Origin of the sequence: Vreelandella lionensis (genome assembly GCF_044543515.1) — a bacterium.
Lineage (GTDB): Bacteria > Pseudomonadota > Gammaproteobacteria > Pseudomonadales > Halomonadaceae > Vreelandella > Vreelandella lionensis.
In genome coordinates this window covers 115,344-159,594 of sequence record NZ_JBITWC010000007.1, presented here as the reverse complement: position 1 = coordinate 159,594, position 44,251 = coordinate 115,344, and the positions used below count along the sequence as shown (strand labels likewise).

Annotated in this window: 41 protein-coding genes and 1 riboswitch (1 of these 42 running past the window's edge); of the genes, 17 read left to right on the top strand and 24 right to left on the bottom strand. The window is 56.5% G+C overall.

Annotated features, from left to right (window positions below; translation table 11 throughout):
- Nucleotides 1-48: 48 nt before the first annotated feature.
- From ACIGG6_RS06305 to ACIGG6_RS06290, 4 genes are all read right to left on the bottom strand, one after another.
- Entirely contained in the window at nucleotides 49-291 is a 243-nt protein-coding gene (locus ACIGG6_RS06305; protein WP_399843263.1) for a putative phage abortive infection protein, read from the bottom strand.
- 119 nt (nucleotides 292-410) lie between these two features.
- On the bottom strand, nucleotides 411-857 hold the full coding sequence (locus ACIGG6_RS06300) for a hypothetical protein (protein WP_399843258.1): 447 nt from the start codon (nucleotides 855-857) through the stop codon (nucleotides 411-413).
- Nucleotides 858-967: 110 nt separating this feature from the next.
- The gene (locus ACIGG6_RS06295; RefSeq protein ID WP_399843255.1) at nucleotides 968-1,792 is read right to left on the bottom strand and encodes a hypothetical protein; all 825 of its coding nucleotides are present in this window, start codon (nucleotides 1,790-1,792) and stop codon (nucleotides 968-970) included.
- A gap of 142 nt (nucleotides 1,793-1,934) precedes the next feature.
- On the bottom strand, nucleotides 1,935-2,891 hold the full coding sequence (locus tag ACIGG6_RS06290; RefSeq protein ID WP_399843253.1) for a hypothetical protein: 957 nt from the start codon (nucleotides 2,889-2,891) through the stop codon (nucleotides 1,935-1,937).
- A gap of 346 nt (nucleotides 2,892-3,237) precedes the next feature.
- Nucleotides 3,238-3,392: riboswitch (TPP riboswitch) on the top strand.
- Between the two features lie 81 nt (nucleotides 3,393-3,473).
- On the opposite strand from ACIGG6_RS06290, the gene tenA reads away from it, so the two are divergent.
- Nucleotides 3,474-4,142 carry a thiaminase II gene (gene tenA, locus ACIGG6_RS06285; protein ID WP_399843250.1) on the top strand — a complete coding sequence of 223 codons (669 nt, stop codon included), beginning with the start codon at nucleotides 3,474-3,476 and terminating at the stop codon, nucleotides 4,140-4,142.
- A gap of 23 nt (nucleotides 4,143-4,165) precedes the next feature.
- Nucleotides 4,166-6,082, top strand: a complete 1,917-nt coding sequence (thiC, locus tag ACIGG6_RS06280; RefSeq protein ID WP_399843249.1) for a phosphomethylpyrimidine synthase ThiC — start codon at nucleotides 4,166-4,168, stop codon at nucleotides 6,080-6,082.
- A 31-nt stretch (nucleotides 6,083-6,113) separates the two neighbouring features.
- Here the strand turns inward: thiC and ACIGG6_RS06275 are convergent, their stop codons facing one another.
- Entirely contained in the window at nucleotides 6,114-7,193 is a 1,080-nt protein-coding gene (locus ACIGG6_RS06275; protein ID WP_399843246.1) for an NAD(P)-dependent alcohol dehydrogenase, read from the bottom strand.
- Nucleotides 7,194-7,413: 220 nt separating this feature from the next.
- Here ACIGG6_RS06275 and ACIGG6_RS06270 point away from each other — a divergent pair, with 220 nt between their 5' ends.
- Genes ACIGG6_RS06270 through ACIGG6_RS06250 form a run of 5 tightly spaced genes read left to right on the top strand, consistent with a single transcriptional unit; the run spans nucleotide 7,414 to nucleotide 13,868 of the window.
- Nucleotides 7,414-8,892, top strand: a complete 1,479-nt coding sequence (locus tag ACIGG6_RS06270) for an efflux transporter outer membrane subunit (RefSeq protein WP_399843243.1) — start codon at nucleotides 7,414-7,416, stop codon at nucleotides 8,890-8,892.
- Between the two features lie 14 nt (nucleotides 8,893-8,906).
- A complete protein-coding gene (locus ACIGG6_RS06265) occupies nucleotides 8,907-9,452 on the top strand; it encodes an HlyD family secretion protein (RefSeq protein WP_399843240.1) in 546 nt (181 codons plus the stop codon).
- A gap of 36 nt (nucleotides 9,453-9,488) precedes the next feature.
- Complete coding sequence (locus ACIGG6_RS06260; RefSeq protein ID WP_399843239.1) at nucleotides 9,489-9,974, top strand: HlyD family secretion protein; 486 nt, start codon at nucleotides 9,489-9,491, stop codon at nucleotides 9,972-9,974.
- Nucleotides 9,971-12,742, top strand: a complete 2,772-nt coding sequence (gene rbbA, locus ACIGG6_RS06255) for a ribosome-associated ATPase/putative transporter RbbA (RefSeq protein WP_399843238.1) — start codon at nucleotides 9,971-9,973, stop codon at nucleotides 12,740-12,742. The genes ACIGG6_RS06260 and rbbA overlap by 4 nt, the downstream gene beginning before the upstream one ends.
- Nucleotide 12,743: 1 nt before the next feature.
- The gene (locus ACIGG6_RS06250; RefSeq protein WP_399843236.1) at nucleotides 12,744-13,868 is read left to right on the top strand and encodes an ABC transporter permease; all 1,125 of its coding nucleotides are present in this window, start codon (nucleotides 12,744-12,746) and stop codon (nucleotides 13,866-13,868) included.
- Nucleotides 13,869-13,964: 96 nt separating this feature from the next.
- Here ACIGG6_RS06250 and ACIGG6_RS06245 read toward each other — a convergent pair whose 3' ends face one another.
- The 9 genes from ACIGG6_RS06245 to ACIGG6_RS06205 form a co-directional block, all read right to left on the bottom strand.
- On the bottom strand, nucleotides 13,965-14,150 hold the full coding sequence (locus ACIGG6_RS06245) for a CsbD family protein (RefSeq protein ID WP_399843235.1): 186 nt from the start codon (nucleotides 14,148-14,150) through the stop codon (nucleotides 13,965-13,967).
- Nucleotides 14,151-14,254: 104 nt separating this feature from the next.
- Entirely contained in the window at nucleotides 14,255-15,316 is a 1,062-nt protein-coding gene (locus ACIGG6_RS06240; protein WP_253504042.1) for a DUF2955 domain-containing protein, read from the bottom strand.
- Nucleotides 15,306-16,367, bottom strand: a complete 1,062-nt coding sequence (locus ACIGG6_RS06235) for an HlyD family secretion protein (RefSeq protein ID WP_399843232.1) — start codon at nucleotides 16,365-16,367, stop codon at nucleotides 15,306-15,308. Before ACIGG6_RS06235 ends, ACIGG6_RS06240 begins: the two co-directional genes overlap by 11 nt.
- Nucleotides 16,368-16,539: 172 nt before the next feature.
- Nucleotides 16,540-17,868 (bottom strand): TRAP transporter large permease, encoded by a 1,329-nt coding sequence (locus ACIGG6_RS06230; RefSeq protein ID WP_253504045.1) that lies wholly within the window; start codon nucleotides 17,866-17,868, stop codon nucleotides 16,540-16,542.
- On the bottom strand, nucleotides 17,865-18,380 hold the full coding sequence (locus ACIGG6_RS06225) for a TRAP transporter small permease subunit (RefSeq protein ID WP_083025175.1): 516 nt from the start codon (nucleotides 18,378-18,380) through the stop codon (nucleotides 17,865-17,867). The genes ACIGG6_RS06230 and ACIGG6_RS06225 overlap by 4 nt, the downstream gene beginning before the upstream one ends.
- Nucleotides 18,381-18,467: 87 nt before the next feature.
- A complete protein-coding gene (locus ACIGG6_RS06220; RefSeq protein WP_083025173.1) occupies nucleotides 18,468-19,520 on the bottom strand; it encodes a type 2 periplasmic-binding domain-containing protein in 1,053 nt (350 codons plus the stop codon).
- A 225-nt stretch (nucleotides 19,521-19,745) separates the two neighbouring features.
- Entirely contained in the window at nucleotides 19,746-20,297 is a 552-nt protein-coding gene (locus ACIGG6_RS06215) for an outer membrane beta-barrel protein (RefSeq protein WP_399843229.1), read from the bottom strand.
- Nucleotides 20,298-20,463: 166 nt separating this feature from the next.
- Nucleotides 20,464-20,973, bottom strand: coding sequence for a porin family protein (locus ACIGG6_RS06210; protein WP_399843226.1), 510 nt, complete (start codon nucleotides 20,971-20,973; stop codon nucleotides 20,464-20,466).
- Between the two features lie 75 nt (nucleotides 20,974-21,048).
- Nucleotides 21,049-21,969: an EamA family transporter gene (locus ACIGG6_RS06205; RefSeq protein WP_399843224.1), complete on the bottom strand. Its 921-nt coding sequence runs from the start codon at nucleotides 21,967-21,969 to the stop codon at nucleotides 21,049-21,051.
- Nucleotides 21,970-22,122: 153 nt separating this feature from the next.
- Here ACIGG6_RS06205 and ACIGG6_RS06200 point away from each other — a divergent pair, with 153 nt between their 5' ends.
- Together ACIGG6_RS06200 and pta are read left to right on the top strand one after the other, a co-directional pair.
- Nucleotides 22,123-23,307 carry an acetate/propionate family kinase gene (locus ACIGG6_RS06200; RefSeq protein ID WP_399843222.1) on the top strand — a complete coding sequence of 395 codons (1,185 nt, stop codon included), beginning with the start codon at nucleotides 22,123-22,125 and terminating at the stop codon, nucleotides 23,305-23,307.
- Nucleotides 23,304-25,487 carry a phosphate acetyltransferase gene (pta, locus tag ACIGG6_RS06195; RefSeq protein ID WP_399843219.1) on the top strand — a complete coding sequence of 728 codons (2,184 nt, stop codon included), beginning with the start codon at nucleotides 23,304-23,306 and terminating at the stop codon, nucleotides 25,485-25,487. Before ACIGG6_RS06200 ends, pta begins: the two co-directional genes overlap by 4 nt.
- A 97-nt stretch (nucleotides 25,488-25,584) precedes the next feature.
- On the opposite strand, the gene cyoE is transcribed toward pta, so the two are convergent.
- The 6 genes from cyoE to ACIGG6_RS06165 form a co-directional block, all read right to left on the bottom strand.
- On the bottom strand, nucleotides 25,585-26,508 hold the full coding sequence (cyoE, locus tag ACIGG6_RS06190; protein ID WP_253016901.1) for a heme o synthase: 924 nt from the start codon (nucleotides 26,506-26,508) through the stop codon (nucleotides 25,585-25,587).
- Entirely contained in the window at nucleotides 26,466-26,792 is a 327-nt protein-coding gene (gene cyoD / locus ACIGG6_RS06185; protein ID WP_044629017.1) for a cytochrome o ubiquinol oxidase subunit IV, read from the bottom strand. The genes cyoE and cyoD overlap by 43 nt, the downstream gene beginning before the upstream one ends.
- A 1-nt stretch (nucleotide 26,793) precedes the next feature.
- Nucleotides 26,794-27,405: a cytochrome o ubiquinol oxidase subunit III gene (gene cyoC, locus ACIGG6_RS06180; protein WP_159341399.1), complete on the bottom strand. Its 612-nt coding sequence runs from the start codon at nucleotides 27,403-27,405 to the stop codon at nucleotides 26,794-26,796.
- Nucleotides 27,405-29,432 (bottom strand): cytochrome o ubiquinol oxidase subunit I, encoded by a 2,028-nt coding sequence (gene cyoB, locus ACIGG6_RS06175; RefSeq protein WP_305948102.1) that lies wholly within the window; start codon nucleotides 29,430-29,432, stop codon nucleotides 27,405-27,407. Before cyoB ends, cyoC begins: the two co-directional genes overlap by 1 nt.
- 2 nt (nucleotides 29,433-29,434) lie before the next feature.
- Nucleotides 29,435-30,481, bottom strand: a complete 1,047-nt coding sequence (gene cyoA, locus ACIGG6_RS06170) for a ubiquinol oxidase subunit II (RefSeq protein ID WP_399843215.1) — start codon at nucleotides 30,479-30,481, stop codon at nucleotides 29,435-29,437.
- 327 nt (nucleotides 30,482-30,808) lie between these two features.
- Nucleotides 30,809-31,576, bottom strand: a complete 768-nt coding sequence (locus ACIGG6_RS06165) for a DeoR family transcriptional regulator (RefSeq protein ID WP_399843213.1) — start codon at nucleotides 31,574-31,576, stop codon at nucleotides 30,809-30,811.
- 280 nt (nucleotides 31,577-31,856) lie between these two features.
- Between ACIGG6_RS06165 and ACIGG6_RS06160 the strand changes: the two genes are divergently transcribed.
- The 7 genes from ACIGG6_RS06160 to cdd all read left to right on the top strand — a co-directional run bounded on the left by ACIGG6_RS06160 (nucleotide 31,857) and on the right by cdd (nucleotide 38,771).
- A complete protein-coding gene (locus ACIGG6_RS06160; RefSeq protein ID WP_399843212.1) occupies nucleotides 31,857-32,702 on the top strand; it encodes an outer membrane protein OmpK in 846 nt (281 codons plus the stop codon).
- Between the two features lie 34 nt (nucleotides 32,703-32,736).
- Nucleotides 32,737-34,020, top strand: a complete 1,284-nt coding sequence (locus ACIGG6_RS06155; protein WP_399843210.1) for a NupC/NupG family nucleoside CNT transporter — start codon at nucleotides 32,737-32,739, stop codon at nucleotides 34,018-34,020.
- Between the two features lie 83 nt (nucleotides 34,021-34,103).
- Complete coding sequence (deoC, locus tag ACIGG6_RS06150; RefSeq protein ID WP_399843208.1) at nucleotides 34,104-34,910, top strand: deoxyribose-phosphate aldolase; 807 nt, start codon at nucleotides 34,104-34,106, stop codon at nucleotides 34,908-34,910.
- Nucleotides 34,911-36,263: a thymidine phosphorylase gene (gene deoA, locus ACIGG6_RS06145; protein WP_399843207.1), complete on the top strand. Its 1,353-nt coding sequence runs from the start codon at nucleotides 34,911-34,913 to the stop codon at nucleotides 36,261-36,263.
- Nucleotides 36,263-37,507 carry a phosphopentomutase gene (locus ACIGG6_RS06140; RefSeq protein WP_399843205.1) on the top strand — a complete coding sequence of 415 codons (1,245 nt, stop codon included), beginning with the start codon at nucleotides 36,263-36,265 and terminating at the stop codon, nucleotides 37,505-37,507. The genes deoA and ACIGG6_RS06140 overlap by 1 nt, the downstream gene beginning before the upstream one ends.
- Nucleotides 37,508-37,600: 93 nt before the next feature.
- Complete coding sequence (deoD, locus tag ACIGG6_RS06135; RefSeq protein WP_159341390.1) at nucleotides 37,601-38,326, top strand: purine-nucleoside phosphorylase; 726 nt, start codon at nucleotides 37,601-37,603, stop codon at nucleotides 38,324-38,326.
- A gap of 37 nt (nucleotides 38,327-38,363) precedes the next feature.
- The gene (cdd, locus tag ACIGG6_RS06130) at nucleotides 38,364-38,771 is read left to right on the top strand and encodes a cytidine deaminase (protein ID WP_399843202.1); all 408 of its coding nucleotides are present in this window, start codon (nucleotides 38,364-38,366) and stop codon (nucleotides 38,769-38,771) included.
- Here cdd and ACIGG6_RS06125 read toward each other — a convergent pair.
- The 4 genes from ACIGG6_RS06125 to ACIGG6_RS06110 all read right to left on the bottom strand — a co-directional run bounded on the left by ACIGG6_RS06125 (nucleotide 38,768) and on the right by ACIGG6_RS06110 (nucleotide 42,993).
- Entirely contained in the window at nucleotides 38,768-39,757 is a 990-nt protein-coding gene (locus tag ACIGG6_RS06125) for a LacI family DNA-binding transcriptional regulator (RefSeq protein ID WP_399843200.1), read from the bottom strand. The genes cdd and ACIGG6_RS06125 overlap by 4 nt on opposite strands.
- A gap of 84 nt (nucleotides 39,758-39,841) precedes the next feature.
- Nucleotides 39,842-41,104, bottom strand: a complete 1,263-nt coding sequence (locus ACIGG6_RS06120; RefSeq protein ID WP_399843198.1) for an ABC transporter substrate-binding protein — start codon at nucleotides 41,102-41,104, stop codon at nucleotides 39,842-39,844.
- A gap of 63 nt (nucleotides 41,105-41,167) precedes the next feature.
- Nucleotides 41,168-42,217 carry a Gfo/Idh/MocA family protein gene (locus ACIGG6_RS06115; protein WP_399843195.1) on the bottom strand — a complete coding sequence of 350 codons (1,050 nt, stop codon included), beginning with the start codon at nucleotides 42,215-42,217 and terminating at the stop codon, nucleotides 41,168-41,170.
- Entirely contained in the window at nucleotides 42,214-42,993 is a 780-nt protein-coding gene (locus ACIGG6_RS06110; RefSeq protein WP_399843193.1) for a ThuA domain-containing protein, read from the bottom strand. The genes ACIGG6_RS06115 and ACIGG6_RS06110 overlap by 4 nt, the downstream gene beginning before the upstream one ends.
- 239 nt (nucleotides 42,994-43,232) lie before the next feature.
- Between ACIGG6_RS06110 and ACIGG6_RS06105 the strand changes: the two genes are divergently transcribed.
- Nucleotides 43,233-44,251, top strand: partial view of an aminotransferase class V-fold PLP-dependent enzyme gene (locus tag ACIGG6_RS06105; RefSeq protein ID WP_399843190.1) — the 5' portion only. The gene runs 106 nt beyond the window's last position; the window shows 1,019 of its 1,125 coding nt (coding positions 1-1,019); it begins with the start codon at nucleotides 43,233-43,235; its stop codon lies off the right edge, out of view.

The following is a 44,251-nucleotide window of genomic DNA, read 5'->3' as shown; positions in this document are numbered from 1 at the left end:
CCGATAGAAGTGATGAGCGAGCTGATGGCCAAGTACCATGAAAGCCCATCAACCATCCAATGAGTGTGTTGCACTCAGAGTCTGCATCCGCCTACAATTAAAGTACAACAATGCCAACTCATCTGTCGATAGTTGGGCTCTCAATATCCTTGAGTAGCTTTCCTTTTCTTCTTTTGTCAAGTCCGAATAATCTATGAATTTTAAAATTTGATAAAGACCACGAAAGTAGTGACCTACAATATGGTTTTCAGAATCTTGAAAGAACTTATAATTTTCGCGAATTTTTTGCATATCATCTTTATCTGTACTCATCCAAGAGAGAATCGATGAAAACACTGCTCTACCAACCGATTCTTCTGCATTTAAATTTAATGCACAACACAATAATTTATCGTTAAACTTTAATGATTCTAAAGTGTCAGCATGTATTTTAAGAAGACTAAAGAATGTATTTTCAAACACTTGTTTTTTGAAAACCTACTTTGTTCATGAAGCGAGTTTGCAGTTCGGCTAAATTCCTCTCTGGCTAATGCAAGCTCTGTTTTTTGAACAACTATGGTGATAATCAGACCAATAAACATTAAAAAGGTAAGGATTGGATTTAAAATTCCACCAAAAAAATCCGCAAACTCACCTAACTTCCAATTACTTGAAGGAAGAAAATCAGCTCTTAGCAGCAAATTCACTAAGAACACTATTAGCGTAGCAATCAGTGCAAATCTGAAAATCTTATATAGGTTCTTTGTTGTATCGTCATTCGACTTTCCAACCACAGATTCAAACTGTTCACAAACAGTATCATCTAAACTGCGAATAGACTTTATTATCCACAAGTAAACTTTCTTAATATTATCCATCAACTTTTACCCTATATGCATAACGCCGGTGGTAATGGGTAGCTACGGAGCGGAGCGAAGTAGGCGTCCCGTTGACCACTTTGTTAGCTTGTGGACGGCACCCGCAGTGTTTAATCATCGGTGCTCTCAAAACGGCGTCTCATAGCCTCTCGTTCGGCATCTCTATCCTCCGAAGAATAGGTGTTAATGTTCATTCTTTTTGAGGTCATTGTTGTTTGAGCACCTTCGAGAACTTTCCTGATTTTCTCGATCTCTTTGTATATATTATGATTTGGGTCACCTCCGCCAATTTCTGAAATCCCTTTAAACTCCGAGAAATCAATTAAAGATTCAGACTTATATTCTCGGCCTTCTACATCCTCATAACTTATTGAAACTGAAACCTTTATATTAAATACCGCATCTCCCATTTTTTCAGCATACTCTATGAAGCTGAAAACAAAGCTTCGCCTTTCTTTCCCAGACCCCAAGGAAGCAATGCCATTGTGAAGCATATTTAGACTAAGGAGTTGGGCTATGAGTTGGCGCTCATTTTTTTCGTTTTCTCCAATAGCATCTGGCTTAATATCAAATTTGATATTTTTAGCGGAACCTTTACCGTTATTTTCGATGTGTACGTTAATAAACTGGAATGATGCTGGAGCCGGATGAAGATAGAATTCAACATTTGGGCGCAGAGCCTCACGCCTCAACTCTTCAATCTGCTCTATCTGGGCTGCTCTCAAACGCCACGTTTCCATCGCAAGAATGAACGTAAGGACAGCAATGGCCACCGTTGCAAGCGCAGCGACCCAGGATGATATCGAGTCAGCGGTCAATTCAAGCTTAGTTTGGAAGCTCAGCCCTAGAACAACTCCACCAATGAAGATCAAAGGTAAAAGCAGGACTCCAAGAAGCCCGATGGGGAGCCAAAAACCATTTTCCTTTTTCTTCATAGTGATACCTAAATCGCCGGCAATGTGATCAAGCTAACGCCTTTCTTCAGCGGCCAAAGCGTGCTGGCGTGGCTTTTGCGTTTTTTGCAAAAGGCATGACAGTATGATTTGGTCCGGCTGCAAGAATTTGTTAGGCATGTGGCTACGCAACGTGGTAGCGCTCCAGTTCTTTAACTCCGGCGATGCTTCGATTGTGGTACTCCTTTAGCCAAATAAATTTACTCAGAACCCTTAAAAGCTTTTCATGCTCCTCGCCGCCTGCGCCAAGTTTCTCCAGCGCACTATTCAATTCTTGTAGTTTACTTCTAAGAGCTTCGCAATGACGCCGAACATAATTGTCCGTAACTACTCTTTGCGCCGCAAATCTGAGAGGGTCCAAAGCTGCGGCACGGGCCACAGACTGGCTTTTCAGGTCTGATGAAGACAATGCAAAACCTATGTAGTCCAAAAATAGAATGCCATCTTGGGAATCCCTTTGAATCAACGATCTCCCCCCGTACATTGCATCTGACAAAAAATTAATTTTCTCGATTAGTTTTTTGTTCTCTTCAATATTCGGATGCAACACAATTCTCGGACTCTTCGCAATGGAGCTTTCTGCCAAGTATGCCTCAATTACACCTTCGCCTACAGCAAAGCTATCTTTGATGTAAGAGTACTTTGAAGAAATTCCACCTCTCAGAAAGATGCCTTTCTCAGTAAAGCAATTGAAGATTATCGTCTTAAGTCTCATGCAGATAATGAACAATGCATTTGCCGAATGCATAAACTTCAACTCTTCGTTCGTAAGTTTCTCTACTTCCTTAGGCTTGTACGTAATTATGATCGAATCGGAAACGAAACAACTGTCTACGTCATAGTATTCGTAAAAATTGAAATTATCTTTCTCATATCGTTCTTTAACTTCGTCACGATTCGAAAAACCCAGAATATGCTTGTTCGTTTCCATAAACTCTATGAAGGCCTCAGCATCCCTGTCAGTGCTTATGGAGCCGTTGACCTCCCTGTAACCAAGCATGTCTATGAACAAAGTCCATTGTAATAACTTCAAGTTGACCTCGACGACTGAATGCCTAACAGTGATTATACGCCCTGCCATGAAACCTCAATGAACGCGACATCACAATGACTGAGGTTTCATAGCCATCAAATTGAATCTACCTCATTGATTCTACAGCGTGCAAAGAGAATTTTGGCGATGTAGCCAAAATCCGCAGGCTTGGGCGCTTTGCTCGCCCCAACAAACTGTATTTATAAACAAAGTTATTGAGGCATCCTCCCATGAAACTGATGGAACGCGTCAAGGCAACCATGGGGGTAAGCACTCAACTACATCGTCTTTTCTTGTCATTTATTGATTGGTTGCACGGCAGGCTATCCCTTTACGCCCAATTAAATAACCTACTCTTGCATCTCCCCCACCCGCCTCCTACACTCCACCCACGAACAGCTTGACGGGGTGCCGGTGATATCCGGCTGAGATGGCGCAGGGTAGACTTTTGGCTACCGAGCGCTGGTCCCGCTGAACCTGATCCGGCTAATGCGCTGCTTTATGAATGGCGGCGCGGGTACCGGCGTAGGGATCAAGCGATGGCCGCGGCGCACCTTTACGCCACCCTTCCGTGCCATTCCCTCGATCTTTTTCGCCTGCCCTCCGGATCATTACCACCGGAGGCACACAATGGGCTACCGCTTTACCGATCTCACCACCGCTTGCCAGAACGATTGGCGCGCGTATATCGAGCACGATTTCGTGCGCCAGCTGGGCAACGCCACGCTGCCTGAGGCGTCGTTTCGCCACTACCTGAAGCAGGATTACCTGTTCTTGATCCACTTCGCCCGCGCCTACGCGCTGGCCGCCTACAAAAGCCCCACCCTGGCGGATCTGCGCCAAGCCCATGAAGGCCTGAAAGCCATTGTGGATGTGGAGCTGGGCCTGCACGTGGGCTTTTGCCAGGAGTGGGGCATCAGTGAGCAGGAGCTTGCCGAACTCCCCGAAGCCCGCGCTACGCTGGCCTACACCCGCTACGTGTTGGATACCGGCAACCGCGGCGACCTACTCGATTTACACGTAGCGCTGGCCCCGTGCCTCGTGGGCTACGGCGAAATCGCCAACTGGCTGAACGCGCAACCTTCTATCCTTCGCGGCGAGCAAAACCCGTTTGACGCCTGGATCGCCATGTACGAAGGCGAGGAGTTCCAGGCCGCCATGCAGGCGGAGCTTGCGTGGCTCGATGCCCGCTTGGCTGATGTTACGCCTGCCCGCTTTGCTGAACTCAGCAAGATTTTCCGCGATGCCACCCGCCTGGAAATCGATTTCTGGCAGATGGGCCTCGACCTTTCTGAATAATGACCAACAACAAGGAAACCGTCATGACTAAGACCGTCAAAAGCAAAACCGCGCACTTTTTAGCCGAAACCGCCCAGGTAGATGCCGCCGCCGTGGCCCCGCTGCCCGGCTCGCGCAAGGTGTACGTGGAAGGCTCGCGACCGGATATTCGCGTGCCGTTTCGGGAAATCACCCTCTCGCCCACCAAAACCAGCGGCGTGGATGAGCAGAACCCGCCGCTGCTGGTGTACGACACCTCCGGCCCCTACACTGACCCCAGCGCCAACATCGATTTGCGCCAAGGCCTGCCGGAACTGCGCCGCGCCTGGATCGAAGAGCGCAACGACACTGAATTTCTGGACGGACCTACCAGCCAGTACGGCCAGCGCCGCGCCAACGACCCCACGCTGGCTCAGCTGCGCTTTGATTTAACCCGCACCCCGCGCCGGGCAAAAGCGGGTAAAAATGTGACCCAGCTGCACTACGCCCGCCATGGCATCATCACACCGGAAATGGAGTTTATCGCCCTGCGGGAAAACCAGCGCCGCCAAGCGTTAGGCACGGCGGAAGTGGAGCGCATTCTGGGCCATCAGCATGCAGGCCAGAGCTTCGGCGCCAGCCTGCCCAAGGAGATCACGCCGGAGTTCGTGCGCGATGAGGTGGCCCGTGGCCGGGCGATCATTCCCAACAACATCAACCACCCGGAAAGCGAGCCGATGATCATTGGCCGTAACTTCCTGGTGAAGATCAACGGCAACCTGGGCAACTCGGCGGTCACGTCTTCCATTGAGGAGGAAGTGGACAAGATGACCTGGGGCATCCGCTGGGGCGCGGATACCATCATGGACCTCTCCACCGGCCAGAACATCCATGAAACCCGCGAGTGGATCATCCGCAACTCGCCGGTGCCGATTGGTACGGTGCCCATCTATCAGGCGCTGGAGAAGGTCAACGGCATTGCCGAAAACCTCACCTGGGAGATCTTCCGCGATACGCTGATCGAGCAGGCGGAACAGGGGGTGGATTACTTCACCATTCACGCGGGGGTGCTGCTGCGCTATGTGCCGCTCACCGCCAACCGCGTCACCGGCATTGTCAGCCGTGGCGGCTCCATCATGGCGAAGTGGTGCTTGTATCATCATCAGGAGAGCTTCCTGTACACCCACTTCGAGGAGATCTGCGAGATCTGCAAGCAGTACGATGTGGCGTTCTCGCTGGGCGACGGCCTGCGCCCCGGCTCCATTGTCGATGCCAACGATGAAGCGCAAATGGCGGAGCTGAAAACCCTAGGCGAGCTGACTCACATTGCGTGGAAACACGATGTGCAGGTAATGATCGAAGGCCCCGGCCACGTGCCTATGCACCTTGTGAAAGAGAACATGGATAAGCAGTTGGAGTACTGCGACGAAGCGCCCTTCTATACCCTTGGGCCGCTGGTGACGGATATCGCCCCCGGCTACGACCACATTACCTCCGGCATTGGGGCGGCGATGATTGGCTGGTTTGGCTGCGCCATGCTCTGCTACGTGACGCCGAAAGAGCACCTGGGCCTGCCCAACAAGGACGACGTGAAAACCGGCATCATCACCTACAAAATTGCCGCCCACGCGGCAGACTTAGCCAAGGGCCACCCAGCCGCGCAGCGTCGCGATAATGCGCTCTCTAAGGCGCGCTTCGAGTTCCGCTGGGAAGACCAGTTCAACCTGGGCCTAGACCCCGACACCGCTCGGGAATTCCACGATGAAACCCTGCCGAAGGACTCCGCTAAGGTGGCGCACTTCTGCTCCATGTGCGGGCCGAAATTCTGTTCCATGAAGATCAGCCAGGAAGTGCGCGACACCTACCGCGACCGTACCCCGGAAAACGCCGCTGAAGGCGATGCCGAAGCGGTGAAACGCGGAATGCAGGAGCAGGCGGAGAAGTTCCGCCGGGAAGGCAGCGAGCTTTACCAGGAAGTATAAAACAAGCGGTATCGCACGCTGCCTGTGGCCCTCAGGAAACCTTGAGGGCCACTTTCAATACGCCGTCGCGCTGGTGGGAGAATAGGTCGTAGGCTTCGACGATGTTCTCCAGCGCGTAGCGGTGGGTCACCATGGGGCCAAGATCCAACCGTCCGGCGGCAATGATGCTCATCAGCCTGCGCATGCGCTCTTTACCGCCAGGGCATAATGAGGTAACGATCTTGTGGTCGCCCAGGCCCGCACAGAAGGCACCCAGCGGAATCGTTAGGTCTTGGGAGTAAACGCCCAGGCTGGAGAGCGTTCCACCGGGTTTTAGCACCCGCAGGGCGGATTCAAAGGTCTGTTGCAGGCCAAGCGCTTCAATCGCGGAATCGACGCCGCGCCCGCCGGTGATTTTGAGAATTTCCTCGACTACATCCACCTTGCGGAAATCCAGCGTTACATCCGCGCCCATCTGCTTGGCCATCTGTAAACGCTCATCAACACCGTCTACCGCAATGATCATCCCGGCCCCACGCAGCCGTGCGCCCGCCGTAGCGCATAGGCCAATCGGCCCTTGGGCGAAGACCGCCACCGTGTCGCCAATTTTGATACCGGCGGCTTCGGCACCGGCAAAGCCAGTGGACATAATATCCGGGCACATCAGCACCTGTTCGTCGGTTAGGCCATCCGGCACTGGCGAGAGGTTGGCCTGGGCATCCGGCACCAGCAGGTACTCAGCTTGTGCGCCGTCGATGGTGTTACCAAAGCGCCAGCCGCCCATCGGTTTATACCCGTGGCCGTGGTGGCCGCCATCCTGCGAGCAGCAATCATCCTGGCAGGCGTACGAGGTAAAGCTGGGGCAGATAGCGCCAGCGATTACCCGCTGGCCTTCCTGGTAGCCTTTTACGTTGGCCCCCAGTTTTTCGATAATACCCACGGGTTCATGGCCGATGGTTAAGCCGCGCTCCACCGGGTACTCACCTTTCAGGATATGTATATCGGTGCCGCAGATCGTGGTGGTGGTCACACGCATCAGCGCGTCGTTAGGGCCGATCTCGGGAATGGGTTTTTCGTCAATTTCGATGCGGCCGGGCTCAACGAAAATGGCCGCTTTCATCATGGTAGGCATGGAACACTTCCTCAGTGAGGGGAGTCATGACACATCACCATTACGTCATAGCAGGCGTTCCGCTATCTTGCGCTCCATCAAGGTTGTGCAAGATAAAAATAGTCGCCTGATCGGTTGTTTATTGATCTATGTCAATGCGATCAATTATCAATAATTAGATACTAAAATAGTGCTTTCAATTTAACCGTAGTGCTTCTCTCTGAGCGTGGCGGCGATACTCATGGTTTCAACCGTGTTTTGTATTCCGAGAGTACGACCTGACTTTTTGCTCAGCACGGTACTGATGCTGCCTCTGGCCGGGTGCATCTCGCTACCACCGCCCGACTCCACACCAGCGGTTGAACTGCCCTCCACTTACCAAGTTGGCTCAACGGCACTCTCTGAAATACCTGCAGCTCCCAACCTCCCCTGGCGCGACTACTTTACCGATTTGCAGCTACAGCGCCTGATTGAACAAGCACTGACCACCAACCGCCATTTGCGCAGCGCACTGCTGAGGGTAGAGCAGGCACGCGCCCTCTATGGCATTCAGCAATCAGAGTTGCTGCCGACCATCGGTGCCGAAGCCAGTAGCGAGCGCTCTCGTGTGCCTAGCGACCTAAATGCCCCCAGTGCTCCTCAAGTTAGCAACCGATATGAGGTGGGCGTTGGTTTCAACCACTGGGAGCTGGATTTCTGGGGCCGGGTACGTAGCCTGAACGAGGCTGCATTAGAAGAGTACTTGGCCACCGACGAGGCGCGCCGCGCTGTCGAACTGAGCCTTATCGCTCAGGTAGCCAATAGTTACTACCTGTTGCTGGAGCTTGATAACCGCCTGCAGCTCGCCCACCAGACCATCGCAAGCCGCGAACAGTCCTTACTGATTTTTAACCGCCGAGTCGAGGTGGGCGCTGCAGCGCAGCTTGAACTGCGTCAAGTCGAGGTGCTGCTGCATCAAGCAAGGGCGCTCGGTGCTCAGCTCGAGAATGCCCGTGCCCAACAGGCCAATGCCCTGGCGTTACTGCTGGGCTCCCCCGCCGAAACAGAGTGGCAGCTACCCCCGTTGGCAGATAGCGATGAATTGTTTGCCCTGCCTCCCGGCCTGCCTTCCGAGTTACTGGTCAATCGCCCTGATATTCGTGCGGCAGAACATGCGCTGCGTGCGGCCAATGCCAATATCAGTGCGGCACGGGCGGCGCTTTTTCCGCGCATTGCCCTCACCAGCTCGCTAGGCACTGCCAGTAGAGATCTCGACAACCTATTCAGCAACGATAGCCGTACCTGGCGATTCGCCCCTACGATCTCGTTACCGATCTTCACTGCTGGCCGACTTCGCGCCAGCCTCAATTTAGCCGAAGTGCGTCGTGAGCAGGCGGTGGTGGATTATGAACAGACTGTTCAGGAAGCATTCCGCGATGTTGCGGACGCCTTGGCAGCAGAGCGGTGGCTAGTGGAAGAGGCACAAGCAGCTAGCGATTTGCTCGCTGCACAACGCGAGCGCGCACGCCTCGCGCAGCTACGTTATGACCACGGGGCAGTCCCCTATTTAGAGGTGCTCGACGCCCAGCGTGACCTGCTGGATGCCGAGCAGCAACAGGTACAGATACGCCGCAAAGTGATTTCAGCCCGCATCGCGCTGTATGCCGCGCTGGGTGGCGGAGAGCATCAGGCGGCTATCGAAAGCGCTCGTACCCACCGTTCTCTTGTTCACTCTCTATAGGGCGCCCATACGTCATGCACGCCATTAAAAAACTGTTGATTGCCCTGGCTATTCTTGCCGTCGCCGCTGGCCTTTATTACTACTGGAGCGACCTGGATCACGAGGGTTTCGGTGAAGGCTTTGCCAGTGGCAATGGCCGTCTTGAGGCCGTCGAAATTGATATCGCGACCAAGCTTGCCGGGCGCATTGACAACGTATTGGTCGACGAAGGCGACATGGTCATCGCTGGCCAAACGCTGGCGCTAATGGATACGAAAGCGCTAGAGGCACAACGGGACGAGGCTATTGCCCAACATCAACAGGCCACCCATCTCGTGCTCAGTGCCGAGGCTCAGGTCGTCATGCGCGAAAGCGATCAGGCGGCCGTTGAAGCGACCGTGGTACAGCGCGAGAGCGAACTCGATTCAGCCCAGCGCCACCTGGCACGCACTGAGGCGCTTGCCCGTGATGGTGCCGCCTCAACCCAAGAGCTTGATGATGACCGTGCCCGTGTCAATGGTTCTCAAGCCGCCGTTAGCGCGGCCAGGGCCCAAGTAGCGGCTGCCAGGGCCGCAGTGTAGGCGGCACGCGCGCAGTTAATCGGTACTCGCTCTAGTGTGACAGCGGCTTTGGCCACCATCGCCCGTATCGACGCCGATATCAATGATAGCCAGCTGGTGTCACCTCGGGATGGTCGTGTGCAATTTCGCGTCGCCCAGCCCGGCGAGGTGCTTGCTGCAGGAGGCCGGGTACTCAATCTGGTCGACCTGAATGATGTTCACATGGCCTTCTTCTTACCCACGGAGATTGTCGGTCGAGTAGCGCTGGGTAGTGAAGCTCGCATCGTGCTCGATACCATGCCCAACTTCCCGATTCCCGCACGTATCTCCTTCGTTTCCAGCACTGCGCAATTTACGCCTAGAACCGTGGAGACAGCTTCCGAGCGCCAGAAACTCATGTTTCGGGTTAAGGCACAGATCGACCCGGAGCTACTACGTGAGCATCAAGACCAGGTTAAAACCGGCCTACCAGGCGTCGCTTGGGTCAAGCTGGATGCCGACGCTGAGTGGCCGGCCGCGCTGGCGGGCCAGGCCTTACCATGACCCCGCTCCCTTCCACCAACGCGGCGGCTGAATCTCCCAAAAGCGTCGCACAACTGGTGGGCGTGCGCCTGCACTACCGCAAGAAGAGAGTGCTGGATGGCATTGACCTGGAGATACCCGGCGGCTGCATGGTGGGGCTGATCGGCCCTGACGGTGTCGGTAAATCCAGCCTGCTGGCGCTACTGGCTGGGGCACGCGCTGTGCAGGAGGGCTCGGTCACTTCGTTAGGGGGCGACATGCGCGATAAGCGGCATCGCAAGCGCATAGGAGCCCGTATCGCCTACATGCCCCAGGGGCTGGGCAAGAATCTTTACCCTACGCTGTCGGTGGAGGAGAATCTGCAATTCTTCGCCCGGCTGTTCGGCCACGGAGCCAGCGAACGCCGCCGCCGTATTGATGATCTTACCCGCAGAACGGGGTTGCTGCCGTTTCTAAACCGCCATGTAAGCAAGCTCTCCGGTGGCATGAAGCAGAAGCTTGGGTTGTGCTGCGCATTGATCCATGACCCCGACCTGTTGCTTCTTGACGAGCCCACCACTGGTGTCGATCCGCTGGCCCGTGTTCAGTTCTGGGAGCTAATCGCCCGCCTTCGCGCTGAGCGTCCACAAATGAGCATTATCGTGGCCACTGCTTATATGGATGAAGCCCAGCGATTCGATTGGCTGGTAGCCATGGATGCGGGACGCATACTGGTTACCGGTGATGCACCCGCACTGTTAGCACGCACTGAGTGCGATTCACTCGATGCGGCCTTTATCAAGCTGCTGCCAGAAGAGAAAAAGCGTGGCTACCACCCCATTCATATCTCACCTTTAACTGCCGTTGCCGATACAGACATCGCCATCGAAGCTAAGGGCTTGACCATGCGTTTCGGCGACTTTATCGCCGTTGATCACGTCAGTTTTCGCATTCGCCGTGGTGAAATCTTTGGCTTTCTCGGCTCCAATGGCTGCGGCAAGTCAACAACCATGAAGATCCTCACCGGCCTGCTGCCCGCAAGCGAAGGGCAGGCCTGGCTGCTGGGCCAGGAGGTAGATCCCCGCGATATGGATACCCGCCGCCGGGTGGGTTATATGTCCCAAACGTTCTCGCTGTATAACGAGCTGACCGTGCACCAGAATCTGGTTCTACATGCCCGCTTGTTTCAGATTGGTAAACATGAGATCCCCACTCGGGTCGATGAGATGGTCAAGCGCTTCATGCTCGATAATGTTCTCAATGAGCTGCCCGACAGCTTGCCTCTGGGGGTGCGCCAGCGATTATCGTTAGCAGTGGCGATGGTACACAGACCCGAGCTACTGATACTCGACGAACCCACCTCAGGCGTCGACCCGATAGCCCGTGACCATTTCTGGCATCTTTTGATTGAGCTGTCGCGACGAGACCGGGTGACGATTTTTATCTCTACCCATTTCATGAACGAAGCTGAGCGCTGCGACCGCATATCGATGATGCACGCGGGACAAGTGCTTGACAGCGATACGCCAGCAGCGCTCATCAAGAAGCGAGGAGCCGCATCGCTGGAAGAGGCTTTTATCGGCTATCTGCTTGGTGCCCAGGAAAGTGACAAGCCACCACACACTAGCGATGCCTTGGTCACCTCTTCCCCTTCCGATGATAAGTCGCGCTTTACAGCACCACGCCACCGGCATTTTAGCTTCCAGAGGATGCTCAGCTATATGTGGCGCGAAACGCTGGAGCTTCGCCGTGATCCTGTACGCGCCTCCCTGGCCTTAGCTGGCTCGCTGATTCTGATGTGCGTAATCAGCTTCGGCGTGAGCATGGATGTGGAGAATCTTAGCTATGCGATCCTTGACCGCGACCAGACCACTATCAGCCACCATTACGCGCTGAACCTGTCGGCATCGCCCCATTATTTTACTGAGCACGCCCCTCTTTATGACTATGCCGAGTTGGATCGACGCATGCGCAGTGGAGAGCTGGCCCTGGCAATCGAAATCCCCGAAGGGTTTGGCAGAGACGTCATACGTGGCCACGATGCAGCCATCGGGGCGTGGATTGATGGTGCTATGCCCCAGCGCGCTGAAACCGTACAGGGCTATGTAATGGGTATTCACCAGCAGTGGCTACAAGGCCGTAACGAAAACACCAACGGACCGCCAGCGGCCAGCATCGAAAACCGCTACCGTTACAACCCCGATATACAGAGCCTTTCGGCCATGGTGCCCGCCGTTATTCCCATGCTGTTGTTAATGCTGCCAGCCATGCTGACCGCGCTCTCAGTGGTGCGCGAGAAGGAAATGGGGTCGATCATCAACCTTTATGTCACGCCGGTGACCCGTACCGAATTCCTGGTGGGCAAGCAAATTTTTTACATCGGCTTGGCAATGGTCAACTTTTTGCTGATGACCGGACTGGCAGTCACCCTCTTCGGCGTACCGATGACGGGCAGTTTTTGGGCGCTGGCCCTTTCGGCGCTGGTATTCTCCATCATCTCTACCGGCATGGGCCTGCTGGCATCCACCATCACCCGCAGTCAAATAGCCGCCATGTTCTTTGCCATGATTGGCACCTTAATCCCCGCCACCCAGTTTTCGGGGCTGACCGACCCTGTTTCGTCACTGGACGGACGCGGGCGCTTCATCGGTAATATTTATCCGGCAACCTATATGTTCGCTATCAGCCGCGGCGTATTCAGCAAAGCACTCACCCTACGGGATCTTATCGGTTCACTCTTGCCGATGCTGCTGTCGGTGCCAGTGATAACAGGTCTGGCAATCGCCTTACTTAAGAAGCAGGAGCGTTAGCATGCACCGGCTTACGCTTATTTTTCGCCTCGGTATCAAGGAGTTCTGGAGCCTATTGCGCGATCCGGCAATGCTGGTGCTTATTGTTTATGTGTTCAGTGTCGCCGTTTACGCCTCAGCCACGGCGTTGCCCGAGACGTTGAACAAAGCGCCTATTGCTATCGTCGACGAAGACGGCTCGCCTCTCTCTGCACGGATCATCTCGGCGTTTTACCCACCACAATTCCTATACCCAGAAATGATCTCATTTTCGGAGATGGATGCTGGGCTCGATGCTGGAGACTACACCTTCGTGCTAGTCATTCCTTTCGATTTCCAGCGCGATGTACTTGCTGGGCATACACCCGCCCTACAGCTTAATATTGATGCCACGCGCATGAGCCAAGCCTTTTCGGGTAACAGCTATGTGCAGCAGATCGTGATGAGTGAGGTCAACACGTTTGTTCAGCGCTACCGTGAAAGCGCTTCACCTGCGGTTGATCTGGTGCTGCGAGCCCGCTTCAATCCTGGGCTGGAACATTACTGGTTTGGCTCGCTGATGGCGATTGTCGATAACGTCACGCTGCTCTCGATTATTCTTACCGGCGCAGCGCTGATACGCGAACGTGAACACGGTACCATCGAGCACCTATTGGTCATGCCCATCTCACCAACCGAGATCATGCTCGCCAAGGTATGGTCGATGGGGGCCGTGGTCTTACTGGCGGTGGCCCTCTCCCTCACCTTTATTGTGCGTGGGCTACTGCAGGTGCCCGTTGAAGGTTCGATCATCCTCTTTCTAACAGGTGCAGCGCTGCATCTGTTTGCCACCACCTCAATGGGCATTTTCCTGGCCACCCTAGCGCGCAATATGCCCCAGTTCGGCATGCTGATGGTCTTGTTCCTGCTCCCGCTACAAATGCTTTCAGGTAGCAATACCCCACGCGAGAGCATGCCAGATCTGGTCCAGAACATTATGCTACTGGCCCCGACCACTCACTTTGTCGAGTTAAGCCAGGCCATTCTCTTCCGCAGCGCTGGGCTAGATGTCGTCTGGAAACAGTTCTTAGTGCTGCTGTTGATTGGCAGCGTACTATTCAGCATTTCCCTGGCACGTTTCCGCAAAGCCATTACCCATATGGCTTGAGGCAATATTATTAAGACCCCATAACGCCAACAGGGGGCCGAAGCCCCCTGTTAATATACGTACTGCAAACTGCAACTAATATGAGTACTGCGTCATTTAGCGCTGTTTTGTCTGGCTCTCCTTGGCGCTACCTTTGCCTTTCTGCAGTTCGCCTTTTGCTTGCTGGGCTTTACCTTTGCCTTCGGTTTTGCTGCTGCCGGTGGCCTTGCCTGCTGCTTCTTTTACTTTACCTGCGGCTTTGTTAGCCGCACCTTTCGCTTTATCTTCTTTGCCACTTGCCATGACGAACACCTCTAATCCGTTAGTAGGGAAAATGCCGCACGCCGAGTAAACACTTACTTCAACGTCGGCTCACTTTCAGAGTAGTCCTTTGTTAAAAAGTTGCCTCAACTTCTTTCAGGCAGGCGCGTCGGCTCCCAGCGGTTGAGTAAATAATGTAAGCAAACCATCACCGAGAGCGTGCCAATCAGTGCAACGCTCATAGAAGAAAAACGGTACAAGGCGCTATAGACAAGATCTTGCTGCGGCCCGAGGGATTGGCCAAACAGAATTCCCATGGTGGTTAGCCCGCCAAAACCAATGCCCGAGCCGCCCCCTTCCAACACATGCTCACGAGCGAACAGCATCAGCCCTAACCAGTAGAGCAGTATCACCAGTAGAAAGTGGTGGCTTTGGGTGTAGAGGGCCAGTTGCATCACCAGCGCTAAGTTGCAGCCCAGCAGCGTGCCCACCGCACGCTTAGCGGCTGAAATTTGAGCACCGAAATAGCCCAGCGTAAACAGAATCAGGATGGTGGCCATTTGCGCCGAGAGCGAATCGCGCAGGTCGAACACCTGAAACACTACGAACGATAGCGTAGCGGTCATGCCGCCGATCAGTGTTTCATGGCGAATTTGTGCCGCCGGTTTGGTGCCTCTGGGGGGCGGCTGACGTGGCTCTACATCGGGAAACAGCGTATGCATCAGCATGGCGATAAACACCGCCAGTAAGCTTGCCATTAGATTACTGGCCAGTAGATCGCTTAAATCTACCCCTGGGTAGCTGGCAAAGTGCAGCAAAATACTGAGCGTCAGTACGCCGTTCGCGCCGAACAGAAACAGTGGGCCTTTGGCCATTAAATTAAAGCGCATCAGGAACAGGCCCAACACCACTAGCGTCATCACCACGGGCATATGCTTTAACAGCCCAATCACCAGACTCACTTCCAGTACGTTAAGGCTCACGTTAGAGAGAAACTGGCGAATAATTGAGCCATTTAAAACCGGCACCAGCCCGAGCAGAAACATCGGGAACACGGTAAAAAATACGCCGTAGTTCCATCCCATTAGTTGGCTGATCATAAAGCCCAGCGTGCCAGCACCCGCGACCCGCAGGCACTGACGAAGCCCATTCTGGCTCAGTGCAGCCTTGGTGGGCGCGGGCTTAGTAGATGCTGATCTAGTAAACATAGTGTAGCCAGCTGATGAGATTAGCCTGCAGCCAAGCAAATGGCTTGGCTAGCGCGTGCTCCCCAGGCACCAGTTGCACCGTGGCCCGCGCACCGCTGGTTGGCAGCTCCTCCAGCGGTTCATCCAGCACGACGTGAATGCGCACCCGCTGGGCATCTCGCACCCAGCGGTCAGAGGTGGGGATGTCCACCAACTGCCCATCGGCTGCCTGCTGGCCTTCCCGCACGCCAGCATCAAACGCCCTTACATGGCCTGCAAAAATATGCCCCGGTAGCGCATCAAAGACTACCTTCGCTTCATCGCCTGGGGCGATGTGGCGCAGGCTTTTTTCACGAAAATCAGCCACCACATCCACCTCACTAGCCACAAGCGCCACCGCTGGCTGGCCTGCCTGAACGTAGTCCCCTGGCTGAAGCTGCAGGTTAGTCACCTCGCCCGCTTCGCGCGCCCTTACGTCCGTGCGGGCTACGTCCAGCTCGGCTTTTTCGAGAGCATTGTTAGCTTGTCGCAGCCGTAGATTGGCTTCGCCCTCTTCGCCCAACTGTACTTCCAGGCTATCGATCTGTGCGCGGGCCGAGGCCACGGCCGCCCGGGCCGTGTGTTCGGCGGCCACCTGCTGCTCGTACTGCTGGCGGGAAATTCCCTGGCGGCCTAATAGCGCCTCGGCGCGGCGGCGTTCACCGCTGCGCTCTTCATAGGTTGCCTGGGCAGACGCCAGCGAGGCCCTGGCGGCCGCTAATTCAGCGGTTAAGCGAGCATTCTCCTGCTCAGCTTGTTCGCGGTTTAACTGCGCTTGGTTAAGCGCTAACTGAAATGGCTCGGGATTTAGGCGAAACAGTACATCACCAGCTTCAACCCGCTGGTGGTCGCGTACCACAACCTCACTAACCGGCGCACTTAGCTCCGGAGCAATACGCGTAACGGGGCGCATCGCCCTCGCCTCTGGGGTCATCGGCATAAAGCTATCGGCGAGCAAGAAATAGACAAACAGCAGCAAAAACGCCGCCAGGGCTATCTTCACCCAGCGGGTAAATCGTTGATCAGGGGTCATTAGCATTACTCGTTCACTGGCACCCAAGCGGTTACCGCCGCCCGGGGTAGCGTTAGACGGAATACTTTAGTCTAACAAATTTATTAGCAAGCTAACAATAATCTCTTGTTTGACGATAAAAAAAGCCGCTCTGTTACGAGCGGCCATGTACTTATTTTGCAACTCTTTCAAGCTAGCGCCAGGATGGGCCACCCATAACGTCAGGCAACCACAAGGCAATCTCTGGGAAGGCAAGAACCAGTGCTAACACCACTAATTGAGCAAGGATGAAAGGCACAACGCCTTTATACATATGCTTGAGGGTTACTTCTGGAGGAGTGATAGCTCTTAGGTAAAAAATTGCCGGGGCTAAGGGTGGCGTGAGATAACTGGTTTGCAACACCACCAGGAAGGCGACGCAAAACCAGATTTCATCAAAACCTAGCATTCTTACAATCGGCATCGCCACGGGGATAATAATGAGCACTACCGAGATCAAATCCAGTACGAACCCTGCAATAAATGCAATCAGCAGAATCAATCCTAGAATCATCCACGGGCTCAAGCCTGTATCCATGAGCAGCGCCTGAACCGTAGCCATTCCTCCTGAAGCAAAGAAGACGCCTGCAAACATACTGCCGCCCATAACGATAAGCAGAATCATCGCAGAGATATTGACGGTCTTCACCGCTGACGTCCAAAGCACGGCAACATTTAAATTCCGGTAAGCAGCAGCCAAAATAATGGCTCCCAATGCACCACAGGCTGCAGCCTCTGTTGGTGTTGCCATGCCCAAAAGAATAGTGCCCAGTACGGTAAAAATCAGCAGCATGGTCGGCACTAATGCCACTAATGTAATACGCAGTTTCTCACCTAACGCAATATCTGGCTCTTGCTCTTGAATACGTGGTGCCATCTCTGGCTTGAGGTAAGCTATGCCAATGATATAGATCAAAAACATCACTGCCATTAAGAAGCCTGGTATTAGCAAACCACTGAACAGTGATCCAACCGATACCCCTGCTACAGGGCCAAGCACCACCACCGTAATAGACGGTGGTATCGCAGTACCCAAGGAGCCACTGGCACAGATCGTGCCTGACATTAGGCTTTTACTGTACTGATGCTTAAGCATGACAGGAATAGCCAACATGCCAATAACTGCTTCTGTTGCACCCACAACACCACTAGAAGCAGCAAACAGTGTCCCCAATATAATGGCACCGATACCTAGTCCACCGGGTAGGCGACGCGTCCACATATGAATTGCTTCAAATAAACGCTCGGCGATACCTGAACGTTCAAGCATTGCGCCCATAAAGATAAACAACGGTACCGCAGCGAGAATCGAGTTAGATGCTGTATCTTCGATTTTAGTCAATAGCTGGTAAGCAGCCACATCACCAAACTGGATAATGCCAAAGCCGGTTGCCACCAAAATCATTGAGAAAGCGATAGGAAAACCAGCAATGATCAACGTCATCAGTGCAGGAAACATAAGCAACGCAAGATAGCTACTCATTCGGCCGACTCCTCTGCTTGATGTTTACCTGTTAGCAAACATATTGATTTAAGAAGTTCTGCGAATACTTGGAGTGCCAACAGCGCAAACCCCACGAACCATACCGTAAAAATCGGCCAGACCACCGGATTCCAAGCTGAACGTCCTGAGCGCTCATTGGTTTCAAAAGCAGACAGCGCGTATTTAGATAGCTCCCATACCAGCCATACCAATACGGGCAGGAAAAGTACGTAACCAATCGTTCGAATGGCAGCATTGGCACGCTGACTCAGTTGCAGAGTCATAATATCCACGCTGACGTGCTGGCCAACACGCAGGGCATTGGCCATTCCCAGCATAAACATTGCACCCATGACCATGTAGCTAACTTCAAAGGCCCATAATGTTGGCCTACCAGCTACATAGCGGCTCAACACTTCAATGATTAATGCACCTATTAAGGGAAGGACAAGAAGTGCGCCCAACCAACCAGCAAAGCGGGTCAGCGCCTCTATGGATCGGATTAGTTTCATGAGGGAATCTCAGCGGATAAGAGAGACATAAGACAACAAACAAAAGAGAGGCCCGTAAGGCCCCTCTGATCATTTACACAGCAACGGTTAGCGAGCCATTACACCAATGGGCAGGCGATATTCTGACCAGCTGTTCATGTCATTTTTAAAGGAACGCTGAGATTCTAGAACCCGAGCAAACCACTCATTTTCTGCGGCATACTCATCTTCCCATTTGGTTGTCTCTTCATAAATGGCATCGATGAAGGACTGATCTAGCTCTACAATCTCATTCGGGCCGTTAACCAACTCTTGATAGGCATCAAGATCAGCGAATGAGCTAGCAAGCCAAGTATCGAAAACCGATAGTTTACCCGCAAGACGCAGCATGCTCTGGTCTTCTTCGCTCAGCTCATCCCAAGTGTCACTATTGACCTGGCACTCGAGGAAACCGCCAGACTGGTGAACGCCAGGCGTAATCACATATTGCGCCACTTCCTGAAACCCTGTTGGGCGGTTCATTTCGGGGCTGCCCCACTCAGCAGCATCAATAACGCCACGCTCAAGGGCGCTATAGATATCACTACCCGCCATTACCACGGTCGATGCCCCTAGGCGAGAAGCAATCTCTGCCCATGCACCGGAAGTACGCAGCCGCAAGCCCTGGAAGTCTTCAAGCGTTTTGACAGGCTTATTAGAGTGAAGGAAAATTTCGGTGCCAAGTATGGCACACGGAAATGCTACAACATCAAACACTTCACGACGATATTCTTCGTAAAGGTCCGCACCACCGCCTTCATACATCCACAACATGAACTCTTCCGGTGTTAGACCACTGGAGTGGCCTGCCAGCAAAGCGGTCGTGGGGTCTGTGCCGTAATCATAGTTAATGTAGTTATGACTTACTTGAGCAACGCCTGATTTAACAGTATTGGTAACACGCAGCGCGCTACCCAGTGTGCCACCTGGGTAGACTTCGATGGCGATTTTCCCATTCGTCAACTCGTTAACGCGGTCTGCAAACATCTGTGCGTCGCGCTCAAGCCACGGGCCACCACTCCAAGGCGTTGCCATACGCCAATTCATATCTGCCGCAGCGGCAGATGCTGATACACCAATGCTCAGACCAACGGCTAAAGCGATTTTATTTACGTTATGCATGATGGTTTCCTCATAAATGGAGCGTTATAAGTTGTTCGCTGGCCATTACTTATGTTTATCGTTTTTTTGAAGGTACCATCTTCGTGTATGCAGCATTTGGCCCAGACTCAGAAGAATTATGCTGAGCCTCAGAAATAGGCAAACTCAACGTAAAAAACCCCGCTGCCTGAGCCTTTGCTCAGCAGCAGGGTGCTTTATTTAGCAAGTCAACGTAAGTGCGTCTCTTTAGAAGCGATAGCGCAGGCCGACGCTATAGGCATCCAGGTCGTACTCTGCTTGGCTTAGGTAACGGGTGGCATCGGCGCTGATGGCGAGGGAGTCAGAAACGTCAAACTCAGCCCCGGCACCAAAGGAGATATCGTCATCGCGGCCGCTGTAGTTAGCGAAGGCGGTTGTTTCTGTGAGTTTCACTTCAGAATAACCTAGTAAGCCGAACAAGCGAGCGCTGCTGCCCAACGGCACAATTCCTTTTAAATAACCGCCGACTAAGTAGTCCAGTTCAATGTCTGATCCATAGTGGCTGTCAGAACCTCCCGTTGCACCATGAAATTCAACGGCTAGGTACTCGTCCAATTTCATGCCTGCCACAAGGCGCAGGCCAACAGCGTCAAAACTTTCATCCGCACCATCCAGGTCTAGTGTCCACGCCATGGCATCTGCCCCCACATAGCCCTGTGGGTAGCCTGCGTCGTAACCAACGCCGAACGACTGCGCGTGTACAGCGCCGCTCATTAACAATGCAGAGGCCACCGCTAGCGCTTTAGCTGATACTTTCATCTTGTTTCCTTAACGTTATAGCACCACTAAGGCGCCTTTAATAAAGGCCACAAGACTAACTAGATTTAATATAAAATACAATTAAAAACCCCGCTGTATAAGCTACTCACTTAGTACAGCGGGGTTGTATTCCCTTGATAAATTATTGACTTATCGCGACTAATTTTTAAAACCGATAACTCAGGCCTATGCTGGCTGCATCAAAATCATAAGCTGATTTATCTAGGTAGCGCATGTAATCGGCCCCTACTGATACATTAGGTGCGATATCCATTTCCGCACCCGCACCGTAGGAAAAACCGCTTTCACGATCACTGTTGATATCAACCTCAGTGAACCCCGCCAAACCATAAAGGCGTATATCAGGCGCCACAGGAACAATCCCTTTTGCGTAAGCACCTGCTATGTAATCTAGTTCGGCTTCCCCATCCGAACCGCCGGTTCCCAGATGGCCTTCAACAGCAAAGTAGTCGTTAAATTGCGCGCCACCGCGCAAACGCAGCCCAACGGCATCACGTGAAGAACCACGGTCAGGGTTTAGGCTCCAGAACATGGCGTCACCGCCCACATATCCTTGTGGGTACTGAAATGATTGCTGGGCTTGAGCTGATGCCGCGAAAGTACCTGCACCAACCAGAAGCGCTGCGGAGGTGAGTGATAATACGGTCATCTTCATAAGTTAAACCTCAGTTAAAGAACAGTGTTTCCTTACACAGATAAGTGTGGTCCAGCTTTCGGTAGAACGCAAATTTCATCGGCTCTTGGATAAGCTCAACACCACAATCCCCCCTACCACCACCGCGCCACCTACCAGCTGGCTGGGGCTAAGCATTTGACCGAGCACCAGATAGCCGATGAGCAGCGAGGCCACTGGCTCGAAATTCATCACTGGGGCGTTGCGCGCCATATTCAGCCGGGGCACAAAAATAAACAGAATCGAGAACGCACTGCCGTAGAGCAGCGCCAGCAGCGTTAACCCCATCCACCCCGTGCTGTTATCCGGCAGGCTCATACCGCCAGGCACCGCGCCTACCAAGCCGCCAATAATCATGGCGATAAATACGGTCTGCATGGTGAGCAGGCTGCGCAGTGTGCTGCCCACCCCGGCTAAGCGGTGCTCGGTAAGCCATAGGGCGCAAGCAAACGCAAAGGCGGCCAGTAGCCCAAAACCGATACCCGCCAGCCACTCCGGCCCCATGGCATCGGCGTTGGCGATCCAGCTAGGAATATCCAGCACCACCAATAGGCCAATCAGAATGGTGCCCATAATCAGGCAGCTACGCAGCGATGGCCTGGGGCCGCCCAGTGCCCAGCTCAATAGCGCTAGCTGGATGGGAAACGTGTTCACCAGCAGCAGTGCAATCACGACCGGCAGACGCGCCACAGCGGAGTACAGACTCACGCTTTGCAGAGTAATCAGTAGCCCTACCACTAACTGCCAAGGCCAAGAACCCGAAGGCAGCCAAAGGCGCTTTTTCTGCACCACTACCAGTGTCAGCAGAATCAAGCAGGCAACGCCCGAGCGCATCAACACTGCCAGTAGCAGCCCTGTGCCATTATCAAACGCCAGACGGGCTGAGACGTGGTTAGCAGCGAACATGGTCGCCACGGTCATCATCAGCATAATAGCGATATGGCGGGGTAGCAGTGCAGGGGAAGATGTTGAGGACATAGGCACAGAACGGCTCACGATAGGTTATATAAGAAACAGGATGCCGACATTTTACATAGACGGCTAACGAAATTCTTCGCTGATTTTCCGCGTCGCAGCATGTTAAACTAAAGTCTACTCTTTTTACCTCTTAACTACTTTACAAAGGTTGTTATGAACGCACCGGTGCTGGTTATTAACTGTGGCTCTTCCTCTATTAAATACGCTTTGATTGATGCTGATCCGCAGGCACCGCGCTTAGCCGGGCTAGCTGAACGCTTAGGCAGCCATGACGCCCGCTTAAAAGGTAAAAACAACGCCGGTGAGAGCTTTACCCAGCCGCTGCCGAATGCTGACCATGCTGAAGCCCTGAACGCGATTTTGCAGCGCTTGGAAGGCCGCGTGCCGGGTGCTGTGGGCCACCGGATTGTTCATGGCGGCGAGCACTTCACCCAGGCTGCACTCATTGATGACAGCGTCATCGAGGCCATCGAAACCACGGCGGCTTTAGCACCGCTGCATAACCCCGCTAACTTGGCGGGCATTGCCGCTACCCGAAAGGTGTTTCCAGAACTGCCCCAAGTAGCCGTATTCGATACCGCCTTCCACCAAACGCTGCCGCCCCGCGCCTACCGCTACGCATTGCCGGAAGCGCTTTACACCGAGCACGGCATTCGCCGCTACGGTTTTCACGGCACCAGCCACGCCTTTGTGAGCCAGCGCGCCGGCGAGCTCAGTAGCCGTGGCGCGGGCGGCTGGCTGACGGCCCACCTGGGCAATGGCTGCTCTACCGCGGCGGTGTGGAACAACCAGAGCCTGGATACCAGCATGGGCCTCACACCGCTGGAAGGCTTGGTGATGGGCACCCGCAGCGGCGACGTTGACCCCGGCCTGCATGCGCATCTGCACCGCCAGCTAGGCTGGTCAGTAGACGAGATCGACAACGTGCTCAACAAGCAGAGCGGCCTGCTGGGGCTTTCCGGCCTGACCAACGATATGCGCGAAGTAGAAGACCAAGCCATGGCCGGGCACCCTGGCGCTAAGTTGGCGCTAGAGGTGTTCTGCTACCGCATTGCCAAATCTCTCGCCGCCCTGTCATGTGCATTACCTAGATTAGATGGCGTGATCTTTACTGGCGGCATTGGTGAAAACTCGCCTATCGTTCGACGTGAAGTACTGGCCCTGCTGCCCCACTTTGGTTTCAGCTTAGATGAAGCGGCCAATGAAGCCACCATCCGTGGCAAAGAGGGCAAGTTGGATAGCGCTGGCCATCAAGGTCCGGAAGTGTGGGTGATCCCCACCGATGAAGAGGGCCGCATTGCCATGGAAACCCGCCACTGCGTGGAGACCCCTGAATGAACAGCTCCCCCGAGCAACCCCAAGCCATTCTGTTGGTACCCACCAGCGTCGGTGCTGGCCTAACGTCTGCCTGCCTTGGTTTGATTCAAGCGCTCGACACCATCGGCTTGAAAGCCGGTTTTTTAAAGCCGTTTATGCAGAACGAGCTTAACGGCCCCGGCCTTGACCGTTCCACTGCACTGGTATCGCGCACGCTGAGCCAGCGCCCGCCCTCGCCCATTTCCCAGGCCCGCCTAGAGCGGCTGCTGCGCGACGACCAAACCGACGAGCTGATGGAAAACGTCATCGAGCTCTACGAGCAGGTGGTGCAGCAGGCCTACCGAGACGGCAGCGCGCTGGATCTGATCGTGGTGGAAGGCGTGGTGCCGACCCAGCACACCACCTACGCTACCCAAACCAATGCGCAGCTCGCTCACGCTCTAAACGCGCGAATCATTCTGGTGGGCACTGGGGATCTCAACGAACCCCAGGCGCTGGCCGAAGAGTTGGATATGCACGCCCGCAGTTTTGGCGGCGTTAGCTCTAGCCGCACCCTGGGCGGCATTCTGATGCGCATGAAGAACCTGCCCTACGGCCAGGAAGATGACCTTTCGGCCGCGCCGGGCACCATCAAACCGCAGCTGGAAGAGCCGGTGCTCAACGAGCTGCGCCGCTACTCCCCGGCGCTGGCCACCGACCGCTTCCACCTGATTGGCGTAGTGCCTTACAGCAAAACTCTAAGTGCCCCGCGCACGCTGGACGTGGCCCGGGCGCTGAATGCCAAGATGCTCAACGAAGGCGAAGCCGCCAGCCGCCGCGTGCTATCTACCAGCCTGTGCGCCCGAAGTGCGGCCAATGCGCTGCATATCTTCACCCCGGGCAGCTTGGTCGTGGCCTCCGGCGACCGTGACGATGTGGTGCTGGCCTCCGCGCTGGCCACCATGAACGGCACCCAGCTGGCGGGCGTTTTGCTCACCAACGGTTTCTTGCCCAACGAGGGCATGATCGAGATGTGCCGCCCAGCGCTGAAAACCGGCTTGCCGGTGCTGGCGGTAGAAACCGACAGCCTGACCACGGCGCAGAACCTGAGCCAGCTCAGCACTGAAATCCCCATGGATGACTTCGAGCGCGCCGAGCAGGTGGCCCGCTACGTGGCTGCCCACATGGATTTAGAGTGGCTGAAAGCCAAGCTGAGCCGTGGCTACACCCGCCGCCTCTCGCCCTCGGCGTTCCGCCACCAGTTGGTGAAGCTCGCTCAGCAGGCCAAAAAGCGCATCGTGCTGCCGGAAGGCGACGAGCCGCGCACCATCGAAGCGGCAATCATCTGCCAGCGTCGTGGCATTGCCGACTGCGTGCTGTTGGGCAAACGGGAAGATATCGAGAGCGTCGCCCATCACCGTGGCCTTACACTGCCCGATGCGCTGACCATCATCGACCCGGAAAGCACCCGCGCCAGCTACATTGGCCCGATGGTGGAGCGTCGTCGCGGCAAGCTCAACGAGCTGACCGCCGAAGCACAGCTTCAGGATAACGTGGTACTGGGCACCATGATGCTGCAGCTCGATGAAGTGGATGGCCTGGTGTCCGGCGCGGTTCACACCACGGCCAACACCGTTCGCCCGGCGTTTCAGCTGATCAAAACGGCCCCTGAGTACAATCAGGTGTCGTCGATCTTCTTTATGCTACTGCCGGAACAAGTGGTGGTGTACGGCGACTGCGCGGTGAACCCAGACCCAGACGCCGAAACCCTGGCAGAGATCGCTCTACAAAGCGCCCGCTCTGCCGAGGCGTTTGGCATCGAGCCGCGCGTGGCGATGATCAGCTACTCCACCGGCGACTCCGGCACCGGCGCGGATGTGGATAAAGTGCGCGAAGCCACTCGCATCGCCAAAGAGCGCGCGCCGCATCTAGCCATCGACGGCCCGCTGCAGTACGACGCCGCTGCCATCGAGAGCGTGGGCAAGCAGAAAGCCCCCGACTCCCCCGTGGCGGGCAAGGCCACCGTGTTCGTGTTCCCCGACCTCAACACCGGCAACACCACCTACAAAGCGGTGCAGCGTAGCGCCCGCGTGGTGAGCGTTGGCCCGATGCTGCAGGGTCTGAATAAGCCGGTGAACGACCTCTCCCGTGGCGCGCTGGTGGATGACATCGTCTACACCATCGCTCTCACCGCGATTCAGGCCAGCCAGCGGGAAAGCTAGCCACTCGCCGCGTGCCATACGCGCTAAAAAAACGCCCCGAACAGTGAACTGTTCGGGGCGTTTTAAGTTTTGCGTCAGGTTGAATCGTTGGGATGTATCACGCCCACATAGGCACCATGGCTTCCAATACCATCACTAAGCTCATCGCGGTAATGGTCAGAATCGAGACGCCGAACACCTTCTTCGCCCAGCGAACGTCGTCCTCTAGCCGGTAGCCGCATAGCGCCAGATAAAGCCAGTAACCACCCATGGTCAGCGCCACACACAGGTAGCCTGCGCCTGCTTGGCTAGCCAGCACCAGCGCCAGTGACGCAGGAATGAACGCCACGATATAGCCCAGAATATGGTGCTTGGCCCGCTTAATGCCGTGCACCACCGGCAGCACCGGGATGGAGGCGCGACGGTAATCCGCATAGCGGAAAATCGCGATGGCGTAGGAGTGCGGCATCTGCCACAGGCAGAAAATCACTAGCAGCATGAACGCGCCGCTGTCGAACTGCCCCGTGACCGCGCAGTAGCCCACCACCGGCGGCATCGCGCCGGAAAGGCTGCCCACCAGCGTGCCGTACTCGGAGTGGCGCTTCATATATAGGCTATACACCCCCACATACACGCCCCAACCGATTACCGCCAGCGCCACCGTTAAGCCGTTGGTACCCAGCGCCAAACAGACCACGCCGGCCACCCCCAACAGCGCTGAAATCCCCAGCGCCTGGGTGATCGAGATGCGGCCCTTGGCCAGCGGGCGATGGCGCGTACGCGCCATCAGTGCATCGATATCCCGATCAATCACGTTGTTGCAGGCGCAGCCCGAGGCGATGACCAGGGCAATACCCATCATCACCGAGGCAAAGGTGACCCAATCGAAGGTACCGTGGGCGGCTAGGAAGTAGCCGCCCAAGGTCGCAATCAGATTGCCACCGATGATCCCCGGCTTGGTGAGCGCCAGCACGTCGCGCCAGCGGCTCGGTGCCACGTTCAGCCGATCATCATGTTGAGATGCAGATGCTGCATGATCCATAACGAGCCCCCTACCACCAGGACGAGTATCGTCAGTGTGAAAACGAAGGACATGACGTTCCAGCCTTCGTCGGCCTTGGTATTCATATGCATAAACATGACCAGCTGAACCAAAATCTGCAGCACGGCTGTTATAGCGATGACCACCACCGTCGTGGCGGTGCTTAACGCACCGCTCATAACGACCGCGAACGGAATCACGGTTAGCACTAAAGATAGCAGAAGCCCCGTCACATACGATTTAACGCTGCCGTGGGATGACGTTGAAGATGATGAATGGCTCATGTCACAGCACTCCCATCAGGTAAACGAACGAGAACACGCAGATCCACACGATGTCCAGGAAGTGCCAAAACAGGCTGAGGCACAGAATCCGTGGACGCGTCATCGGGGTGATGCCCTTGGTCGAGAGCTGCACCAGCATGACCAGAATCCACACTAAACCAACGGTCACGTGAAGGCCGTGGGTGCCGACCAGGGTAAAGAACGACGAAAGAAACGCGCTCTGATCAGGGCCGTAGCCCTGATGAATCAGATGCTGAAACTCGTACACTTCCATGCCGACGAACGCGGCACCCAGAAGGAAGGTGATCGCCAGCCACGCTTTTACTTGGCCGACGCGCTCGGCGTTCATCGCCAGCACGCCCATACCAAAGGTGAAGCTACTGAACAGCAGCAGGAAGGTTTCTACCAGCACGAAGGGCAGCTCAAAAATATCCGCCGCCGTGGGACCGGCAGCCGTGCCTTTCATCAGCACGGCGTAGGTAGCGAACAGTGACCCGAAGATCACCAGGTCACTCATCAAGTAGACCCAGAAGCCAAACACTTTCGTGCCGGTCGCGTCGTGGTGCTCATGGGGCTCGGCTGCGGCGCCATGATGTAGGGTATCGGTGGCCATTACGCTCGTGCCTCCACATAGTTGGTCTGTTCACGATCAGACGCTGCGCTACTCGGCGCAGAAGTTTTGCGCTTTTCGTGCTCGCGCTCGATGCGCGCCACTTCAGCGGCGGGCACGTAGTAGTCGATATCTTCGTTGAATACACGTGCTAGGAAACTTACCACCGCACCCAGAGCGCCGACGGCGGCCAGCCACCAGATATGCCACACCAGCGCAAAGCCTAGAATCAGCGCGAAGAAGCTGATGACCGGCCCCGCCACGGTGTTACGCGGCATGTGAATATCGGTGTAGGGCGCTTCGTCCAACTGCTCGTTACCCCGCTGCTTTTGCGACCAGAAGCTGTCGATATCACCGACTTCCGGCAGGCGAGCAAAGTTGTAGAACGGCGCAGGCGACGAGGTCGACCACTCCAGCGTGCGGCCATCCCAGGGGTCGCCGGTCAGGTCGGCATTCAGCTTGCGGTCGCGGATGCTGACCCAGAACTGAATGATGGTGCAGGCAATCCCCATCATGATGATCACGGCACCTACCCAAGCCAGAATCATCCAGGGTTGCCACTCAGGATTCGCGTAGGACTGCATACGGCGCACGGCACCGAAGAAGCTCAGCACGTAGAGCGGCATGAAAGCGACGTAGAAGCCGATGAACCAGCACCAGAACGAGCGCTTGCCCCACTTCTCGCTCAGCGTGAAGCCGAACGCTTTGGGGAACCAGTAGGTCAGGCCCGCCATCATGCCGAATACCACGCCGCCAATGATCACGTTATGGAAGTGAGCAATCACGAACAGGCTGTTGTGCAGCACGAAGTTAGCCGCCGGGAGCGCCAGCATCACGCCGGTCATACCGCCTAGAGTAAAGGTGATGATGAAGCCCAGGGTCCACAGCACCGGCGAAGTCAGCTCAAGGCTGCCGCGGAAAATGGTAAACAGCCAGTTGAACACCTTCACCCCGGTGGGAATGGCAATGATCATCGTCATAATGCCGAAGAAGGCGTTCACATTGGCGCCAGCACCCATGGTGAAGAAGTGGTGCAGCCAGACGATGAACGACAGCAGCGTAATCGCCACCGTGGCCCAGACCATGGTTTTGTAACCAAACAGACGCTTGCGGGCGAAGGTCGCGATGACTTCAGAGAACACGCCAAAGGCCGGCAGAATCAGGATGTACACTTCCGGGTGACCCCAGGCCCAAATGAGGTTGACGTACATCATCATGTTGCCGCCAAAGTCATTGGTGAAGAAGTGCATACCGAAGTAGCGGTCAAGCGTTAGCAGCGCGATAGTCGCGGTCAGAATCGGGAACGAGGCAATGATCAGGACGTTGGCGCACAGCGACGTCCAGGTAAAAATCGGCATGCGGAACAGGGTCATGCCTTTGGTGCGCATTTTCAGAATGGTAACGAAGAAGTTGATGCCGGTGAGCGTGGTGCCTATCCCGGATATTTGCAGTGCCCATATCCAGTAATCGACCCCCACCCCAGGGCTAAACTCTATCCCCGATAAAGGCGCGTAAGCGAGCCAGCCGGTTTTGGCGAACTCCCCTACCACGAGGGAAATATTGACCAAAATCGCCGAGACGGCGAACAGCCAGAAACTCAGGTTATTCAAAAACGGGAAAGCAACGTCGCGGGCGCCGATTTGCAGGGGCACCACCAGGTTCATCAGGCCGATGACCATGGGCATCGCAACGAAGAAGATCATGATCACGCCGTGGGCGGTAAAGATCTGATCGTAGTGTTCAGGAGGGAGATAACCTGCGGCCCCACCGGCCGCCATGGCCAATTGGGTACGCATCATAATCGCATCGGCAAAGCCGCGAAGCAGCATTACCAAGGCCACCACAAAGTACATGATGCCGAGCTTTTTGTGGTCAACGGAGGTAAACCACTCGTTCCACAGCCAGCCCCACTTACGGTAGTACGTCAATGCGCCAAGTAGCGCGGCACCCCCGATCGCCATAAAGGCAGCAACGACCATAATGATCGGTTCGTGATACGGAATTGCTTCTAACGTGAGTTTTCCAAACATGCTTAACCCCCCGCTTCAACGCTTGTGGGATGGCCGCCCATGGCGTGGTCATCACCTGCATGCTGATTGGTAACGTGGCCGATCGCGGCCTGCTGTTGAGAAGCGCTGGCGCTCTCTAGCTCGCTGGATTCGCCGTGGCTATCGTGGGCATCACTGATGGTGTCACCGTGGTTTGCATGACCGCCGTGCCCACTGCCGTCACCACTGTGGAAGCTGCTGACGATCGACTCATACAGCTCGGGCGTGACCGCCGAGAAGTACTCCACCGGGTGATACTCCGTCGGCTGCGCCAAGGCTTCGTAACCATCCGGGAAGGTCAGGGTGTCGTCGGCGGCACGCACGTTTTCCACCCAGGCGTCGAATTCCGCCGGAGAGGTGACGTGGGCATCGAAGGTCATCCCAGAGAAGCCAGCACCGCTGTAGTTGGTGGAACGGCCGGGGTAGACGCCCTCTTCGTCGGCAATCAGGTGAACATCGTTATCCATGCCCGCCATGGCGTAAATCTGGCTGCCTAAGCGTGGAATGAAGAAGGCGTTCATTACCGAGCCAGAACTCACTCGGAAGCGCACGGGGGTATCTACCGGGAAGGCCAGTTCATTGACGCTAGCAATGCCCTGTTCCGGGTAGATGAACAGCCACTTCCAATCCAGCGCGACGGCTTGGATCTCCATGGGTTCCACGTCGCTTTCCAGCGGTTTGTGGGGGTCCAAGCTGTGGGAGGTTTTAAAGGTGAGAAAGGCGAGTACGGCAATGATCAAGCAGGGCACGGTCCAAACGGCCGCTTCGATGGCGTTGGAGTGCGCCCAGTCCGGCAGATACTTGGCGACGCGGTTACTGCGCCGGTAGCGCCAGCCAAACAGCAGCGTCATCACGATGACCGGAATGACCACGATCAGCATCAGCCCAAAGGAGGTCAGAATCAGCGAGCGCTGCTCAACGCCAATCTGCCCCTTGGGATCCAGCAATGCAGAACTGCAGCCCGTTAACAGCAAGCACAATACGACGAGCACAAAAGTGCCTCGCCTGCGCCAGTGGGTAGGTAGTTGCATGGTGTGATCTCATCAGAGAGTTGTCTAAAACAGCTCACTGCTTGGCTGGCTAACTAGCCAGCTAAGTAGCAAGCTAACTATCACCCCATACTTTTCCCAAAACAGTGAGCATGACTACGTTGCTCCGGGAAAAATATGCGCCACCCCATGGGGTTAGTGGCGAGCCTTAACCGTGCACCTTGCGTGCATCAACTAAGACTAAAGTATTTTCTATTGATCTCGGTCAATCAGAAAGAGACGTTATGCCGCACCCTGCGCACCCGTTTGGGCACAGGGCACAGGGCACTGGGGAGTAGTGGCTAAGGATTGGCTGAGCAGTGGCTGTTGTTAGGCGAGCGAGATGCTCAGCGTGGGCAGCGGGTGGCGCTCTAACAAGCCGGGGGCACGCTCATCGTCGGTGACGACGATATCGAAGTCCTCCAGCGAAGCAAAATAGGCCGGACGCACCACGCCAAACTTGCTGGCATCGACAATCAAAAGCCGCTGCATCGCGGTGGCAATCGCCGCCTGCTTAGGCCCGACTTCATGAAAATGAAAGCAGCTTACTCCCCGTTCGCAATCCACCCCAGCGGCGGAGATCAGCGCTTTATTGATGCCCAAACGCTCGATGGCCGCGCCCATACCATCACTACCAAACGATTGAGAGGAGGCATAAAAAAGCCCGCCGAGTAGCACCAAACGCACATTAGGCAAGACTGCCACCGCGTTAGCCACATTCAGCGCGTAGGTCACTACGGTTAATTCCCGGAAGCGGCTTAACTGGCTGAGCAGCGGAATCAACGTCGAGCCACAGTCGATAAACAGCGTATCGCCCTCTTCAATAAAGCTGGCGGCACGCTGGCAAAGACGCTGCTTGACCTGATAGTGGCTCGACTGCTGTTCCGTTAGGTCGTACACCGGCGTGACGCCGGGGTAGCTGGCCATTACCAGTCGACCGCCTAGCAGGCTGATCGGTGAAGGTTGCGTTGAAAGATCCCGCCGAATGGTCATTTCGGAGACTCCACACAGCTCGGCGGCATCACGAAGATGTAGCGTTCCCCCGCTGGCCAGCGCCTCTTGCAGCATTGCCAAGCGCTGTGCGCTCCGGTCATTCATAGCAGGCATCTCCTTATGATGCATATTGTTATCGATGTTAGACCCAACTGGGCTACCTATGCTGCGTCAGCCCCTTACTGATTTCCACTGCGACACAGCGTTAGACTCCGTCATGATGCGCTTATCACATTTAAACAGCGTTGATGTGACAATGCTTGCAAATCAACGTTAAAAAAATAACACTCAATGTTATAATTTTAACATTACGCCAGCCCACACGACCCACAACGTCGGTACACCAGTTGCTCTGGTACCGTGATATAACCCTGTTGAGGCTTCCATGACTGCTCTATCCCACTCTCGTTCTTCTTCGTTCGTCACGCTTGGCGCTGGCGTTTTACTGACAAGTGCTGCCTTGGCAACGCCGGCCTTTGCCGATGACGCCGAGCCGCATACCCTTGACCGTTTGTGGTCGTTCGCTAACGTATCGGTCAACTACCTGGACTGGTCGAACGGCACTGAAGCACGCACCGCCAGCAACGCGGCGAAAAGCGACTTTACGTTTGTTGAAATCGAAGGCGGCGTCGGCTTTAGCTGGGGCGAATTTTACGGCTTCTTCGATTTCGAGAACCCGACCAACGACCAATTCGACCAATCCAGCGGCGGTAAAGACAACTTCCGCACCGCCGGTAAAGTGACCTCGCACATCTACCTGGGCGACAGCCCGCTATCGATTTACGCCCACCTGTACGATTTCCGCGACTACGGCTACGAGTCTCGGGAGCAGGACCAAATCCTGGGTCTGGGCTATCGCAAAACCTTTGATAACGGCCTGTGGTTCAAACCGTTTATTGGTGCCGCGCGGGTGCAGAGCAATAGCTACACTGGCATGAACGGCTTTATGGCTGGCTGGGTCGCGGGCTACGACTTCACCGCTCTGAACCAAAACTTCAGCGTGACCAACTGGCACGAGCAGACCTTCGGCCGCGATTACGAGTACCTGACCCAGAACTACGTGGGCGATAAAGCAGGCAGCGTAGGTACCAACGGCGCGCTAAGCCTGTGGTGGCACCCGTCTGATCTGATCACCACGGGCGTGCAGTACCGCTACTCAGAGAATAAACTGGGTACCCCGGACGCTTACCAAAATGCGATGATCTACTCAGTTAAGTTGAACTTGCTGTAATCGCTCCCACACCTCACGATCCGAAGGTACTCCCATGACCCTCATCATGAGCTTGGTTGGTATGGTCACCCTGGTGGCCATCGCCCTAATCTTCTCTTACGACCGCAAGTCGATTCGGCTGCGCACCGTGCTGGGTGCTTTTGCCATCCAGGCAGGTATCGGTGCGTTTGTGCTCTACGTGCCGTTCGGCCAGGCGGTGCTGCAAGCCATTTCCGCCGGTGTTAGCCAGGTACTGGTGTTTGCTAACGATGGTATCGGCTTCTTGTTTGGCGGCTTGGCCGATGTTGAAAACGTCGGCTTTGTGTTTGCCATCAAAGTACTGCCGGTCATCATCTTCTTCTCGTCGCTGATTGCCGTGCTCTACTACCTGGGCATCATGCAGTGGGTCATTCGGATTCTGGGTGGCGCGCTGCAAAAAGCACTGGGCACCTCGCGTACCGAATCGCTCTCCGCCACCGCGAACATCTTCGTCGGCCAAACCGAAGCACCGCTGGTGGTGCGTCCGTTTATTGCCCGCATGACGCCTTCGCAGCTATTTGCGGTGATGTGTGGCGGCTTGGCCTCGGTGGCCGGTTCCGTTCTGGCGGGCTACGCGGCGCTGGGCATTCCGATGGAGTACTTAGTCGCGGCCTCTTTCATGGCGGCGCCAGGCGGCCTGTTGTTCGCCAAACTGATCATGCCGGAAACCCAAGACTCCGAAGACAGCGACAGCGTTTCTAAAGTCGATGAAGAGCTGAAAGAGCAGGACGACAAACCCACCAACGTGCTGGATGCAGCGGCCTCCGGTGCGACTTCTGGCCTGATGCTGGCGGCGAATGTTGGTGCGATGCTGCTCGCGTTTATCGGCTTAATCGCGCTGGTTAACGGCATTTTAGGCGGCGTTGGCGGCTGGTTTGGCTTTGAATCGCTGAGCCTTGAGCTGATTCTCGGCTGGCTGTTTGCACCGCTGGCGTTCCTGCTGGGCGTGCCGTGGGCAGAAGCGACGCTGGCGGGTTCGTTCATCGGCCAGAAGCTGGTGGTCAACGAGTTCGTGGCCTATATCAACCTCGCTCCCTATATCGATGGGGAACAGGTGGTGGCGGCGACGGGTCAACTGATGACCCCGCACACCATGGCGATTCTCTCCTTTGCGCTGTGTGGCTTTGCCAACCTGTCGTCCATTGCGATTCTGCTGGGCGGCCTGGGTAGCATTGCGCCCACGCGTCGCAAAGAGATTGCCCGCTTCGGTGTGAAAGCCGTATTGGCCGGTACGCTCTCTAACTTGATGTCGGCATCCATTGCTGGCTTCTTTATTGCGCTGGGCAACCTTACGGCTTAACGCAGCGAGTACGACACCATGCAACGGGCGCTGCTATGTTTTCGCAGTGCCCGTTTTGTCTTTTATTGATTTGCGAGAATTTCATGAACGCGACTGCCTCCCCCCAGCTCACTCAAGCCCAACTGATTCAAGCCGCTCGCCAAGCGCTGGCCCTCATGGATTTGACCAGCCTGAACGACAGCGACACCGACAGCGTCATTGAATCGCTGTGCCAGCAGGTGAAGACGCCGTTCGGCAACCCGGCGGCGGTTTGCGTTTATCCGCAGTTTATTGTCACCGCTGCCCGCGCGCTCAGCGCCCACAAGCTGGATGGCCAGGTCAAGATTGCTACCGTGACTAACTTCCCCCACGGCGGCGACGACATCATGGGCGCTGCCCGTGAAACCCGCGAAGCCGTGGCGTCTGGCGCCCATGAAGTCGACGTGGTGTTCCCCTACCGTGCGCTGATGGCAGGCGACGAAGAGACCGGCCGCGAGCTGGTAGAAATGTGTAAAGCCGCCTGTGGTGGTCAAGCCCAGCTAAAAGTCATCATTGAATCTGGCGAACTCAAAGAGCCTGCGCTTATCCAACGCGCTAGCGAGCTGGCCATTGAAGGTGGCGCGGACTTCATCAAGACCTCCACTGGCAAAGTGCCGGTGAACGCTACTCTGGAAGCCGCCGAGATTATGCTCAAGGCGATTAAAGCCAGCGGCAAAGACGTTGGCTTCAAAGCCGCAGGTGGCGTACGCAGCGCCGAAGACGCCGCCGAGTACCTCGCGCTGGCCGCTGACATTATGGGCCCGCAGTGGGTGACGCCCGAGCACTTCCGTTTCGGTGCATCCAGCCTGCTGAATAACTTATTGAACACGCTAAACGGCAATGCTGATGCCGTGACGAATGGAGGCTACTAAATGCCGTCTAACGCTTCTCACCACGCCCTGCTCCCCCAAGAACTGATTCGCCTGAAGCGCGACGGCCAGCCGCTGCCCGCTGAAGAGATCAACGCCTTCGTACAGGGCATCGCCGACGACCGCATCAGCGACGCGCAGATTGGCGCCTTCACCATGTCGGTGTTTTTAAACGGCATGAGCCGAGAAGAAGTCGTCGCGCTGACCACCGCCACCCGGGACTCCGGCCACGTGATGCAGTGGGATTCGCTCAACCTGCCCGGCCCGATTGTGGACAAACACTCCACCGGCGGCGTGGGTGACTTGGTATCGCTGGTGTTAGGCCCCTGGGTCGCCGCCTGCGGCGCGTTTGTGCCGATGATTTCTGGCCGTGGCCTGGGCCACACCGGCGGCACGCTGGATAAGCTGGAATCAATCCCCGGCTACGACCCCTACCCCGCGCCCGAGCGCTTCAGCGATGTCGTAAAATCCACCGGCGTGGCGATTATCGGCCAAACCGGCAACCTCGCCCCTGCGGATAAACGCATCTACGGCGTGCGCGACGTGACCGCCACCGTGGAATCCATTCCGCTGATTACCGCTTCCATCCTGGGTAAAAAGCTGGCGTCTGGCCTGGACGCCCTGGTCATGGACGTTAAGGTCGGTAGCGGCGCGTTCATGCCCACTCCGGAAAAATCCCGCGAGCTGGCGAAAAGTATCGCTAACGTCGCCACTCAAGCGGGCACGCCCACCACTGCGCTGCTCACCGATATGAGCCAGCCGCTGGCTCCGTGTGCCGGTAACGCGGTAGAGATCGTCGAAACCCTGGCGCTGCTGCGCGGCGAGCGCGCCAACAGCCGCGTGATGCAAGTCACCCGCGAACTCGCCGTTGAGATGTTGATTGCGGGCAAGCTGGTGGCTAACCGCGAAGAAGCCCTCACCAAGCTGGATAAAGCGCTCACCTCTGGCGCGGCGGCAGAAGTCTTCGCTCGCATGGTGCGCGAACTGGGCGGCCCCGCCGACTTTATGGAGCGCTCGGACAGCTACCTGGCCACCGCCCCGGTGATTCAAGCGGTGTACCCCGAACAGAGCGGCATCGTGCAGCGCTTCGATACCCGCGCCGTAGGTATGAGCGTGGTGGAACTGGGCGGCGGTCGCCTGCGTAACGACGCCAGCGTCGACCACAGCGTCGGGTTTAGCGATATCGTCGAGATCGGCGACCGCGTGGATAGCCAGCGCCCGCTAGCCATCGTTCACGCCCGCACCGAAGAGGCCGCCGCCCGTGCCGCCGCCCAGCTACGTGCGGCGGTCACCATCGGTGATGCTGAAGCCACCGCCGACACACTGCTGCAAGAGACCTTCCGAGGAGAAGCCTAATGCGCCGTGCCGTTGTTTTAGTACTCGACTCTTTTGGAATCGGTAGCGCGCCTGATGCCGCGACCTTTGGCGACCAGGGTGCCGACACCCTAGGCCACATCGCCGCTGCCTGCGCCCGTGGCGAGGCGGATACCGCCGAGCGTTCCGGTCCGTTGAAGCTCCCCAATATGGCCGCGCTCGGCCTGTTCCACGCCCACCGGGATGCCACCGGTAGCGTGGCGGAAGGCGTCAGCCTGCCCGAGCAGTTGAACGGCGCTTACGCCCACGCCAAAGAGATCTCCAGCGGGAAAGACACCCCGTCCGGCCACTGGGAAATTGCCGGTGTACCGGTGCGCTTCGACTGGGGTTACTTCAGCGACAAAACCGACAGTTTTCCCCAAGCGCTGCTGGATAGCATCGTTCAAGAAGCCGACCTGCCCGGCGTGATCGGTAATTGCCACGCCTCGGGTACCGAAATTATTGCCCGCCTGGGCGAAGAGCACATCCAAAGCGGCAAGCCGATCGTGTATACCTCGGCGGACTCCGTGTTCCAGATTGCCGCCCACGAAGAGCACTTTGGCCTAGAGCGCCTCTACGCCCTGTGCGAAACCGTGCGCGAACTGCTGGAACCGTACAACATTGGCCGCGTCATCGCCCGCCCATTTACCGGCAACAACCGCGACGACTTTGCCCGCACCGGCAACCGCCGCGACTACAGCATCGAGCCGCCCACCCCTACCGTGCTGCAAAAGCTGGCCGAGGCCGGCGGTGAAGTGGTGTCGATTGGCAAGATCGCCGACATCTACGCCCACTGCGGCATTACCCACAAGGTCAAAGCCAGCGGCCACGACGCGCTGATGGAGGCCACCCTGGCCGAAGTGGCGCGCACCGCCAACGAAACCAGCGACCGCCCGACCATGATCATGACCAACTTCGTGGATTTCGATTCGGTCTATGGCCACCGCCGGGACGTGCCGGGCTACGCCGCTGCACTGGAGCACTTCGATGCCCGCCTGCCGGAGCTGCTCGCCGCCCTCAACGACGACGACCTGCTGCTGCTCACCGCCGACCACGGTTGCGACCCTAGTTGGGAAGGCACCGAGCACACCCGCGAATACGTGCCGATCATGGTACGCGGCGCGGGCTTCGCCCCCGGCCCGCTGGGCGAGCGCGGCACCTTCGCCGACATTGGCCAAACCCTCGCGGCGTTCTTCGCCGTAGACGCCATGGCCGATGGCGAGAGCTTTTTACCTAACGCGGCATAAAAGCCGATAACCCCATTAGCACGCTGATGTGCACGGCCTGAATGCCACTGATTGGGTTATTCAGGCCAAACATTTTTTAGAGAGGAGTTTTCCATGGCTACCCCACATATCAATGCCGAGAAGGGCGATTTCGCCGATACCGTACTGATGCCCGGCGACCCGCTGCGCGCCAAGTACATCGCTGATACGTACCTGGAGAACGTGCGCCAAGTGAACGACGTGCGCAATATGTTCGGCTACACCGGCACTTATAAAGGCCGCGAGATTTCCGTAATGGGCCACGGTATGGGTATTCCTTCCGTCTCCATTTACGCCAAAGAGCTGATTACCGATTACGGCGTCAAGTCGATCATTCGCGTCGGCTCCTGCGGCGCGGTACGCGACGATGTCAACGTGCGCGACGTGGTGATTGGCATGGGCGCCTGCACCGACTCCAAAGTGAACCGCATGCGCTTCAACGACCACGACTTCGCTGCCATCGCCGATTTCGAGCTGACCAGCCACGCCGTTGCGGCCGCCAAAGCGCAGAACGTGCCGGTCAAAGTCGGCAACATCTTCTCAGCGGACCTGTTCTACAACCCGCAAACCGACATGGCTGAGCTGATGAAGCGCTACGGCATCGTCGGCGTTGAGATGGAAGCCGCTGGCCTGTACGGCGTAGCCGCTGAGTTCGGTGCCCGCGCACTGACCATCTGCACCGTGTCTGACCACATTCTGAAAGGCGACTCGCTCTCCAGCGCCGACCGTCAAACCACTTTCAATGACATGATGGTGATTGCGCTCGACACCGTTCTGCGCGACGACGCTGCCAACGCTTAACCGCTTGGAATCAAGCGCCCACTGAGAGGATAACGCCATGAGCCAAGCGGATCAGGCATTGGTAGACACGCTGCTGACCACCCTGGGCAACGCCTACGCGCCCTACTCCAACCACCCGGTTGCAGCGGTCATGGAGTGCCCGGATGGTCAGCAGTTTGCCGGTAGTAACGTGGAAGTGGCCCACTACAAAGGGCTATGCGCCGAAGCCTCGGCCATCTCTGCCATGATTACCGCTGGCCAGCGCGAGCTTGCCAAGGTGTACGTAATGGGTCCTGGCGAGCATCTCTGCACGCCCTGCGGCGACTGCCGCCAGCGCATCCGCGAGTTCGCCACCCCCAGCACGCAAATCATGGTGCTCTCCAAGCAGGGTGACGTGCTAAAGACCTACACCATGGACAGCCTGCTGCCCGATGCCTTCGGCCCGGAGCAGCTGCCAGGGCGTTAAGAGGTTTCTCGCAGCACAAGCGCCACCGGCAGCGACACGTGCCGGGGCGCTTTTCCCGCCAGCGCTTCGCTCAATAACTCGACACTCATCGCCGCAATGGCCGCAATATCCTGACGCACCGTAGTCAAGCCCGTAGCCAAGGTAGGCAGGTCGTCAAAGCCGGTGACGGCCACTTCTTCGGGCACGCGGATATCGCGATCTTCCAGCGCGGCGACACAGCCGAGCGCCAGCTCGTCGGTGGCGCATACCAGCGCATCGAACGGTAGTTGCTCAGCGCCTTCATGATTAAGAAAGCGATTGAGACGGCGGTAGCTGGTCAGCGAATCGGAGGTAAACCGATGGGGCAGGCTCAGTAGCTGCTCGCTAAGCGCTGCCTCTGCCATCGCTTGCTGGTAACCGGAAAAGCGGCTGTGGGGGCGCGGCACGTCCAACTCCCCGCCCACGAAGGCAATCCGCGTTCGCCCTTGTTGAATCAGATGCTGAGTGATCTGGTAGAGCCCGGAGACATCGTCCGGGGCCACCGAAAAGCCTTCCCCGGCGTTGCCAATGCGTACAAACGGAGTGCCCGCCGCGCGCAGTACGCCTGGGCGCTCGTCCTCCCCGGTTTCCCCTAACAAAATCGCCGCGCCTGCCCGTTCGGGCAGCTCACGGGTTTGGTCGTGGTGGAAAAAGATCGGCACCATACCCTGCTGGTGCAGCGCTACGGTCAGGTGCTGGTAGAGCAGAATATAGTAAGGGCGCAGTTCGATATCCTGCCGTCCAAGGGAGATGCCCACGACGGCGGCTTTACCGCTGATCAGCTGCCGCGCCGCCGCGCTGGGCTGATAGGCCACTTCGCGGCTGATGGTGAGGATTTTGTCGCGCAGCGCATCGCTGATCCCTGGCTTGCCATTGAGTGCTCGGCTTACCGAGGCAATCGAGACCTCGGCACGCCGGGCGATTTCACGAATGGTGGCGGTTTGCGCGCTCGGTTTGTTCTGTTTCATGCCATGCCTCAGCAACTCGGGCCCTGATTGTACAAAAAGCGGAGCCGAAAATCGCTGAGTGCACGGACGCTAACGCCGCTCGCGTTACCAGCCACGCCGTCCCAGTCGCGCCAGCTCGCTATCCAACTGCTGCACCGCCTGCTCCGGCGTGATGCTGCCGGATAGCGCGTCGTGTACGCGGTTGAAGATCGCGTTGGAGACCCGTGGGTAGGCATCGCCGGTGACGCTGGCCGGGCGCGGTACGCCGTTCATCACCGTCTCATACAGCTCTCCGATAAACGGCTGCGCGGCCAGCACCTCGTCGTCCTCATACAGCGCTGGGCGCGTGGGGTTACGACCAAAATCGATGGCGTGAGCTTTTTGCTGGGCTTCGGCGGTGAGATAAGCGACCAGGTCAGCGGCTGCCTGCGGCTCATCCGAATAGCGGGAGACCGCCCAGTTCCAGCCGCCCAAGGTCGCTACTGACTGCCCTTCCGGCCCGCTGGGCAGCGGCGCCACGCTGAACTTGTTCTGGATCGGCGTGCCGTCCGCTTGCCCCAGCGACCAGACATAAGGCCAGTTACGCATGAATACCGCATTGCCTGCCTGGAAAACGCCGCGCGCTTCCTCTTCCATGTAGTTACGCACGCCCTCAGGGCTAATATCCCCCACCCAAGAGGCCGCTAGCGCCAGGGCTTCCACCGCCTGGGGATTGTTCACCGTGACCTGCCCCTCGGCATCCACAAAGGTACCGCCGCCGTAGCTGGCCACCCACTCCAGCGCGTTGGTGGTCAGCCCTTCATAAGCGCGCCCTTGAAAGACGAAGCCATGCATGCGCTCGTTGCCCGCTTCCCGCTCGGCGTTTTGAATGCGTCGGGCGGTATCGGTCAGCGCTTGCCAGGTCTGCGGCACGTCAGCGTCGTACTGCTCAAGCAGGTCGTGGCGGTAGTAGAGCAGTCCGGCATCGGTAAACCACGGCAACGCGACCAGCTTGCCCTGCACGGTGTTGTTCTCCATCAGCGAGGGAATAAAACCTTCCGCTGCGCCCTCCGGCAGGTAATCGTGCAAATCCACCAGGTGCTCAGCCAGTAGGCCCGGCCAGACGATATCCACCATCAGCACGTCGACATCTTGGGATTGGCTGCCCAAAAGCTGTTGATAGAGCGACAGTTTTTCGGTGGCCGACGCAGGCGTGGTGACGATATTGACCTGATGGCCGTTGGCCTCAGCCCAGCGCTGAGATAGCTCCGGGCAAAAATCCGCCGCCCCACCGTCGCCGCAGGCAACGGTGATCTCGGCGGCCATCGCAGGCAACGCCGTGGGCAGCAGGGTCATGAGTAACAGCGGTGTTTTCAGTGGATGGCGCATCGTGGAGTCCTCATTTTGTTATTGGGTGTCTTACGTATAAAGATGCGTGATGAAACAAACTCGTTAGCTGGCAATCGCCATGCTGCGGTCTTCCAGGTTGGAGACAAAGCAGGCGTCCAGCACGGTTTGAATGGCCGCACCGCGGGCAAAATCAGGCTGGTCGTTCTCCCCCGTGCGAATGCTCTCGATAAAGCGCTGATAAATGCTGGGCGTAGGCGGCGCTTTAACCGTGCTCCAGCGGGCGGGATGCACATCATCGTTCAGGCACACCTGTACTTCATCTTTGGAGGTGTCCAAGTCTACGCGGATGGCGCCTTTATCGCCGTGAACGCTCAGCGTTAGCGAGTTGTGATGGCCGGTAGCCCAGCGGGTCGCCTGAATGGTCCCCATAGCACCATTAGCAAAGCGCACGCGCATTAGCGCGGTGTCGTTGGCGTCCAGCACGTAGTCGCCAATGCGGTTATCCGGCGCTTTATCGAAGCAGGTCAGCTCGCAGTTCACGCGAGTGATATCGCCCACCGGGAAGCTGGCGAAATCGACGATGTGCACACCAACATCGCCCAGCACGCCTTGACTACCGTGGGCTTCCGAGAGCCGCCATAGCCACTGGCTCTCCTGGTCCCAGCGGCCCCAGGCGTTGCTGACCAGCCAGCTTTGGCGGTAGCTGGCGTCCACATGGCGCACGGTGCCAATGGCGCCGCCGGTAACGAGCGCGCGGGCGTGCTGAATAGCGGGGGCATCCCGGTAGCTCAAGTTGACCATGTTGATGACGTTGGCGGCCTGGGCGGCGGTGGCCATCTCATGGGCATCCTCGGCGTTGGTGGCCAGGGGCTTTTCACACAGGATATGTTTGCCTGCAGCAATGGCGGCCAGCGACGTGACCTTGTGAACACCATCCGGGGTGACGTTGCTCACCGCGTGGATATCATCCCGGGCCAGCATGGCGTCCAGGTCTTGATACACATCGGCAATGCCATGGCGCTCGGCAAATGCTTGCGCTTTGGGGAAATCTTGGTCGCAGACGGCGACTACTTCAACGCCTTCGATGCGGCCGTAGTGCTTGGCGTGCTCGCCCGCCATGCTGCCTGCGCCAATAATCGCTACACGGATCATTTGAAGCCCTCCTCGCCGGGTTTGTGCAGGCTTTCGCCTTTGATCTCGACCGGGTTGGGCGCCTGGTCGGCGGGCACGTTGGGGCAGCTGTCGATCCAACGGGAGCCTTCCGGCTGCGCCCAGACAACGGCATTTTTGAGTACCCGCTTCACCTGCTCGTCGTAGTAGATCGGGTAAGTTTCATGGCCAGGGCGGAAGTAGAAAATCTTGCCGTTGCCACGCTTGTAGGTCAGGCCGGAGCGGAACACTTCGCCGCCCTCGAAAGCGCTGATGAAAATCACTTCGTCCGGGTTGGGTACCGCAAATGGCTCGCCGTACATTTCGGTATGGGGCAGCTCCAGATAATCCCCTAGGCCCTGCACGATGGGGTGGCCAGGATTAACGACCCAAAGGCGCTCACGCTCACCGGCTTCTCGCCATTTCAGCGAGCAGGTAGTCCCCATCAGCCGTTTGAAGATTTTGGAGTAGTGGCCGGAGTGCAGCACGATCAAGCCCATGCCCTGCAGCACGCGTTTTTGCACCCGATCAACGGTCTCTTCCAGCACGTCGCCGTGGGCAGCGTGGCCCCACCATAGCAGCACGTCGGTATTCTCCAGTGTCTCCTCGCTGAGCCCTTGTTCTGGGTCTTGCAGCGTGACGGCGGTGGCGGACAGCGCCTCTGACTCATTCAAACCGTCGGCGATGCACTGGTGCATGCTGGTTGGGTAAATGCGTGCTACCACCTCGTTGGTTTGCTCGTGGACGTTTTCGCCCCACACGGTGACGTTAAGGGTCATCTGTTCTCCTCATACAGCTCTGGCAGTTGAATCAAAAGGGCATTAATTAGAGCCTCAAGCGTTAAAGTAAACGTTTACGGCCAACACGTAAACGTTTACTAAAATGCAACTTTAGTCATATCTATGCGTATATCCTGGTGATGAACACTATTGGCATCGCGGCGAGGTTATCCGTATTCTGAGACGTAACCACGCGCTTTAGAGTGAATAACTAACTGTTCTAACAGTAGGAGAACGCCATGGCTGGTTTACTGCCCAACGTCGATCCCGACGGCTTGCTTGAGTACTCAGTGGTCTACACGGACCGCTCCTTGAATCACATGTCACAACAGTTTCAAACGGTGATGCGCGATATTTCTGCCACGTTGAAAGAGGTGTATAACGCACACGCGGCGGTCATCGTGCCCGGTAGCGGCACCTTTGGTATGGAAGCAGTGGCGCGTCAGTTTGCTCTTGACCAGAAAACGCTGGTCATCCGCAACGGCTGGTTTAGCTATCGCTGGACGCAAATTATTGAAATGGGTCGCTTAACTGAACAGCACACCGTACTTAAAGCACGACGCCTGAATGCCGTTGAGCCACACTCCTCCTTTCAGCCAGTGCCCATTGACGAGGCCGTTGCGCGAATTCACAGCGAGCAACCCGCAGTAGTATTTGCGCCTCAGGTCGAAACCTCCGCAGGCTTGCTGCTTCCAGATGACTATATTCAGGCGCTAGCGCAGGCAACTCACGCGGTAGGTGGCCTGTTCGTATTGGATGCCATTGCTGCTGGTACCCTATGGGTAGATATGCAGGCACTGGGCATTGATGTGGTAGTGAGTGCGCCGCAGAAAGGATGGAGTGGGTCCCCCTGCTGCGCCATGGTGATGCTCTCAGAGCGTGCCACCCAGCGCTTGAACGAGACCCAGAGCAATAGCTTCGCCTGTGACCTGAGCAAGTGGCATAGCATCATGCAGGCCTATGAGAACGGTGGGCACGCTTATCATGCCACTATGCCCACAGATGCCTTGCGAACACTGCGCGATATCATGCAAGAGACACGCGACTACGGTTTTGCCAAAGTTAAAGAGGAGCAGCAGGCGATTGGACGTGAAGTACGCGCCATGCTGAAACGCCACGGATTTATAAGCGTTGCTGCACCAGGCTTTGAAGCACCCGGCGTAGTGGTGTGCTATAGCGAGGATAGCGGCCTGGTGGGCAAGCTTGCCCAGGCGGGCGTGCAAGTGGCAGGCGGTGTACCGCTGATGTGCGATGAGGG

Excerpts from the sequence above, each read along its gene's own strand:
- ACIGG6_RS06305 (WP_399843263.1), bottom strand. The coding sequence starts at position 291 with ATGCAAAAAATTCGCGAAAATTATAAGTTCTTTCAAGATTCTGAAAAC.
- ACIGG6_RS06300 (WP_399843258.1), bottom strand. The coding sequence starts at position 857 with ATGGATAATATTAAGAAAGTTTACTTGTGGATAATAAAGTCTATTCGC.
- ACIGG6_RS06295 (WP_399843255.1), bottom strand. The coding sequence starts at position 1,792 with ATGAAGAAAAAGGAAAATGGTTTTTGGCTCCCCATCGGGCTTCTTGGA.
- ACIGG6_RS06290 (WP_399843253.1), bottom strand. The coding sequence starts at position 2,891 with ATGGCAGGGCGTATAATCACTGTTAGGCATTCAGTCGTCGAGGTCAAC.
- tenA (WP_399843250.1), top strand. The coding sequence starts at position 3,474 with ATGGGCTACCGCTTTACCGATCTCACCACCGCTTGCCAGAACGATTGG.
- thiC (WP_399843249.1), top strand. The coding sequence starts at position 4,166 with ATGACTAAGACCGTCAAAAGCAAAACCGCGCACTTTTTAGCCGAAACC.
- ACIGG6_RS06275 (WP_399843246.1), bottom strand. The coding sequence starts at position 7,193 with ATGCCTACCATGATGAAAGCGGCCATTTTCGTTGAGCCCGGCCGCATC.
- ACIGG6_RS06270 (WP_399843243.1), top strand. The coding sequence starts at position 7,414 with ATGGTTTCAACCGTGTTTTGTATTCCGAGAGTACGACCTGACTTTTTG.
- ACIGG6_RS06265 (WP_399843240.1), top strand. The coding sequence starts at position 8,907 with ATGCACGCCATTAAAAAACTGTTGATTGCCCTGGCTATTCTTGCCGTC.
- rbbA (WP_399843238.1), top strand. The coding sequence starts at position 9,971 with ATGACCCCGCTCCCTTCCACCAACGCGGCGGCTGAATCTCCCAAAAGC.
- ACIGG6_RS06250 (WP_399843236.1), top strand. The coding sequence starts at position 12,744 with ATGCACCGGCTTACGCTTATTTTTCGCCTCGGTATCAAGGAGTTCTGG.
- ACIGG6_RS06245 (WP_399843235.1), bottom strand. The coding sequence starts at position 14,150 with ATGGCAAGTGGCAAAGAAGATAAAGCGAAAGGTGCGGCTAACAAAGCC.
- ACIGG6_RS06240 (WP_253504042.1), bottom strand. The coding sequence starts at position 15,316 with ATGTTTACTAGATCAGCATCTACTAAGCCCGCGCCCACCAAGGCTGCA.
- ACIGG6_RS06235 (WP_399843232.1), bottom strand. The coding sequence starts at position 16,367 with ATGACCCCTGATCAACGATTTACCCGCTGGGTGAAGATAGCCCTGGCG.
- ACIGG6_RS06230 (WP_253504045.1), bottom strand. The coding sequence starts at position 17,868 with ATGAGTAGCTATCTTGCGTTGCTTATGTTTCCTGCACTGATGACGTTG.
- ACIGG6_RS06225 (WP_083025175.1), bottom strand. The coding sequence starts at position 18,380 with ATGAAACTAATCCGATCCATAGAGGCGCTGACCCGCTTTGCTGGTTGG.
- ACIGG6_RS06220 (WP_083025173.1), bottom strand. The coding sequence starts at position 19,520 with ATGCATAACGTAAATAAAATCGCTTTAGCCGTTGGTCTGAGCATTGGT.
- ACIGG6_RS06215 (WP_399843229.1), bottom strand. The coding sequence starts at position 20,297 with ATGAAAGTATCAGCTAAAGCGCTAGCGGTGGCCTCTGCATTGTTAATG.
- ACIGG6_RS06210 (WP_399843226.1), bottom strand. The coding sequence starts at position 20,973 with ATGAAGATGACCGTATTATCACTCACCTCCGCAGCGCTTCTGGTTGGT.
- ACIGG6_RS06205 (WP_399843224.1), bottom strand. The coding sequence starts at position 21,969 with ATGTCCTCAACATCTTCCCCTGCACTGCTACCCCGCCATATCGCTATT.
- ACIGG6_RS06200 (WP_399843222.1), top strand. The coding sequence starts at position 22,123 with ATGAACGCACCGGTGCTGGTTATTAACTGTGGCTCTTCCTCTATTAAA.
- pta (WP_399843219.1), top strand. The coding sequence starts at position 23,304 with ATGAACAGCTCCCCCGAGCAACCCCAAGCCATTCTGTTGGTACCCACC.
- cyoE (WP_253016901.1), bottom strand. The coding sequence starts at position 26,508 with ATGGATCATGCAGCATCTGCATCTCAACATGATGATCGGCTGAACGTG.
- cyoD (WP_044629017.1), bottom strand. The coding sequence starts at position 26,792 with ATGAGCCATTCATCATCTTCAACGTCATCCCACGGCAGCGTTAAATCG.
- cyoC (WP_159341399.1), bottom strand. The coding sequence starts at position 27,405 with ATGGCCACCGATACCCTACATCATGGCGCCGCAGCCGAGCCCCATGAG.
- cyoB (WP_305948102.1), bottom strand. The coding sequence starts at position 29,432 with ATGTTTGGAAAACTCACGTTAGAAGCAATTCCGTATCACGAACCGATC.
- cyoA (WP_399843215.1), bottom strand. The coding sequence starts at position 30,481 with ATGCAACTACCTACCCACTGGCGCAGGCGAGGCACTTTTGTGCTCGTC.
- ACIGG6_RS06165 (WP_399843213.1), bottom strand. The coding sequence starts at position 31,576 with ATGAATGACCGGAGCGCACAGCGCTTGGCAATGCTGCAAGAGGCGCTG.
- ACIGG6_RS06160 (WP_399843212.1), top strand. The coding sequence starts at position 31,857 with ATGACTGCTCTATCCCACTCTCGTTCTTCTTCGTTCGTCACGCTTGGC.
- ACIGG6_RS06155 (WP_399843210.1), top strand. The coding sequence starts at position 32,737 with ATGACCCTCATCATGAGCTTGGTTGGTATGGTCACCCTGGTGGCCATC.
- deoC (WP_399843208.1), top strand. The coding sequence starts at position 34,104 with ATGAACGCGACTGCCTCCCCCCAGCTCACTCAAGCCCAACTGATTCAA.
- deoA (WP_399843207.1), top strand. The coding sequence starts at position 34,911 with ATGCCGTCTAACGCTTCTCACCACGCCCTGCTCCCCCAAGAACTGATT.
- ACIGG6_RS06140 (WP_399843205.1), top strand. The coding sequence starts at position 36,263 with ATGCGCCGTGCCGTTGTTTTAGTACTCGACTCTTTTGGAATCGGTAGC.
- deoD (WP_159341390.1), top strand. The coding sequence starts at position 37,601 with ATGGCTACCCCACATATCAATGCCGAGAAGGGCGATTTCGCCGATACC.
- cdd (WP_399843202.1), top strand. The coding sequence starts at position 38,364 with ATGAGCCAAGCGGATCAGGCATTGGTAGACACGCTGCTGACCACCCTG.
- ACIGG6_RS06125 (WP_399843200.1), bottom strand. The coding sequence starts at position 39,757 with ATGAAACAGAACAAACCGAGCGCGCAAACCGCCACCATTCGTGAAATC.
- ACIGG6_RS06120 (WP_399843198.1), bottom strand. The coding sequence starts at position 41,104 with ATGCGCCATCCACTGAAAACACCGCTGTTACTCATGACCCTGCTGCCC.
- ACIGG6_RS06115 (WP_399843195.1), bottom strand. The coding sequence starts at position 42,217 with ATGATCCGTGTAGCGATTATTGGCGCAGGCAGCATGGCGGGCGAGCAC.
- ACIGG6_RS06110 (WP_399843193.1), bottom strand. The coding sequence starts at position 42,993 with ATGACCCTTAACGTCACCGTGTGGGGCGAAAACGTCCACGAGCAAACC.